Below are 57,671 nucleotides of genomic sequence, written 5' to 3'. Positions count from 1 at the left end.
GGCCCAGGGGCGGCGCCTTGAGCATTCTGAACCCCCACGAAGGAGCCAGCATGCGCAGATTCCTGACCCGCGCCTCCACCGTCGCGGTCGCGGCGGCCACCCTCGCCGCTACCGCCGTGCCGATCGGCGCGGCTGCCGCACCGGCCCTGTCCTTCCGCCCCCTGCACTACAACATCAACGGCTACAACTGGGGCGGATACGCCGCCACGGGCAGCGGCTTCACCTCGGTCTCGGCGGCCTGGACCGAGGCGAACGCGACCTGCAACTCCACCGACGACCTCTACGCCCCCTGGGTCGGCATCGACGGCTACGGCTCGTCCACCGTGGAGCAGACCGGCGTGGCGACCGACTGCTCCAGCGGCCGGCCCGTGCACCAGGCCTGGTACGAGATGTACCCGGCCAACCCGGTCTACCTGAGCCTCAGTTCGTACCCGGTGTCGGCCGGCGACCACATCACCGCCTCGGTGACCTACGCCGCCAGCAACAAGTACACCCTGAAGCTCACCGACTCCACCCGCGGCTGGACCTACACCACGACCAAGTCGCTGTCCGCCCAGCGGCTCAGCGCCGAGGTCATCATCGAGTCGCCGACCGGGGCCTACCCGAACTTCGGCACCCTCAACTTCACCTCGGCCACGGTCAACGGAAGCTCCCTCGGATCCTTCAGCCCGGTCGCGCTCGACCCCTCCAACGGCGCCTACGAGGCCCGGACCGGCGCGCTCGGCTCCAGCGGCACCAGCTTCAGCGAGACGTACCTCCGGGAGTAGCCGTCCCCGCGCTGGGGCGCTCACCCGCCCCAGCGCACGAAGCCCGGCTGTGCGGCCCGGCACCCGCGCCCCCGGGAGAGGTGCCGATGCGCGCGCTCTGCGTGACGCGCCGGCCCGCCTTGCCCGTACCGGAAATCAGGTGATCGGACGCCGCGCGTCGTCCAGGATCACCCCGTGAGCCGAGAACTGGTGACGTTCCTTCACGCACGGCTGGACGAGGACGCCGATCTGGCCCGACGCTGCGAAGGCGGCGGGGAGTGGACCGCGGACGGGCACACGGACACGGTCGACTTCGGCCGGGAGGAACGCGCGGGCCTCCCGCCCGCGATCGCTCTCCATGTGGCGCTGCACGACCCGTCGCGCGTCCTGCGGGAGGTCGAGGCCAAGCGGCGGGTTCTCGCCCGCCATGGACTCAGCCCGGCTGTCGGCGATCCCGAACTTCCCTGGGACGACCGCGACGACTGCCAGTACGACGGCGATCCGTGGCCGTGCGACGACCTCCTCGACCTCGCGTCGCCTTGCGCCGGCCGCCCCGACCACCCCCTTCGGCGGCCGCCCGTCCCCGAGGCCGAGGCGCCTGGACGCGACTGATCGAGGGCTCTGCCGGACGTGACGCCGTGACGGCCCCCGTGGCGGGCCAGCCGCACGGAAGGGCCGGCGTCAGAGGGTGGTCGCGGACCGGGACGAGGCAGCCCTCGGTGGTCGAGCAGGCGCCGTAGGTGAGGCGGAGGTGTGCCGTCGTGCCGGGGGAGGGGACGGCAGGCGGGCGGGGAGGTGGAGGACGACGGGGCCGTCGGGGTAGACGGGGAGGGCCACGTCCAGCTCGGGGAGGCCCAGGGCGTACGGACGGGCCGAGGCGGTGGCCGGTGCGGAGGGGGTGAGCGGTTCCGCGGTGCCTGGACGGCGCGCCGCCCCGGCCGGGGTCGGACCGGGGCGGGGCGGCGCGGGTGGGTCAGGCCGGCGGGGGCGTCACGCGGTGGCGATGCCGAAGACGTGCATGTCGCCGCCCTGTGTGGTGGCGGGCAGCGTCACGGACGCGAGCTGCTTGCCGGGCTGGAGGACGATCGGGGCGGTGGCGAACACGTCCGTGCCGACCGGGTCGGTCGAGCCGCCCATGACGTCACGGTAGGCGGTGTGCACGGCGACGGTGTTGCCGAAGGAGGGGGTGCCCCCGCCGCCGCCGAGCGTCCAGTCGCTGAAGCCGATCTCGGCCTGCTGGGTGGAGCCGTCGGCGTAGGTGAGCGTGACGGTTCCGGAGGTGTCGCCGAAGGCGGCACTGCCGAGCAGGCTGAGCTTCGTGGCACCGGCCGCGCTCTTCGAGACGTCGAGGACCTGGTCCCCGCCGCCCACGACGATGTTGTCGGGCGCGCCGGGCGCGACGTCGGGCCAGGTGAAGTCGAAGCCGCCGGCGGTGACGGTGCCGCCCGGGGTGACCCCGGCTCCGGCGAGGGCCGTCGCCGAGTAGCTCCAGCCGCCGCCGTCGAAGTCGGCCTTCGGGTCGTTGTCGTCGGCGGATATGCCGTTGTTGTTCACGTACCAGGTGACGGAGCCGCGCACGCCCACGGTGACGCTGAGCCACACGGTCGGTGCGGTGGCGCCGTGCTGGGCGGTGAGGGTGAACGGCACCGCGTACACACCGGGTTTGGTGCCTGCGGCGGCGTCGACGGTGAGCTTCGCGGTGGTGGCGGCCTTCGCCGACACGATCGCGGTGCCGCGCGCGGGGGAGACCGTGATGCCCGCCGGGGCCGTGGCGCTCCAGGACACCTTGGTCTTCTTGTCCTGGATCGTGGACAGCGCGAGCGAGGCGGGCGCGGAACTGCCGGGTTCGATCTTCACGGACGTGGGCGAGGCGGCCGCGAAGAAGGGCGCCTCACCGGTGCGGAAGGACGGCGGGGCGTCCTGGGCGGCGCTGCCCCAGCGGGTGTTCGGGGTGTCGCCGAGCGTGTAGTCGAGGGTGCCGCCACGGGTGGTGAAGGAGGCGGGCACCCAGGGCTTGTCGGACGTGCCGCCGTTGACGCGCAGGTGCTGGATGTAGATGTTCTTCGCCGACGCCCCGGGGGCGTTGACGGTGATGGTGCGGCCGGTGCCGGTGCGGATCACGGCCTTGGGGAAGACCGGCGTGCTGAGCACCAGGTCGGCGCGGCTGGGCACCTGCGGGTAGAGGCCGAGCGCGGAGAAGACGTACCAGGACGACATGGTGCCGGCGTCGTCGTTGCCGGGGATGCCGCCGGGGGTGTTGGTCCACAGCTGGTCGGTCTCGGCGCGGACGGTCTGCTGGGTCTTGTACGGCGCGCCGAGGTAGTCGTAGAGGTAGGGCGCGTTGATGTCGGGTTCGTTGGTCGGGTCGTAGCGGGTGGCGTCCTTCGCGGAGAAGTCGAAGCTGCCGTCGGGGGCGCGGAAGAAGGCGTCGAGCCGCTGGATCGCGGTGTCGTCGCCGCCCATCGCCCGGGAGAGGCCCGCCACGTCGGAGTAGACCATCCAGGTGTAGCGGGCGCTGCTGCCCTCGACGAACCCGTTGCCGGTGCCCGGGCTGAAGGTGGCGCCGGCCCAGGAGCCGTCGGAGCCGCGGTCGCGCATGTAGCCGCCCTGCGCGGTGGCGTTGGGGTCGAAGACGTTGGTCCAGTTGCCGCTGCGCTCGGCGAAGGCCTTCTGCGCGGACCTGTCGCCCACGGCGCCCGCGAGTTCGGACAGCCCGAAGTCGGCGGCCGCGTCCTCCAGGGTCTCGGCGGCGCCGCCCCAGCAGTGGCAGTTGTCCGACGGCACGTAGCCGAGCTTCAGGTACTGGTCCAGCGCGGGCCGCTGGCCGACGCACTCGACGTTGCAGCCGGAGCTGTCGGAGTCGTTGGCGGTCGGCACGGTCGCGGCCTCGACCAGCGAGGCGAGGGCGCCCTTGACGTCGAAGTCGTGGCCGCCGAAGGCGTAGATGCCGGCGAGGGCCGCGTCGGAGGGGTCGCCGGACATGACGCTGGTCTTGCCGTTCTCCAGCAGCCAGCGGTCCCACTCACCGCCGCGCTGGTCGGCGTAGTTGAAGAGCGACTGGGCGTAGTCGCTGCCGACCCGCGGCTGGAGGAGCGTCAGCAGCTGCACCTGGGCGCGGTACTGGTCCCAGCCGGAGAAGGTGCCGTACTGGGCCTGCTGGCCCCTGGTGAGCCGGTGGATCGCGCGGTCGCCGCCGAGGTAGCGCCCGTCCACGTCGCTGGTGAGCGTGGGCTCCAGCATCGAGTGGTACAGGGCGGTGTAGAAGGTGCTGAACTGGTCGGGGGTGCCGCCGGAGACCGCGACGCGGCGCAGCGCGGTGTTCCAGTCCCGCCGCGCGGCGTCCCGCACCGAGGCGAAGGAGCGCGACGGCGGGTTCTCCGCACGGAGGTTGGCGGCGGCGCCGTCGGCGCTCACATAGGAGACGGCGACCTTCACCTGCACGTCGCGGGTGCCGGCCGGGAAGGTGACGTAGGCGCCGGAGCCCTTGCCCGCGGTGGGGTTGCCGCTGCTGTTGTAGCCGGTGCCGCCGGAGGCGGAGGTGGACCCGGCGGCGAGCGTGCCGTCGGTCCAGGTCCCGGTCTTGGCGAAGGGCTGGTCGAACTGGGCGGTGAAGTGCAGGGTGTAGGTGTCGTGCCGGTTGTTGGCGCTCTGCGGCCCGCAGAAGTTGCCTGCGTCGACGGAGCCGGTCACCGTACGGGTGGCCGCGTCGATGCTGACCGTGGCGGCGCTGCTCCCGCTCTCGGAGTTGGAGGTGCGCAGCAGCATGCTCGCGGGCCGGTCGGCCGGGAAGCCGAACTCACCGGTGCCGGTACGGGCGGTGGTGGTCAGCTCCGCGGTCGCGCCGCTGTCGAGGGCGACCTTGTAGTAACCGGCCTGCGCCGTCTCGGCGGTGTGCGAGAAGGTGCTCGCGTAGACCGCGTCGCGGGTGTCGGAACTCGGCGAGGAGGTCACGTCACCGACGAACGGCATGATCGGGATGTCGCCGTTCGCACCCGAACACCCCACGCCGTTGAGGTGGGTGAGGCTGAAACCGCGGATCCGGGTGGCGTCGTAGCGGTAGCCGCCCGGGGCCGGGGTGGAGAACTGGTTGCCCGTCGAGGTCTGCGGGCTCCAGGCGAGCATGCCGAACGGGACGACGGCGCCGGGATAGGTGTTCCCGGCGTTCGAGCTGCCGATCAGCGGGTTGACGTACGAGGCCGGGTCCGCCGGTGCGGCACCGGGTGCGGCCGCGGCGGCGGTCTGGGCGCCGAGGCCGAGGCCCAGCAGCGCGGTGACGGCGGTGGCCGCGGTGAGGACCCGGCGCCGCAGACGGGGTTTTCCGCGGGAGGAATCGGAGGAGGAGGATCTGGCTGACACTTTCCTGCCCTTCGGACGTACGGGGGAGGAGCGGCGCCCCGGAGGGTGGTGGGGCGCCCGCCGAGACGGACAACGTTGTCATCGGACCGGCAAGTGATGCTCCTCCGGCTTTTACAACGTTGTCAAGATCCTTGCCGCTCTTCGCCGTTCGCTCTTCGCTGTTCGCGACGGGCGGGCCGGCAAGGCGGTGAGGCGCTCGTCGCGGCGACCGGCCCGACCGTCGGCCGGTACCCGGGACGGCGCCGGGCACGGCCCCGGCACGGCCCGGTGCGGGCCCCCGAACGCGGGCCCGCACCGGGGGCGGTGCTACGCGGGGTTGTCCGCGCGGGGGCCGACCGGGGTGTTCGCCGGGGACAGGGTGCTGGTGCCCTTCGCCGTGAGCCAGCTGGTGCGGTAGACCGGGACGGCGGTCGGGACGACCCGGGGGTCCGGCTGCGCGCCGGTCGGGGTCGGGGTGAGGTAGAAGTCCGCCTGGACCCGTTCCTTCGTCACGTCCAGCACGGTGAAGCCGTGGCCGACCCCGTCGAGGTAGCGCACCCACGGGTTGACCTGGCGTGAGGAGGCGATGAACTGCTCGACGGTGGCCACGACCTCCTCGGGGGTGACCGCGGGGTTGCGGGCCTGGAGCTGCGGGGCGACCTGCTCGTAGAAGCCGTCCGAGGTCACGGACGGCGTGACGAACTCGACGGCGGCCGGGGTGTAGCCGGTCGTGCCCGGCGCCGTGGCCCCGGCGGTGGCGGGGATCTCCGTTGCCCACGAGGAGTGGATGTCGCCGGTGAGGACGACGACGTCGCCCGGCGAGGCGGCGTACGCGGCCGTGACCGCGGCCTGGTCGGCCTGGTAGCCGTCCCACTGATCGGAGTTGACCAGCAGCGCGGTGTCCGGCAGCGGACCGCCGTTGCTCTTGATCGCGGCGGGGGCCAGGGCGGCGGCGGGGAAGCGGACCGGTGTCTGCACGACCTGGTTGCCGATCAGGTGCCAGCCGTCGTCGGACCTGAGGCCCGCCTTGAGCCACGCGAGCTGCTCCGGCTCGGGGAGGTGCCGGGCGGGGTCGGCCAGCGCCGCGTCGGACCGGTCGGTGAGACCGGGCAGCGCGGTCGGGATGAAGCCGCCGCCCTGGCCGGTGAAGCCCGGGAATTCGACTTGGCGGCTGCGGTTCTGGCGGGTCTCCAGGATGGAGAGGGAGCCGAGCGTGCCGAAGGTGAAGCGGCGGAAGAAGCGGGTCCCCCGGTGCGGCACCCGCCGGCTCTGGTCGGGCAGACGGAACGGCATCCACTCCAGGTACGCCTGGTACGCCGCCTCGCGGCGCTGCTGGAACTGCGCGGCGGTCGTGCCCGCGGCCTGGTTCTCGGCGCCCGTGTCCCAGGCGTTGTTGGCCACCTCGTGGTCGTCGAAGATCGTGATCCACGGGTGGGCGTTGTGGGCGGCCTGGGCGTCGGGGTCGGCCTTGTGGATGGCGTGGCGCAGCCGGTAGTCCCGCAGCGTCAGCAGGGTGTTGGCGGGCTCGGCGTCGCGGATGCCGACGAGCTCGGCGGGGCCGTAGCGGCCGTCCGGGTCGGAGGCGTCCGAGACCGGGCCGTTGGGATATTCGTAGATGTAGTCGCCCACGTGCAGGACGAAGTCCAGGTCGTCGCGGGTGGCGATCTGCCGGTAGGCGGTGAAGTAGCCGCCAGTGTAGTTCGAGCAGGTGACCAGGGCGAAGCGGAGGGCGTGGGACCTGCCGGGGACGTCCGGGGCGGTCCGGGTGCGCCCGACGGGGCTGGTCTCGCCCGCCGCCCTGAAGCGGTAGAAGTACCGGGTGTACGGCTTCAGCCCCTCGACGTCGACCTTGACGGTGTGGTCGCTGTCGGGGTGGGTGAGGTGGTCGCCGCGCCGGACGACCCGGGTGAAGTGGCGGTCGCGCGCCACCTCCCAGGTCACGTGCGTGCGGGCGCCGAGGCCGCTGCCCGGGGTCGCCACCGGGTCCTTCGGGCCCCGGCGAGGCGGGGTCACCCGGGTCCAGATGACGACCGCGGTGCCGGTCGGGTCACCGCTGGCGACGCCGTAGCCGAACACGCCCTTGTGGGCGGGCGCGGCGGCCGCCTCGGCGTCGAAGGAACGGGCGGAGAAGGCGAAGGCCAGCGCGCCTGCCGTGACGGCCGCGCCCTTGAGCGTGCTGCGGCGGGTCACGGGGCCGGGAGAGGAAGGAGTCACGAGCGGAACGTGCCAGCGGCGGGTGAATACCGGATCGGACCCGTGGTGAACAGCGGGCGCAGGCGGCGGGAACAGCGGTGGAACACCCCGGGATGCGCGCCGCGGTCAGGACGACGCGGTGCACGACGGTTCGACCTCGGCGGCGGCGTGGTGGGCGTTGTCGTAGCTGCCGCAGCCGATGCCCCGGTCGTGCAGGACGACCGTGATGACGCCCTGGGTGACGGGCACCGTGCCGCCGGCGACCCACTGGCCCAGGTGCGCGGTCCGGCCGACCTTGAACGAGCTGATCTGCGGTGAGCCCACGGACGAGCCGTTCTGGGCGGTGTGGTGGGAGGGGTGGCCGGTGCTGCCCTCGGTGTACGGGTGGTGGGGCTGGGGATGCCGGTGCTCCCGCAAACACGTTCGGCCGGAAAGTGATCATGCTGTGACCTCGTGCCGGAGGCGCCCGGAGGTGATGGCCACTACCGTTCCCCCGTGCCGACGAACGACGACATGCCCGCAGGTCACCGTCACATAAGCGACGACGAGTGGAACGACTTCGTCCTGCGCTTCGCCAGGGAGACCGCCACCGCCCCCGTGCCCGGTGCGGCCCCCGCCCGGAGGCGGAAGCGGACGCTGCCGTGGGTCGCCGGGGCCTCGGCGGTGGCGGCGGCGGTCGCGGCCGTCCTCGTGCTGAGGCCGGCCGGCCCCTCGCCCCACACGGCCGTCGCGGCGACCGCCCCCGCCGTGCGTGCATCCGCGCCGAGCCCCGCGGCCTCCACCGTGAACCCCGCTTCGGTACGGGCGACGGTCCCGCTGGCGGAAGCGTTCCCGGAACAGGTCGCGGGCGGCGCCGACACGTTCACCAGGGTGGCCATGGTCACGATGCCGTCCTGCACCGCACCCGACTCGGTCGGACCCCGGCTGATCGCCATGATCGACGCGAGCGCGGGCTGCGTCGGCGAGGAGGTCGCCCTCTACAAGGACGCGCACGACGACCAGTTCAACCTGGCGGTGTTCACGATGAACGAGCCGCAGGACATGCTGAAGATGGTGACCGAACTGACCTTGGCCGTCGACGACTACGAGGTGGCCGCCCAGGCCCCGCCACCCGGGTCGGGCCTGCCCACCCTGCCCGCCGACAGCGGCATGGTGCAGTCCTTCACCGGCCAGGTACGGGCCATGGTGATCGGGACGGCCCAGTGGTCGGACGGCCGCACGAGCGACTACCAGCAGCTCGTCGACCGCCTGCAGCCGCTGCTCACCGCGGTCTCCCGGAACGTCGCCGCCTACGAGACCGCGCGGTAGCCGTCACCGCCCGCCCCGGAGGGCGGAGGGCGGGGTGAAGCCGACGTAGGGGTTGGCGTTGTACCCGAGCCCGGACGGCAGCGCCGCGCCGGCCTTCACCGAAGTCAAACGGCCTTGTTCCGGCTGGAGCGCCGCGTGGGCGGCAGTTGCCTCATCCGCCCGTCCGGCGGACGGGACCGGACAGCCGAGGGCAGGAAACCGGCTCGGCCGCAACTTCGGACCGCGGACTCGGGGCCGACCCCGGTCAGCTGCAGTGGGCGACGGGGTCGTACACCCTGGCCTTCGCCACGCTGATGTTCATCGCGGGCGCGCTGGGCGACCGCTTCGGGCACCGGACCGTGTTCGCGGGCGGGCTGGTGGTCTTCGCCGGGGCGTCGCTGTGCCCCGCGCCGGGCGGAAGGAGCGTCAGGTCCCGCGGGCGGCCGAGGAGAAGGGGCTGCGCTCGGTGTGAGGCCCGCGCGGCGAACCCCGGCCACGGTGGTGCTCCCGGCCGTGGGACCGGGTTGTCAGAGCAGGCCGATACCTTCTGCCGCATGCCGACCTTGACGCAGACGTACGCCTACCGCGGGGCCTCGACGCTCTCCTCCGAGGGGGAGTTGCGGCTGGCCACGTCCGGCGCCGTGACTCCGGACGGGTGGTCGGGGGAGGCGCGGTTCTTCGCCGGGGCCCTGCGGTATCCGCAGGAGGCCGCCGCGGCGCTGCTGGCCGTCGCGGACGTCGCCGCCGCCGACTACCGGCGGCGCCGGTCGGGACTGCTGGACCCGGTGGTGACCGGGCACGGGGACCGGCTGCGGTTCGAGTCGTTCTCGGCGTGCGGGGGCGTCTACGCGCAGCTGGAGGTGCTGGCGGGCGGCCTCGACGGGGTGACCGGGTACGGGACGACCAATGTGGACGTCAACCTGCCGCTGCGGGACGCGCTGTCGGCGGTCCGGCCGGGGGAGGCGCTGCACCTGCGGGTCGGGCCGGAGGAGCTGGAGGTGCGCGCCGCGGCGAGCCGGGAGCCGGTCGTCGAGCGCAAGGTGGCGCTGCCGGAGCGGTGGGTCCGCGGATTCGGCGAGGTCCAGGCGGTCCTGGCCGGATTCGACGAGCGGGCGCGCGTCCCCGCCGCGGCCGCGGTGCGCTTCCTGCGGTCGCTGCCGCGCGGAGGATCCGGCCCGGCGCAGTGGGCGGTGGCCGCGGGCGGCGCGCTGCGGCTGACGTCCCGGCCGGTCCCCGGAGCGGTGTGCCTGCCCGGACCGGAGCGGCTGGGCGCGCTCACGCGGGTGCTGCGCTTCGCGCGGGCGCTGACGCTGTACGGTCCGCCGCCCGCGCCCGGCGGGGAGCCGCAGGCCGGGGCCTGGGAGGTCGAACTGCCGGGGATGCGGCTGCTGCTGGTGCTCTCGCCGGACAACGCCCGCGGCTTCTCCGGCGAGGGGGCGAACCTCCAGGGGATGCTCCCGGCGGAGGAGGAGCGGGACGCCGTCGCGGTCGGCGAGTGCCTGGCCTGGCAGGCCCGGATCGACGTACGGGAGCTGGCGCGGCGGTGCGGGCTCACCGAGGAGCGGGTGCGGGCGGCGCTGGCCGTGCTCGCCGGGGCGGGACGGATCGGGTACTGCCCGGCGGAGGCCGGGTACTTCCACCGCGAACTGCCCTTCGACGCCGAGGCGGTGGAACGCTGCAACCCGCGTCTGGGCGGCGCCCGCGCCCTCGTCGCCGAGGGCCGTGTACGCCTCACGGCATGGGACGGGGCCGAGGGATCGGCGACGGTCGACGACGGGCGGCAGCACGTCCGCCGCACCCGGGCGGGCTGGTCCTGCACCTGCGAGTGGTGGGCCCGGTACGGGGGCGGGCGGGGCCCCTGCAAGCACGTCCTGGGAGTGCAGCTCGCGCTCCGGGGGCGGGAGTCGGTCGGCGGCACGGTACGGACAGGGGCAGGGGCATGACGACGGTGGACGGTACGGGGGCTACGACGGCTATGACGGTGACGACGGGCACGACGCGGACGACAGCCACGGCGGCACCTGCCGGGGCGGCGAAGGGCCCCGCGGCGGAGGGCCCCGCGGTCGAGTGGGACGAGCTTCGCGCCCTCATCGCGGGCCAGGTGCCGCAGCGGGTCGTCGCGCGCCTCGCGCCCTTCCCGGTGTCCCGGCTGCGGCATCTGCAGCCGCACGTCAAGGCGCTGCGCGTCCGGCTGCGCCGGGACATGTCCGAGACCGGGAGATACGTCGAGGCCTACGACCAGGTGGCCGCGACATACGTCGCCGGGATCCTGTGCTCGGCCACCCCGCACCAGGCCTTCGGCTGGCTGACGCAGCGCGGGCTGTTCACCACGAGCTGGCCGCTCCCCGGCGGCGGCGCGCGGAGCGTGGACGCCCGGGACATCCTCGACCTGCTGCTGCTCGACCACCGCGATCCCGCGTGGCAGCGCGACCTCGCCCTCCGGCTGGCCGCATGGCTGCCGACCGATCAGGGCCTGGCGCCCTGGCTGGTCACCTACGGTCTGGCCGTACGGTCGGGCACGCGGCTGCCCGCGACGGACGGCTTCATCCGCGGCTGGGTCTCCGAGGGCAGCCTGATCCGCTACGGACGCCACCACCAGACGTGGGAACGGCCCGCGGTCCAGTTCCGGCCGGAGCCGGAGCCGCAGCCGGAGCCGCACCCCAGGACGCTGCTGGCCTGGCTGCGCGCCGAACCGCGGCTGCGCGAGTTCCTCCCGCGGCTCTTCGAAGTGGAGGGCGTCGGAGCCGAGTTCGCCGACCGCTACGCGGTGCACTTCGGCGCCGACAACGACTGGCCCACGGCGCTGGCGGCGCTCGCCGCGGAAGGCGTCCTCGACCGGGACGAACTGCTCGACCTCTGCCTGGCGAAACTGCTGCGCGGCGACCGTCCGGGCACACTGCGCGGCTTCACGGCGCTGCACGACCGGATCGCCCCGACCCCGCACGAGACGGCCGCCCGCGCCGGCATGTACGTCCGCCTCGCCGCCGACGGCGCCGGAACCGTCGCCAGGACGGCCCAGAAACTCCTCAAGGACCTGGACGCCGCGGGCCGTCTGGAGCCCGCGGACTTCGCGGAGCTGTGCGCGGCCGTCCTCACCCGGCCCGAGACCGCCCTCGCCACGACCCAGCTCGGCTGGATGGACAGGGCCGTACGCCGGGATCCGGCGCGGGCCCCCGAGCTCGTCGCCACCGCGGCGCTCGCGTTCGGTCACCCCGCCGCGTCCGTCCAGGAACGGGCGCTCGGCCTCGCCGCCCGCCGGCTCGCGCTCGCCGGCCCCGAGGTGCGCGAGCAACTGCGGGAAGCCGCCGGGTCGCTCGACGCGGCCCTGCGGGGGGACGCCGCGCGCCTGCTGGGGGAGCAGCGGGCCGCCGAGGCGGAGCCCCCGCGGCTCCCCGGCGTGCCCGACCGCAGACTGCCCCCGGCGGTCGCCTCACCGGCCGAACTCGCCGAGCGGTACGCGGCACTCCTCGCCGCGCGCCGCGTCGAACCGATGGAGCTGGAGCGGGTGCTGGAGGGCGCGGTGGCCCTGCACCACGCCGACGCAGCCGCGGTCGCGGCCGCCTTCGCGCCCCTCGCCGCCCGGCGCCCCGCCCGGACGGGGGTCACCGGCTGGTCGGCGACCGTCGTGAGCGTGGCCCTGGCCTGCCTCATGGACGTCCTCGCCGGGCGCCCCGCGCGAGCCGCGCACGAGGCACACCGCTACCTGATCCGTGAACGCTTCACGAGCGTGAACCAGGTACCGGTCCGGCGCATCCACGAGATCGCCGGCCGACTGCCCTCCCGCCGGGCGCCGTTCCTGCTCGCCACACCCACGGCGGCGGACGGCTCGATCGACCCGGAGGTGCTCGCCGGGCGGCTGGACCGCTACCGGGCCGACTCCGTGCGGCCCTGGCCGGACGACCTCGAACAGTCCCTGCTGAGGATTCCCGCCGCGGCGCGCGCCGACCTGACCGCACGCGTACGGGCCCTGGCCGGACGGAAGAGGGCACGCGTCGTCCTGCCGGTCCTCACCGGATTCCACACCCAGCCGCTGGGGAGCCCCGAGATACCGCAGGGCTGGGGCCAGGAGGTCAGCGTGCCCCGTGTCGCGCCCCTCATGACCGCGGCCGTCCCCCCGCGGGCGGGCACGCTCGCCTTCGTCCTGGCGCAGACCCCCGACCCGCTGCGGCCCGATTCGTACCTGTGGCCCCGGACGGACCCGGGTACGGACGACCTGGTCGGCGCGTGGCCCGGCATCGTCCCCCACCACCCGGAGCTGATCGCCGCCCACGCGCTGCCCCGGCTCCTCCGCCAGGCCGGCACCGGCGCGCCGAACGAAGCCGACCGCGTACTGCCGCTGCTCGCGGAAGCGAGTGGCGCCCCCGGCCCGGTGGTGCACCTCGCCCTCGGCTACGTCCTGACGGCGGCGGGCGGGGAGAGCCGCACCGCGGCCGTCGACGCGCTGCTCACGCTGGCCGCGCGCGGCCGCCTGGACGCGCCCGCGCTCGGCGCCGCCCTCGCCGCGCTGTGGCAGGAGGGCATCGCCCGGCCCAACCGCTTCGTGGCCGCGCTCGGCGACGCCGCCCGGGCCGGGGCCTGCGCACAGGTGTGGGACGTCGTCCGCGCCCTGACCGCCGCCGTCGCCGCGGACCCCGGCCGCAGGGGACTGCCGGACCTGCTGGCGCTGGGCGCGGAATGCGCCGCGACCGCCCGCATACGCGCCGACGTACCCGAGATCGACGCCCTGGCGGCGCTGGCCCGGCCCGCGCGGGTGGCGAAGGAGGCGAAGCGGCTCCGGGAGATCCTCCGGGGCTGACGCCCGCACACGGCAGGAGCGGCGCCGGGCCGCCCGGCGGTGACCACGCGAACCGCCGTGGCCGGGAGGGTCTCCCGGCCACGGCGGGCCCGGTCGGCCGCGGGTGTCAGCCCGCCAGGGCGGGCGCCTTGGCGGCCTCGGCCGCGGGCGCGGCGGCTTCGGCCGTGCGGGCGGCGCGGCGGGGGAGGGCCGTCATGAGAACGGCGACCACGACGAGCGCGCCGACCATCCAGAGCATCGCGTGCTCGAACGCGCGCACCGGGGTCGAGCCGGTGAAGGCGAGCGAGACCAGCGCGAGGCCGAAGGCGTTGCCCAGCTGGTTGGTGGTGTTGATCAGGCCGGAGGCCGAGCCCGCGTGCTCCTGCGGTACATCGGACAGCACCGCGTCCGTCAGCGGCGAGAAGATCATGCCCATGCCCAGGCCCATCACGACCAGCGGCAGGGCCATCTGCCACGAGTGGACGGAGTGCCCGTACCGGGCGGCCGTCCCAATGTAGAGCAGGGCGCCGACGGCGGTGACCAGCGCCCCGGCCTGGAGCACCAGGCGGCCGAAGCGCGGCACCAGCAGCTGGACCGACATACCGGCCGAGGCCGAGCACGCCACGGTGAACGGCAGTCCGGTGAGCCCGGCGTGCAGCGGGGACCAGCCGAGGGCGATCTGCATGTACAGCGTCCAGACCAGGAAGAAGATGCCGCACGCGGCGCCGAAGACGAGCTGGACGCCGATGCCCGCGGCGAAGCTGCGCGCCCGGAACAGCACCAGTTCGACCAGCGGCGAACCGTCCCTGGCGGCCTTGGCCCGCTCGTAGCGGACGAACACCGCGAGGACGGCGAGCCCGCCGGCCATCACCGCGTACCCCCACAGCGGCCAGCCGTTCTCCCGGCCCTGGACCAGCGGGTACATCAGCAGCAGCAGTCCCGCGGTGGCCAGGGCCACGCCGACCAGGTCGAGCCGGAGCGCCTGCGGGGCCTTCGACTCGTCGATGAAGCGGCGGCCGAGGAGCAGTCCGGCGATCCCGAAGGGCAGGTTGATCAGGAAGATCGGCCGCCACTCCAGCCCGAGGATGTTCCACTGCGTCAGCAGCGCGCCGAGCAGCGGGCCCGTCACGGCCGCCAGTCCGATGATCGCGCCGAACATGCCGAAGACCTTGCCGCGTTCCTCACCGGAGAAGGTCGCGTGGATGATCGACAGCACCTGGGGCACCATCAGCGCGGCCGTCACGCCCTGCAGCATGCGGGTCGCCACCAGCATCTCGGGGTTGGCGGCCAGCCCGCACAGCAGCGACGCCACCGTGAAGCCCGCGGTGCCGAGGAGGAACACCCGCTTGCGGCCGTAGATGTCGCCCAGCCGCCCGCCGGTGATCAGGCCGACCGCGAACGCCAGGGCGTAACCGGCGGTGATCCACTGCACCGCGCTGAAGCCGGCGCCGGTGTCGCGCTGGATGCTGGGGACGGCGATGTTGACGATGGTCGCGTCGACCAGATCCATGAAACTCGCCGTCATCACCACGGCGAGGGCGATCCAGCGCCTGCGCTCGGTATTCATTCCTGGGCTCCTGCCTGCCTCGTTCGCTGACAGGCCCTACGCTATGAGCCATGTAGGACAGACATTGTCCTACATGGCGCGGACTCTGGAAATCATGATGGACACCCCGGCACGACTGCTGAATCTGCTCTCCTTGCTGCAGACCCCGAGAGAATGGTCCGGTACCGAACTGGCCGAACGGCTCGCGGTGACCACCCGCACCGTCCGGCGGGACGTCGACCGGCTGCGTGAGCTGGGCTACCCCGTCGAGGCCACGATGGGCTCGGCCGGTGGCTACCGCCTGGTCGCGGGCAAGGCGCTGCCGCCGCTGCTGCTGGACGACGAGGAGGCCGTCGCCATCGCCGTCGGCCTGCGCGCGGCGGCGGGCGGCGCGGTGGACGGCATCGAGGAGGCGTCACTGCGTGCGCTGACCAAGCTGGAGCAGGTGCTGCCGTCGCGGCTGCGGCACCGGGTGGGCGCGCTGGGCTCGGCGGTCGTGACGATGACGGGCGGCGGCCCGCGCGTCGAGCCGTCCGCGCTGACCGTCCTGGCCGGGGCGATCGCCAACCACGAGACCGTCCGCTTCGCCTACCGCGCGGGCGACGGCGCCGAGTCCCGCCGGCACGTCGAACCGCAGCGGCTGGTCGCCAGCGCCCGGCGCTGGTACCTGGTGGCCTGGGACCTGGCGCGCGACGACTGGCGCATCTTCCGGGCCGACCGGCTCACCGACGTCACCGCGACCGGCGCCCGCGCGGCGCACCGGGTGCTTCCGGCCGCCGACGCGGCGGAGTTCGTCGAGTCCAAGCTGCGCAACCTGTGGCCCACGGCCCCGGCCGTGGTGGACGTGGACGCGCCCGCCGACGTCCTGCGGGCGCGGCTCGGGCAGGCGCCGGGCGAGGTCGTCGCGCTCCCCGACGGCACGTCACGCTGGCAGGTGGACGCCGACCGGGTCGACTGGATGGCGGTTCGCCTGCTGATGCTGAACCTGCCCTTCCACGTCCAGTCGCCACCGGCCCTGATCGAGCGCCTGCGCGTCTTCGGCGACCGGGCGCGCGAGGCGACGTCGTGACGCCCGGCCGCGGCGGTGGGCCCGGCGCGGTGACGGCGGTTCAGGCGGCGAGGTCGCCCTGGGCGATGACCTTCTCGATCCGCACCCGGACCAGCGTCTCGCCGGGGACGCCGTTGCGGGCGCCGAACTCCTCGGCCCGGTCCGCGCCCATGTAGCGGCCGGCGATCAGGCCCGCCCAGCGGCGCAGCTCGTCCGGCTCCTCGGAGAGGGTGGCCACGCCCTCGACGAGCACGAAGGAGAACGGCGGCTGCTCGTCGTCCACGCACACCATCACCCGCGGGTCGCGGGCGAGCGTGCGGCCCTTGACCGTGTCGCGGCCGGTGGTGAGGACCAGTTCGTCGCCGTCCAGCAGGAACCAGACCGGCGCCACGTGCGGACGGCCGTCGGCGCGGGTGGTGGCGAGCTTGGCGGTGCGGGTGCCGTGGGCGAGGAAGGCGCGCCACTGCGGCTCGGTCATCTGCGGCATGGCCCCATCATGGCTGGTCCGGCCCGTTCGGGTGCGGTTCGCGGGGCGGCGTGTCGGCGACGGCGGGCGGGCCGTTGGAAAGGCCGGGGGAAGATCGTGACGGTGGCTGGAGGTGCCGATGGGCGAGGTCCGGATGCTCACATGGAGCGTCGAGGAGACCGGTGGGGTCGAGACGTCGTGGGTCGAGTGGGAGGAAGGGGCGCTGCGGGGCAGGGGCCGGGCGGTCGGGGTGCGGCCGGAGCCGTACTGGGTGGAGTACGCCCTGGAGACCGACGAGCGGTACGCCACCCGGCGGCTGACCGTCACCGCCGAGGACTCCTCCGGCGCCCGGCGGCTGGAGCTGCGGCAGCAGGGCGGCAGCTGGACGGCGGACGGCCGCCCGCTGCCGGAGCTGGCGGGCGCCCTCGACTGCGACCTGGGCATGTCCCCGCTGACGAACACCATGCCGGTGCTGCGGCACGGCCTGCACCGCGGCGGGGCGCACGACTTCCTGGTGGCCTTCGTGTCCGTGCCCGGCCTCGCGGTGCGGGCGGCCCGGCAGAGCTACACCCACCTGGGCCGCACGGACGGCGGCGGGCGGGTGCGGTACGCCTCCGGGGACTACCGCAGCGACCTGGAGTTCGACCGGGACGGGCTGGTCGTGGTCTATCCGGGGATGGCCCGCCGGGTGCCGTGACACGCCCGCGGCCGGTACGTCCCCGTCCGTCCGGCGGGCCGATCGCCGCCGGATAGCTGCTCGATAGTCGGCCTCGGTTCACTCGTGATCGTGAACGCGAGGCGGCCCGCCCGCCTCGGGGGAAGCGGGAGCGAGGTGGACGATGACAGCAGCGGTGGGCACGGACCGCGACTTCAGCGGTGCCCTTCTGGTGCCGGGCAGCCCGCAGTACGAGGCGGCCCGGCAGGTGTGGAACGGCATGATCGACCGCCGTCCCGCGGCCGTCGCCCGGTGCCGGGACGCCGCGGACGTGAGCGCGGCCCTGCGGTACGCCGACCGGGCCGGGCTCGCGGTGACCGTGCGCGGCGGCGGCCACAACGTGGCGGGGACCGCCGTCGCCGACGGCGCCCTGATGATCGACCTGTCGCCGATGAACGACGTGGTGGTCGACCCGGCGGCGGCCCTCGTCCGGGCCGGCGGCGGCTGCCTGCTGCGGGACGTGGACCGGGCGACGACCCGGTACGGGCTGGCGTGCCCGGCCGGGGTGGTCTCCCACACCGGCCTGGGCGGGCTGGCGCTCGGCGGCGGCTACGGCTGGCTGGCCCGCACCTGGGGGCTGACGTGCGACCACCTGGTGGCCGCCGAGGTCGTGCTCGCGGACGGCACCGTGGTCGAGGCCGACGACGACAGCCACCCGGAGCTGCTGTGGGCGCTGCGCGGCGGCGGCGGCAACTTCGGTGTCGTCACCCGCTTCACCCTGGCGCTGCGGCCGGTCGGGCCGGTGTACTTCCGGCGCGCGGTCTACGAGCTGTCCGAGGCCGTCCCGGTGCTCGCCGCCTACCAGGCGTTCGCCGAGCAGCAGTCCGACGACGTCCACGCGGTGGGCTCGATCCACCATGTGACCGCGAACGACTGGGTGCCCGCGGCGCTGGCCGGCCGGCCCGCGCTCTTCCTGTCCGTCGCCTGCTTCGGCGACCCGGCCGAGGGGCCGGAGTCCACCGACGGGCTGTTCGAGGCGGTGGAGCCGGTCGCCGGGACGGTGGGCCTGCTCGACTACCGCACCCTCCAGTCGCTCGGCGACACCTCCGAGCCGCACGGCAACCGCTACTACACCAAGTCCGGCTACCTGACCGAGGTGTCCGGCGCCGCGGCCGAACTGGCCCTGGCCGGGGCGGACATGTGCTCGCAGGCCTCCTCGGTCGACTTCGAGTTCCTGCGCGGCGCCATCGCCCGCCCCTCCGGCGCCGAGCGCTCCGCCTTCCCCAACCGGGAGGCCCCCTACATCTGCACCGCCTCCGCGCAGTGGACCGACCCGGCCCAGGACGCGCCGAACGCCGCCTGGGCCCGCCGCACCCTGGACCGGCTGGTCCCCTGGAACCACGGCGGGGTGTACGTCAACTACCTCCAGGACGCCGAGTCCTCCGACGCCGGGGTCTCCCGGGTGGTCGGTGCCTACGGCGCGCCCCGTTACCGGCGGCTGGCCGAGGCCAAGAGCCGCTACGACCCGGGGAACCGCTTCCGCTCCAACCAGAACGTCCGGCCTTCGCGGTGACGCGACGGGAGAAGGAGAGAGCAGCATGCTGACGAACCTGCACGGACAACCCCCCACCGGCCCGGCGGCGCCGGGCACCGCCAAGGCCCCGGGCACCTGGCGCGGCGCCCCCGACGACTTCCTCGCCTCGCTGCGTTCCCCCTGGTACCGCCTGATCACCGATCTGGAGGACCTGGTGCTGCGGGCGACGGTGGAGTACGCGCACGGCCGCGGGCTGCGCGCGATGTACCTGCCCATGACCACCAGGACCATCACCTGCCCGACCGGCCTGGGCAGCGACTCCGAGCCGGTGCCCGTGACCGTCGGCGGGGTGGACACCTACCTGCCCGACTCCCTCCAGTTCCTGCTGGAGTACGGCTGCCGGCTCGCACCGGAGGGCTGCTACGCCGTCATGCCGTCCTTCCGCGGCGAGCAGCCCGACGCCACGCACCTGAACCAGTTCGTGCACAGCGAGGCGGAGATCCCCGGCGGCCTGGACGACCTGATCGAGTACGTCGAGGGGTACGTCCGCCATCTGGCCGGCGCGTTCCTCGGCACCTACGGCGACCGGCTCCAGGAGTGGACCGGCGACGTCTCCCACCTGGAGCGGATGGCCGCGCACCGCACCCCCTTCGCGCGGCTCACCTTCGACGAGGCCGCCCGCCTGCTGCGGCACGACGAGGGGACGGTCCGGGACGAGGGGGAGTGGCGGGTGCTCACCAAGAAGGGCGAGCGGCTGCTGATGGACCGGGTCGACGAGTTCGTCTGGGTCACGCACTTCGACCACCTCTCGAACCCCTTCTACCAGGCCTTCGCCGACGGCACCGAGCGCTCCGCGAACAACGCCGACCTGCTGTTCGGCATGGGCGAGGTGGTCGGCTCCGGCGAACGCCACACCGGGAGCGCCGACATCCGCAAGGCGCTCGCCGTGCACGGCGTGCCGGAGGGCGACTACGCCTGGTACGTGCGCATGAAGGAGGAGTTCCCGCTGCGGACCTCCGGGTTCGGCATGGGCGTGGAGCGGTTCTTGATGTGGGCGCTCGGCCACGACGACATCCGGGACATCCCGCTGATCTCCCGGGTGGCCGAGGAGAAGAAGTGGCCCAGCAGCGTCTACCGCCCGTGACCCGAGGAGCCGAGACATGCCGAAGTTGCTGTTCGCCAACCCCAACAGCCGCGCGATGGTGGCGCGGCCGGAGGACATACCGCCGGACGTGCGGCCGTTCTACGACGTCATCGGCGACCGCCTGCTGTGGACGCTGGGCCGCGGGGACGTGGCCGTCGTCCCCGGCCCGGTCAACAAGGACTTCCTGGCCTACCTGGCCGGCACCCTGGGCCTGCTGCCCGAGGAGTTCACCGTCCTGAGCCTGCGCGACTACGGCGGGACCGGCTGGTACCCGGGCGACCGCCCCGAACTGGCCGCGGAACTGCGGTCGGTCGTCGAACGCAGCGGGCTCGGCCCGGACCGCTGGACGGTCGGCTGCTACCTGCACGACCGCGACATCGCCGGATGGCAGCGGGCGCTGGGGCTGGACCCCGGCCCGGCCGAGGTGTTCGCGCAGAACATGGTCGAACTGGTCAACACCAAGTCCGTCTTCCGCGCCATGGCCGTGGCCGCCGGGGTGCCGGTGCCCGAGGGCCTGGTCGTCGATCCCGGCCCCGAACTCGTGGACGCGGTCGCGGACCTGCTGCCCCGTACCGGTTCCGTCATCGTCAAGCAGGACCAGAACTCCGGCGGCGACGGCAACGTCCTGGTCACCACCGACCCCGACGTGGTGGGGCTCGGCGCCTACCGGGTGCTGCGCCTGGACGGTCCCGGACGGGAGGCCGTGCGGGCGGCGCTCGACGGCATCGGGCTGGCCGGCGCCCCGGCCCTGCCCCGCTACACCTGCGCCGCCCGGATCGTCGTCGAGGTCTACCACCCGCACGCCAGGACGCTGTCCTCGGAGGTGTACGTGCCCGCGTACACCGCCCCGGTGCTGCTCAACTACGGCCATATGCGCATGGAACCGGTGTGGAAGGGCTACGTCTTCCCGCCGCAGGACCTGCCGGGCCCGCTGCACGCGGCGCTGTGCGCGGACAGCCAGCAGATCGCCCTGCTGGCCCAGCGGCTCGGCTACCAGGGGCTGATGAACATCGACGCGGTCGTGGACCCGGCCGGGCGCATGCTCTTCACCGAGTTCAACGGGCGGGCCGGGGGCGCCACCAACATCGACGTGATGGCCCGCCGGCTGGTCGGCGAGGACTACCTGCGCTCGCACGTCGTCATGTCGCACAACGCGCTGCCCGCCCGCAGCCTGGCCGTCCTGCTCGACCACCTGGCGGAGCAGGACCTGCTCTTCGCACCCGAGCGGCGCAGCGGCGTGGTCGTGGCCACCGACAGCTCGGCGACGACCGGGACCGTGGAGATCGTCTCCTTCGGCACCGACCGGCGCCAGGCCGAGGAACTGGAGACGCGCGTCGAGGACTACCTGCGCGGCGCCGCCGCCGCGTGAGGGGCCCGAGAGAAGGGCGGCGGCCGTCACCGTGCGGCCGCCGCCCCTGCACCGCAGCAAGCCACAACGGCACAGCACGGCACCACCGCACCGGCACCACCCGGCATCACGCACCAGGAGAGTGGACATGCAGATAGGAATCCTCGGTTGGGACCGGGAGGAGACGGAGTCGGTCGGACTGCTGGAGGCCGGCACCCGGCGGGGCCATGACGTCACACTGTTCACGCTCGACGACATCGTGCTGGCCCACACCGCGACGGGGCCGCAGGCGTACGTGCAGGGCGGTCCCGCCGCGCGCTTCGACGTGGTGATGTCACGGGCCGAGCTGCGCTCCGCGAGCTTCCGCGCCGACCACGAGCGGTACGCGCTGCTCTGCGAGACCCCGGGAATCACCGTGATCGACCCGGCGGCCACCTACGTTGCCACCGAGCACAAGCTGCAGAGCATGGCGCGGCTGGGCGCGGCCGGGCTGCCGATCGCGCCGACCCGTTCCTGCGCGAGCCGCGCGGACGTCGCCGAGGCGCTCGCGCAGTGGGGCCCGGTCGTCCTCAAACCGACCTTCGGGTACGGCGGGACCGACGTGGAGCGGGTGTACGGCCTGGAGTCCGACGGCGGCACCGTCGACCGGCTGCTGGCCGACCACGGTGTGCTGATGTGCCAGCCCTACCTCCCGCACCCCGAGGGCGACGTCCGGATCACCCTGGTCGGCGACGAGGCGGTCCTCAACTGCCGCCGTGTCCCGCCCGGCGGGGACCGCTGGCGGGCCAACGTCATGCAGGGCGCGCGCTCGGTGGACTTCGATGCGCCCGAGGAGATGCTGGAGGTCGCCCGGCGCGCCGCGCGGGTGATGGGGCTGACCGTCGCGGCGCTGGACTTCCTCCCCGCCCCCGGCGGCGACGGCTTCCTGATCATCGAGATCAACAACACCCCCGGCTGGTACTTCGTGCCGCAAGAGCGGCAGGAGCGGATCGCGGAGTCCGTCTACCGGCTGGTGGAGGCCCGGATGCGCGGGACTTCGACGCACGAGGACCCGATGCGCGACGTCCTGACGCCCGCCGAGCACGTGCGCGCGGACCGGGCGCGGCTGGAGGCGGGCTCGCTCCATGGCTGAGACGACGAGCGGCACGGCCCGCGGCGCGCGGGAGACGGCGCAGGCGGGTCAGGCGGCGGACGCCCTGGACGCCGTGGACGCTCCTGACGCCGTGGACGGTCCCGGGCCCCGTCCGGGCCGGTGGGCGCGGCGCCGGCAGGATCTGAAGGAACTGCCCCGCGCGGTCAAACTGGCCCTCGGCTCGGTGTTCGTGATGAACGCCGCGACCTACGTGGCCTTCCCCCTGCTGGCGGTCAAGCTCAGCACGGTCGACCACGCCACGACCGCGCAGACCGGCGTCGCCCTGACCGTCTTCCTGCTGGCCGCCCGGCTGATCCCGGTGCTGGCGGGGCCGCTGGCGGACCGTTACGACCCCCGGCTGGTCATGGGGTCCGGAGCGGTGGCCCGCGGGGTCGGCTTCATCGGGCTCGGGCTGTGCGACGGGCAGGGCCTGCTGCTGGTGGCGGCGTTCCTCGCCGGGGCCGGGGCGATCTACGAGGCCCCGGCCAGCGCGCTGCTGGCCGCCCAGCCCGAACCGATCAGGTCGCGGGCCTTCGTTCTGGAGAACGCGCTGCTCAACGCCGGTGTCATCGGCGGTCCCGCGCTGGCCGCCGCGCTGCTGGTGATGGGGACGCGGGCGCCCTTCGTGGCCAGCGGGGTGCTGTTCGTCCTCATGGTCGGGGTGGTCCGGCAGATGGGCGCCCCGGACGGCGCGGCCGTCGGCGGCGGGGCGGGCGCGGACGGCGGCCCCGGCGAACCGGAGCACAGCGTGCTCGGGCACGTCAAGGCGGTGCTCCGCAACCGCGCCTTCGTGGCCTTCTGGGTGCTGATGCTGCCGTGGTGGTTCCTCTTCACCCAGCTCGGCGTGGCCGTCCCGCTGCGCTCGGAGGCGCTCGCGGGCACCGGCTGGATCAGCGTGCTCTACCTCGGCAACGGTGTCACCGGCATGGTCGGCATCGGCTTCGTGAAGGCGCTGAGCGACCGGCTGGGCGCCCGTGCGATGCCCGCGTTCGGCTATCTGATGGTCGCGCTCGGCTTCGGCTCGGCGATGTTCAGCCGGTCCCCGTGGTGGCTGCTCGGCTGTGTCGTCGTCTACACCGTCGGGGAGACGGCGATCCTCTTCTCGACCCAGCTGATCCTCGCCTCCTTCGCCCACGGCTCCACCCGCGCCAGCTACTTCGGCATCTACGCCGGCTCCTGGGCGCTGGGCGGCACCTTCGGGAACTTCTTCGGCAGCCGGGTGGCCTCGGACCCGCTCAGCAGCACGCCGTGGCTGGTCTTCGGCGGCGTCGGGCTGGCGGCCGCGGCCGTCTCCGCGCTCACCTTCACCCGCCAACCCGCGCGGGCCGGCACCTGACCGTTCGCCAACCCGCCCCCGAGGACAGGAGGGACCCGTCATGGACGGCGGGAACCGCACGTTCGACTCGCTGATGTCCGCGCTGGACTCGTCCGCCGCGGACTACCGGGTGATCGACCACGCGGCGGAGGGCCGCACCGACCGGGCCAGCGCGCTGCGCGGCCACCAACTGGCCCAGGCCGCCAAGTGCATGGTGGTGCAGGTCCGCGGCAGGGGGCGGCCGGGGCCGATGGTGCTGGCCGTCGTGCCGGGGGACCGGCGGGTGGACTTCCGCAAGGTACGGCGGCTGTTCGGCGGCGCGGACGCGTCGCTGGCCGAACGGTCGGAGGCCGAGCGCGTCACCGGCTGCGTCAGCGGGTGCGTCATCCCGTTCTCCTTCGACGGCAGCCTCGACGTGGTGGTCGATCCCGAACTGCTGGTGCACGAGGAGATCTTCTTCAACGCGGCCCGGCTGGACCGGTCGATCGCGCTGGGCACCGCGCACTACCTGGCGCTGAGCCGGCCGCGGGTCGAGCCGATCGCGAAGTAGCCGCCGTCCGGCCGTCCCCGCAGCGGGGGCGGCCGGTCAGCGTTCCGGGGCGGCGGGCGCCTCCGCGCCCCCTGCCCGGTGGCGGGAGCGGAAGGCCCTGGCCTTCGTCCGGTTGCCGCACTCGGCCATCTGGCACCACGTGCCCGACCGGTTCTTGGAGTGGTCGTAGAAGGCCCAGCGGCAGTCGTCGGCCGGGCACACCTTCAGCCGCTGCCAGCTGCCGTCGGCCGCGCAGCGGCCCACGACGGCCAGCAGCCCGCCCAGCGCCGCGCCGACCGGCGTGCCGCCCCGTGAGGCGATGTCCTGGGAGCCGTCCGGCAGGAAGCTCAGCCGGACCGCCGCGTCGGCCGCGAGATCGTCCAGGACGCGCGCCGCCGCGGGCTCCATCGGCTGCCCGGAGTGGGTGGCCGCGAGCGCCCGCAGCGACTCGCGGACCTCGACGGCCCGGCGGCGCGCCTCGTCCCCGACGGGTTCGCCCGCGGCGATCAGGCCGCGCTCGCGCAGCCAGTCGCGCAGCCCGTCGGCGGTCTCCAGCGCGTCGGTGGCCAGCTCCAGGTCCCAGGTGTTGATGAACTCCCGCACCGTCTCCAGCGCGCCCGGTGCGTCCTGGCGCTTCACAGTGGGTCCGCCTTCCGTTGACTAACCGTCAAAACATTTAGTAGGTTACGCGGTGTCGGAGTGAGGAACAACCGGATCGAGGGATCGGCCGGCGACCCGGCCCGGGAAGAGGCATCGTGCACCGCCAGCCACGCGGCCCCGCGCAGCGCACCGGGAGGACGTCCTCGGTGGCGTCCCGCCGCCGCGGCGTGGTCGCGGCGGTCGTCGCCACCGCACTGTGGGGCGTCGGCGGCACCGTCGCCGGGGGACTGTTCGACCACGGCGCCGCCCCGCTGGAGGTCGTCGCCGTCCGCACCTGGGTCGCGCTCGCCGGACTGCTGCTGATCGCCGCGGTCCGCCGCCCCCGGCTGCGCCCCGGAGCCCGCGGACTGTGGCCGGTGACCGGGTTCGGCCTGGCCGTGGCGGGCTCCAACGCCGCGCTGTTCCTGGCGATCGACAAGCTGCCGGTCGCCGTCGCGCTGGTGCTCCAGAACCTCGCGCCCGCCTTCGTCCTCGGCCACCTGATGCTCTCCACCCGCACCGCACCGCGCCCGGCCACCCTCCTCGGACTGCTGGCCGCGCTGGCCGGAGTGGCCCTGGTGGTCGAGCTGCCGACGGCGGGACTGTCCGGCAGCAGCGCCCCGGGCATCGCGCTGGGGCTGCTCGCCGCCGCGGGCGTGGCGGCGTTCTCCGTGCTCGGCGGCCGGGCGGCGCGTCTGCACGGCGCGCTCGCCGCGAACACCGGCGCCTTCGTGGTGAGCGGTGCGATCTGGGCGCTGTGGCAGATCCCGCACGGTGCGCCGGCGCTGTTCCAGCAGCCCCGGCTGCTGGCCGGGAGCATCGGCATCGGCGTGCTCGGCACCTTCGCGCCCTTCCTGCTCTACAGCTGGGCCTCGGCGCGGCTCGGCCCGCAGGCCACCGCCGTCATCATTTCGCTGGAGCCGCTCTTCGGGGCACTGGCGGCCTGGGTCTGGCTGGGGCAGACGATCGGCCCGGTCCAGATCACCGGCGGTGTCGTCCTGCTGGCGGCCGTCGTCCACCTGCAGTCGTCCGGCCCGGTGCGCGGCGGCGCGCGGGCGCGAGCCCGCGGTGCCCCCGCACCGAACTCCCCGGCCGCCCTCCGGCCGCAGCACGGCGACCCCTCCGGCGCCCTCTCCCACGACCCCTCCGGCGACCCCTCGGGCGGCGCCGACCCCCTGGCCACTCTTCGCAGCGACGCGACGGGACCCTCGTGATGAATCTTCGATTACTCGGCCCGCTGGAAGTCCGGGCCGACGGTGTGGCGGTCCGGCTCGGCGGACCCCGGCAGCAGATCGTGCTGTCCGTCCTCGCCCTGGCCGCGAACCACGTCGTCCCCTGGGACCGGCTCATCGACGCCGTGTGGGACGACTCGCCGCCCTCCACCGCGAGGTCGCAGATCCACATCTGCATCTCCGCGCTGCGCCGCAGCCTGCCCGCGGGCGAGGCCGCGATCACCACCCGCCCGCCCGGCTACATGCTGACCCTGCCCGACGAGGCGCTGGACGCGCACACCTTCCAGCACCTGGTCGCCGACGCCCGCGCCGCGGTCCGCCGGGACGAACCCCGGCTGGCCGCCGACCGGTTGCGGGAGGCCCTCGCGCTGTGGCGCGGCCCCGCGCTCGCGGGCATCACCAGCCAGGTGGTCCGGGCCGGGGCCGCCGAGCTGGAGGAGGCCCGGCTGGCGGCGACCGAGGAGCGGCTCCGGCTCGACCTCCAGCTGGGCCGGCACCACGAGGTCACCAGCGAACTGGCCGCGCTGGCGGTCGAGCAGCCGTTCCGGGAGCGGATCCAGGAGCAGCTGATGCTGGCGCTCTACCGGTCGGGGCGCCAGGCCGAGGCGCTGGACTGCTACCGCAGGGTGCGGGCCCGGTTCGTCCGGGAGCTGGGCATCGAGCCCAGTCCGGAACTGCGCCGCCTGCACCACGACATGCTCGCCCGCGCCGCCCGGCTGGACCCGCCGCGGACCGCGCCGGAGCGCGCGGTGCCGCCCGGCCTCGCAGCTGTCGCCCCGGTGCCGCGCCAACTCCAGGCCGACCTGCCGGACTTCACCGGGCGCCGGGCGGAACTGGCCCGGATCCGCGACTTCCTGCTGGCCGGCCGCCGGGCGGACGCCGGCGACGACGGGGCGCCCGGCGCGGACGGCGGGTCCGCGGCGCGGACGGTGGCCGTCAGCGGGCAGCCCGGGGTCGGCAAGACCAGCCTCGCGGTGCACGCCGCCTACCAGGTCGCCGCCGCCTACCCCGACGGGCAGCTCTTCGCCGACATGGGCCGCTTCGCCGATCCGGCGCAGGGCGCCCACGAGGTGCGGGGCGGTTTCCTGCGGGCGCTGGGCGTGAGCGGGCAGCACATCCCCGACGACCCCGACGAGCGGGCCAAGCTCTACCGCACCCGGCTGGCGTCGGCCCGCGCGCTCATCGTGCTGGACAACGCCAACGAACGGCAGGTCGCCTGCCTGTCGCCGAGCGGCAGCGGCTGCGCGGTCATCACCACCAGCCGCCGGCGGGCCACCGGGCTGCCCGGCGCCTGCCAGGTGGACCTGGACGTGCTGGACCCCGCCCGGTCCGCGGAACTGCTCACCCTCATCATCGGCGCCCAGCGGGCCGCCGACGAACCCGAGCCGGTCCGGGACCTCGTCCGGCGCTGCGGCGGGCTGCCGCTGGCGCTGCGCATCGCCGGGGCCCGGCTGGCCGCCAAGCGGCACTGGCAGGTCGGCCACCTCGTCGAACGGCTCGACGACGAGCCGCAGATGCTGAGCGAGCTGGTGCACGGCAACCTCCAGGTCCGCGGCTGCCTGCGGGTCGCCTACGACGACCTCGCCCCGGACGCCCGGCAGCTCTTCCGCCGCCTCGCGATGCTGCACACCCCGGACTTCCCCGGCTGGGTGGCCGCCGCGCTGTGCCCGGGTGGCCTGCCGGACGCCGAGAACGTGCTGGAGGACCTGGTCGACGCGCGCCTGCTGGAGGCGTCCGGCGCCGCCCCCGCCCGGACCGCCCGCTACCGCTTCCACGGCCTGGTGCGGGCCTTCGCGCGGGAGCGGCTGCACGAGGAGGAGCCCGTCGAGGAGCAGCGCCCCGCGCTGGCCAGGGCCCTGGGCGGCTGGCTGTCGCTGGCCGGTGAGGCGCACCTGCGCGAGTACGGCGGCGACTACCTGACCCTGCACGGCCCGGCGCCCCGCGACCGGCTGCCGACCGCGGTGTACGAACGCCAGCTGGCCCGGCCCATGAGCTGGTTCGAGAGCGAGCGGCAGTCGCTGACCGCCGCCGTCCGGCAGGCCGCCGAGCACGACCTGCCCGAGCTGTGCTGGGACCTGGCGCTGAGCGCCACCACCTTGTTCAGGGCCCGCGGCTACACCGCCGACTGGCGCGAGACCGCGGGTACCGCCGCGGCCGCCGCCGCCCGGGCGGGCCTGCGGCGCGGCACCGCCGCCAGTCACTACTCGCTCGGCTGCCTCGACCTGAGCCAGGAGCACGCCGACAGCGCCAAGGCCCATCTGGACACCGCCCTCGGGCTGTTCACGGAGATCGGCGACGAGCACGGCACCGGGCTGACGCTGCGCGCGCTGGGCCAGTGGCACCAGCTGGCCGGTCACCCGGACGCCGCCCACCGCGACTGGTCGGCCGCGCTGGGCTCGCTGCGCCGGGCCGGCGACCGGATCGGCAAGGCGTACGTGCTGCACGACATCGCGGCGGCCCGGATGGCGGCCGGTCAGTACCAGCTCGCCCGCAAGCCGCTGGTGCGGGCGCTGAGCCTGTGCCGCCGCGCGGGCTCCTACCGGGCCGAGGCGCTGGTGCGCTGCCGGTTCGGCGAACTGCACCTGCACACCGGCCGGATCGAGGCCGCCGAGCGCAGCTTCCACTGGGCGCTGCGCATCGCCCGTGACGACCAGGACAGCGCCACCGAGGCCCGCGCGCTGTACGGGCTCGGCCTCGTCCGCCGCGGCCAGCACCGGTACGTGCGGGCCGCGACCGCGCTGGAGCAGGCGCTGCGGATCTCCCGGGTGGCCGGCGACCGGCTCCTGGAGGGCCGGGTGCTGCTCGCACTCGGCGCCGCACCCTCGGCGGAACCCGCGGCCGATGCCCGCCGGGCGGGTACGGGGGAGCCGCACGGCAGGCTGCGGCGGCCCCCCGCGCCGCCCTCGACCGCAGGGGAGCGACCATGCGTCCAGCCGGCCCTGTACGCCTGACCGCCGAGGAGACCGAGGACGCCTTCCACCTCCTCGACCCGGCCGCGGTGACGTACGAGGCGCTGACGGCCGCGGAGCGCGGCGGGGACGGCACGCCGCTGCTGCGGGTGCGCCCGGCGGCGGACGAACTGCTGCTGTCCGGCCGCCTGCTCAGCCCGGGTGTCGCCCTGCCCGCCTCCGGCGTCCTGCGGCTGTGGCGCGCCTGTCTGTGCGCGGCCGCCGCGCGCGCCCTGACGGTGCCGGGCGTGGTGACCGCGGGCCTGGTGGGTCCGGCCGCCGCGGACCGGGCGTATCCCGCGCTGCTCGGCAGGGCGCTGCCCGACCTCACGCATGTCGCCCTCTACGACGGCGGCGCCGTCCGCGCGCCCAGGGGCTCCGCGGCACGCGGCGCCGGGGCGGCGCAGACCCGGGCGGCGGACGTCCGCGAGGCGCTGTTCGGCGCCGACCTGGTGATCCTGACCTCGCACGGCGACACGGTGGCGTACGACTGGCTCTCGCGCGGCGCGGTGCTGGTCAACGCCACCGGGCGGCGGCTCGCCCGGACCCTCTACGAGCGGGCCGACCGGCTCGTGGTGGACGACGCGCGGCAGCGTCCGGCCCGGATGCCCGCCCCGGCCCTGGCGTGTCTCGGCGACGTGCTGTCCGGCCCCCTTCCCGTGCGCCGCCCGGCCGGTGAGACGGTCCTGGTGGACCTCTACGGCCTCGGCACCTACAACCGGTGGTTCACCGTCGAGCTGTGCAGGGCCGCGCTGGCCTGCGGACTGGGCCGCCCGCGCCGCGACTGAACCGCTGGTCCGCCCGGGGGAGCGGGCACCGTGACAGCCGTCCGATCGTCGGCGGATAGCGCACGGATAGCCCCTTTGCGTCGAATGGGGAGCGTCGCCGCGGCCGGGCAGCAGCCGTGCCGCCGGGCGTACACGCACGAGCCGTTCGGACCATCCGCACTCCTCACGGAGGTAATGACATGCTCATGACCGACGAGAAGAGCACGTCCGTGTTCCAGCCGGCCGGGACCGTCGAGGGACTGGAACACCTGCGCACCCTGGTCAACACCGCCATCGACATCCTGCGCGACGCGCACCCGGTGCGCTCGGGACCCGTGCTCCCCGGCGGCCCCGCGGCCGCCGCCGAGGCCGCCCGGCGCGCGCTCGCCGGGCCGCTGCTGCCGGACACGCCGCAGCCGGCACAGGACGTCTTCGGCGACCTCGTCACGGCCTACGCCCACTGGTCGGTGGACATCACCCACCCGGCCACGATGGCCCGCATGCAGTGCCCGCCGACCACCGTCGCCGTGGCCGCCGAACTCGTGACGGCGACCCTGAACCAGTCGCTGCACGCCTGGGAGAGCGGGCCCTTCGCGCTGGAGCTGGAGCGCTACGTGGTGCGGGAGCTGGCCGCGCTCGCCGGGTACGGCCCCGGGGCGGGCGGAACCCTCACCGCCGGGGGCAGCATCTCGAACCTGATGGCGGTGCTGGCCGCGCGCGACAACATCCTCGGCGACGCCGACGGGCGCACCCCGTTCGCCGGGGGCCTGACGGGCGGCGGACGGCGCCCCGTGGTGCTCTGCTCCGCGGCGACCCACTTCTCGATCGGCCGCGCGATGGGCATCACCGGCCTCGGCGAGGACGCCCTGCTGCCCGCCCCCGCCGACGCCGCCGGGCGGCTGATCCCCGCCGAACTGGACCGGACGCTGGCCGAACTGCCCGCCGACGTCGTACCGGTGGCGGTGATCGCGTGCGCGGGCTCCACCGACGAGGGCTGGACCGACCAGCTGCGGGTGCTCGCCGACATCGTCCACCGGCACGGGGTCTGGCTGCACGCGGACGCCGCGTACGGCGGCGGGGCGCTGCTGTCCCCCCGGCTGCGCGGCATGCTCGACGGCATCGCCGAGGCCGACTCGATCACCATGGACCTGCACAAGTTCGGCTGGACACCGGCCTCGACGGGCGTCTTCCTGGTCAAGGACGCCGCCTCGCTCACCCCGCTCGCCCAGCAGACGACCACCCTCAACGCCCTGGACGACAAGGAGGCCGGGTACTTCGGCCTCTACGGCAACTCCGTGCAGGCCACCCGCCGGGCCGACGCGCTCAAGGTCGCCGTCACCCTGCGCGCCCACGGCCGCGACGGCATGGCCCGCATGGTCGACCGCTGCCACGAGCTGGCGCTGCACGCGGCCGACCGGATCGCCGCCGAGCCGCGGCTGCAGCTCGCCGTCACCCCGCTGCTGAGCACGGTGCTCTTCCGCTACCTGCCGCAGGACGCGGAAGAGGGTGCTGCCGAGCGGGCCGACGTGCTCAACGGCGCCCTGCGCCGCCGCCTGATGGCCGACGGCACCGCGCTGCTGGCCCGTACCCGGGTGGCCGGGCCCGACGGCAGCCGGCCGGTCTTCCTCAAGCTCATGATGCTCAACCCGGCCACCACGCCCGGCGACGTGGACCGCGTGCTCGACGCCGTCGTGAACACCGCGCTCGCCCTCGACGGCGACGCCGGAGCGGCGGACCCTACGGCCGCCCCCGCGGCCACGGCGGAGGCGTGAGCGATGGCCCTCCCCCTCCGGCGCACCCGCCCGGACGGCCCCGGCAGCCCTGACCGCCCCGGCGGCACCGGCGCGACGGACGGCGCCACCATGACCGTGCCCGCCGCCCCCACGGCGGCGCCCGTACCCGTGGCGCGCATCACCGCCGTGCCGGACCAGGGCGTCCGCGACTCGATGCCGGCCCTGCGCGGGCTCTGCGCCCTGCCGCTGACCTTCCTCACCGGCAAGCCGCACACCGGTCAGAAGCCCCTCCACCTCACCCCCACCGCGCACCTGGTCAACGCCACGGTGTCGATGGCCGCGGGCCTGACCACGGGCGCCGCCGCCCTCACCCTGGGCAGCGGCTGGCTCGCGCTGCTGGTCCCGGGCTGGGCGATGACCCTGCACGGCATGCGCAACCTGCGGATGATGGTCTTCCACCAGTGCGCGCACCGGAACATGTGGGCGCGGCCCGGCCCCGACCGCCTCGTCGGCCGGGTGATCTGCGCCCTGCTGGTGATCCAGCACTTCACCGACTACAGCTCCGAGCACGTCGCCGACCACCACGCCCTGCACCACATGACACTGCGCGACCCCACGGTGCAGGCCTTCCTGGTGAGCCTGGAGCTGCGCCCCGGCATGACGCGGCGCCAGATGTGGCGCCGGGTGCTGGGGAAGCTGGTGTCGCCCCTCTTCCACCTGCGCTTCCTGCGCTCGCGGGGGCAGTCCTGGTACGGCTCGGCGGGCCCGGCGGAACGGGCGGTGGCCGCCCTGGCGCTGGCCGCCGTGGCGGCCGCGGCCTGGTGGCTGCACGGCTGGACCTTCCTGCTGGTCTGCTGGGTGCTGCCGCTCACCGTCTTCTACCAGGTGAGCAACACCCTGCGGCTGTGCGTGAAGCACACCTTCCCCGACCCCGCCGCGCCCGCCCGCCGGGGCAAGGACTACTTCGCGGGGCTGACCAACGCGATCTTCCTGGGCGAGCGGGCGCCCGCGCCCGGCCTGCGCGGAGCCGCCTTCCTCGCGGCCTGGACCCGCTGGTGGACCCGCATGCTGCTGGTGCACCTCCCCGCGCGCTACCTCGTGCTGACCGGGGACACCGTGTGCCACGACTTCCACCACCGGCACCCCATGAGCCGGGCCTGGGCCGACTACGTCTTCGAGCGCGCCGCCGACGACGCGGCCGGGCACCGCGGCTGGCCCGCGTACCGCGAGGTCTGGGGGCTCGGCCCGGCGATCAGCAGCGTCTTCGACTCGCTGGCGGCGGCCGACCCCGCCGAGTACGACGTCCGGCGGCTGTCCGAGCTGGACCGGCGCAAGCTCTACGCCGCCTTCGACGACTGACCGGCGCGCCCCTTCCCGTACCCGTCCCGCCCCGACCGCGTCCGCACGGCGCGTCCCCGACGAGGAGAACCCCGTGAACGCCCCGAACCCCGGAACCGCCCGCACCGTGATCCTCGGTGTCGCCGAGAGCGACGCGCACACCGTGGCCAACCGGCTCATCGAGATGCAGCTGCGCGAGCACGGGCTCGACGTCGTGAACCTCGGCGTCTGCACGCCGCTGGCCGACTTCGCCCGCGCCTACGCCGAGCACCCCGGCGCCGAGGCCGTCGTCATCGGCAGCGTCAACGGCCACGCCTTCGACGACCTGCGGGACCTGCCCCGGCTGCGGGCCGGGGGAGCGCTGCGCTGCCCGATCGTGGTGGGCGGCAACCTGTCCGTCGGCAGCCACAAGGACGAGGACGACGACGAGCGGCGGCTGCGCTCGCTGGGCGTGGACCACGTGCTGACCGACGCCACGCAGCTCCCGCTGCTGCTGGACGTCCTCGCCGCCGCCCGCCGCGGACCCCTGTCCCACTCCCGGTGAGGGGTGTCCCAGGTGTCCTGGCTCGATGCCCTGGAGGTCGCGCCCGACACCGCCGGCGGGCTGCCCGACGCCGACGAGGTGACCGGGTACCTGCGGGGCGCCCGCAAGCCCCGGGTGGCGGACGTCCTCGCGGCGGCCGAACGCGACGACCGCACGGTGATCCAGCCGCGCTGCGGGGTCGGCGGCCACCGCGAGATGCTGGCGCTGCTGCGCGAGCTGGAGGACGGGGCGCACCCGGGGGTGCTGTCGCTGACGATCGACTCCTACACCCGGCTGGCCCGCTTCACCGCCGCCCGGCGGCTGCTGGACGCCGACCCGGGCCGGCTCAACGGCTACCCGCTGGTCGCGCACGGCTGGCGGCGGGGCCGGGAACTCGACCGCGCGGTCGCGGTGCCGCTGGAGATCCGGCACGGCTCGCCCGACGCCCAGGACCTGTTCGCGGTCGCGGTGGCGTCCGGCATCACCTCCTTCGAGGGCGGCGGGATCGGCTACAACCTCCCCTACTCCAAGGACGTGCCGCTGCTCCGGTCACTGAGCTGCTGGCAGAACGTGGACGCGGCCTGCGGGGAACTGGCGCGCGAGGGCGTGATCGTCGACCGCGAGCTGTTCGGAACGCTCACCGCGGTGCTCGTCCCCCCGTCGATCAGCCTCGCCGTCACCCTGCTGGAGGCCGTGTCCGCGGCCCGGCAGGGGGTGCGGTGCCTGTCGGTGTCCTATCCGCAGGGCGGCGAGGCGCACCAGGACATCGCCGCGCTGCGCTCGATCCGGGAGCTGGCCCGCCGTCACCTGCCCGCGTCCGTGCGGGTCCACCCGGTGCTGCACCAGTTCATGGGCGTCTTCCCCAAGGACCCGGCGGCGGCCGGGGAGCTGATCCGCTACGGGGGGCTCGTCGCCGGACTGGGCCGCGCCACCAAGGTCGTCAACAAGACCGACCAGGAGGCCCGCGGCATCCCCGACGCCGCGGCCAACGTCCGCGGCATCCGCACGGTCGCCCGCGGGCTCGCCGACGCGGCGGGGCCGGTGCCGGTGGACGAGTCGCGGGTGGCCGAGGAGATGTACTGGATGCAGCGCGAGGTGGAGGAGATGGTCGGCCCGGTCCTGTCCGGCGGCAGCCTGCCCGAGGACATCGCGGCGGCCTTCGCCGACGGCACGCTGGACATCCCGTTCAGCGCGAGCCGGCACGCCCGCTCCGCGGTCCTGCCGCAGCGCGACGCCCGCGGCGCCATCCGCTACCTGGACACCGGCGGCCTGCCGTTCTCCGCGCCGGTCCGCCGCTTCCACGCCGGGCGGCTGGCCGGACGGTCCCGCGGGCGCGGCCTGATCGAGAGCCTGAGCGCGGACATCGACTACTTCCTCACCACGGACGTCCGCACCGCGGCGGGCGGCGTACGGTCCGCCCGCCGCGCCGCCGAGAGCATCTGACCCCCAGCCGGGGCGGCGCACCCGAGCCGCGCCCGCCCGAGGCCCAGCACCGTGCGCCGGGCCACCCTGCACCGGCCCACCCCGAGGACGGGAACACCCATGGAATCCACCACAGCCGCGACGCCGGCCCCCACCGCGACCACCCCGCCCGCCGCTCCCGGCCGCCGCCCCGGGCGTCCCGGGCCGACGCCCGACCCCGAGCGGGCCGCGTCGATCCGGCAGCGCGACCGGGCCCACGTCTTTCACTCCTGGGCCGCCCAGCGGCATATCGACCCGCTGCCGGTCGCGGGCGGCTCCGGCTCGTACTTCTGGGACCACGAGGGCAACTCCTACCTGGACTTCTCCTCCCAGTTCGTCAACCTCAACATCGGCCACGCCCACCCGCGGGTGATCGCCGCCATCCGTGAGCAGGCCGAGCAACTGTGCACGATCGCACCGCACTTCACGACCGAGCCGCGAGCCGAGGCGGCCCGGCTGATCGCCGAACTGGCGCCGGGCGACCTCAACCGGGTGTTCTTCACCAACGGCGGTACGGAGGCCAACGAGCACGCGGTACGGATGGCCCGCACGGTCACCGGCCGCCCCAAGATCCTCAGCGCCTACCGCTCCTACCACGGCGCCACCGCGACGTCCCTCAACCTCACCGGCGACCCCCGGCGCTGGGCCGCCGACAGCGGCAGCGCCGGGGTCACGCACTTCTTCGGCCCCTACACCTACCGTTCGCCCTTCCACTCCACCACCCCGGAGCAGGAGTGCGAACGCGCCCTGGCGCACCTGGACCTGACCGTCCGGATGGAGGGGCCGGGCACGGTCGCCGCCGTGCTGCTGGAGCCCGTGATCGGCACCGGCGGCGTCCTGGTGCCGCCCGACGGCTACCTGGCCGGGGTCCGCCGGATCTGCGACGAGCACGGCATCCTGATGATCACCGACGAGGTGATGACCGGCTTCGGCCGGACCGGCAAGTGGTTCGCGGTCGGCAACTGGGACGTCGTGCCCGATCTGCTGACCTTCGCCAAGGGCGTGAACAGCGGATACGTGCCGCTCGGCGGCGTGCTGATCTCCGACCGGGTGGCCGCGGAGTTCGACGACCGGCCCTACCCCGGCGGGCTGACCTACTCCGGGCACCCGCTCGCCTGCGCGGCGGCCGTGGCGACGATCGGCGCCATGCGCGACGAGGGGATGGTGGAGCACGCCGCCTGGCTCGGCACTCATGTGCTCGGACCGGGCCTGCGCGACATCGCCGCCCGCCACCCCTCGGTGGGCGAGGTGCGCGGCCTCGGCGTCTTCTGGGCGCTGGAACTCGTCCGGGACCGCGGCACCCGCGAGATGCTCGTCCCCTACGCCGCCACGCCCGCCGAGTCGGGGCCCGTCACCGAGGTCATGGCCGCGTGCCGGCGCGGCGGCCTGTGGCCGTTCGCCAACTACAACCGCATCCACGTGACACCGCCGTGCAACCTCAGCGCGGCCGAGGCCGCCGAGGGGCTCGCCGTCCTGGACCGCGCCCTGGCCGCGGCCGACGCCCACACCACCGCACGCAGCTCCTGACGCGCCGCGGGCCGGGCCCGGTCACGGCAGCGTGAGCACCGCGATGCCCTCCTCCCCGACGACGGCCAGCCGGCTGCCGTCGGGATGGAGGGCGGCGACCGGGGAGAGGTGCTTGCGGGCCGCGTAGCACAGGGACTTCGTCCCGACCCGGACCTGCGGCCACTGCGCCACGACCCGGCCGGTCGCCGCGTCGAGCAGCCGGGGGTGGCCGTGCAGGGTGACGACCTGCTCGCCGCGCGGCAGCAGCAGCACGCCCGGTTCGGCGTCGGGCAGGGGACTGCGGTGCAGCCAGCGGCGCTCGGAGACCGACCAGACGCCGAGGTGCAGTGCCGCGAGCGCGCCGGGCTCCTCCTGCGGGCTGTACCACTCCTCCGGGCCGGTGGCGAGCACCAGCCGGTCGGCGTCGAGCCAGCAGCCGCCGCCGACCTCCCCGCCCATGACGGCCAGGGTGGGCAGCACGCCCTCGCCGTCGAGGGTGGCGGGGTCGGCGAGCGCCCGCGCGGTGTCGAAGACCTGGGCCGTCCCGAAGGGCTGCCAGAACCACCCGACCGACAGGAGGTGGCGGCCGTCCGGGCTCAGCTCCAGCCGCGAGTGGAAGACGTCCTCCGGCTCGCGCCCGCCCGCGGTCAGCCGCTCGCCGCTGCCCGCGTCCTCGATCTGGAGCACGTTGTACTCGTCGGGGCAGTGGACGACGACGTCGCGGCCGTCGCCGAGCCGCCCCAGCGCCAGCGGGTAGTCGAAGGCCGTCGAGTGGTAGTAGCTGCGGTTCAGCTCCCGCACCACGCGCGAGCCCTCCAGCAGCGCGGCCTTGGTGCCGCGCTCCTGGTACACCGCGCCGTACGGGCCCGGCGGAGCGGCCGTGGCGGCGTCGAAGGGGAAGCCCCAGAAGAACTCCGGCTTGCGCTCCGTCCCGTCAGGTCCCCAGCGCCGGCCGCCGTCGGTCCAGGAGACCAGGTCGTCCCCGTCCCACCGCAGCGATCTCGGCGCGCGCTCCACCGGCACGGACCGCATGTCCACCACCCCCGGGGGCAGAGGCTACCCGTCCTCGGTGGCGTGGTGGACGACGCCGTCCTCGTCGAGACGGGGGCGGATCTGCTCGGGCGGGTGGCTGTCGGTGTCGGACCGGCGCGGCGGCTCGGGCCCGTCGGGGCCCCAGCGCACCAGGCGGCGCATCCGGCAGATCCGGCGGGCGACGCCGTCCACCTCGACCTCGTCCGCGTGCTCCCGGAGCCGGTCGGCCGCGTGGACGAGCTCGGCCAGGTAGTCGGCGTCGGGGTGGTCGCCGGCGGCGAGCAGGCTGCGGGCGTCCACGCCGCGGTCGGCGTCGAACTCGACGATGCCCTGCCGCCGGGGCTCGTACCAGTTCAGCCCGAACTCCAGGGACCGCCGGGCCCCGTGGGCGGTGCTGTGCAGCGTGCCGCTGACCGTCCACTCGCCGTCGTGCCGCTCCAGGACCCGGAAGGTGGTCGGCAGCAGCACGACGTCGGGATGGTCGGTCACGGCCCGCGCGGAGTCGCGGCGCACGTCCCGCGGATACCGGTCGCCGCTGTAGGAGTGGCCGCGCATGGCGAACCGCTCGGCGGCCTGGGTGGGCGTGACCGGCGCCGTGGTGTCCAGGACCAGCCCGTCGTCCACCGCCGGCTCCCGCACGGTGAGGTCCCAGTCGGGCACGAGGGGCCCGGCGTCGGTCGGCCGCGCCGTCTCCATCCCGCCCGGCCCCGCCCCGAGGTACTCCTCGGCCCGCACCACCCGGTAGCGGCTGCCCAGCACCGTCAGCTCGTCGACGCGCTCGGTCTCCAGCCGGGCGACCGCCGCCAGCAGCGCGCGCCGCTCGGCGCGGTCACGCGCCTCGTCCTTCGCCCGGAACCACAGCAGCGAGTTGAGGCTGTCCCGGGCGTCCTGCCCGCTGGTCGCCGTGATCGCGCTGACGACCCGCCACCGCGCCCCGTCCGCCTCCTCCTGGACGGCCACCCCGAACAGCGGGCCGCGCACCAGCAGCCGCGTCCGCTGCCGGGCCGCGTCGACCGCGTCGGCCTCCACGACCTCTTCCACCGGGCCGTCCGGAAACCGCACCACGACCGGCCACACCCTGGCCGGTCCCATCTCTCCGTCCGCCATACCCCCATCCTGCCGACCCGGCCCCGCCCCCGTCCCGGCTTCCGCCCCGGAACACCGGATCGCGTGCCCCGGACACGGCGGCCTCCCTCCGCCCCGAGCCGTCGTACGCTCAGGAAGGCGGCGCGCGGGGGCGGTTGCGGCCGTCCGCAGCCGGGGGCCGTACGGGGCGAACCCGGCGTCCGGGCCCGCGGGACGGAACACGCCCGGCCTGGCCGGAGAATGGCCGGGGCCGACCCCGCGGGTTCCGTACCGCCGACGCCGACGCCGACGCCGACGCCGACGCCGACGGCACGACGGCGGAGGACGTCCGCACGGCGGCCGCGGCCGCCGCCCGCGGCCGGTCGACTCCCGGTCCCGGCAGCCCCGCGGCAGCCCCGCGCCCGTTGCCGACAGCCCCGTTCGCGCAAGCCGGGCCGTCGCCGGAAACGCCCCGCGCGGCCGGCCCCCGCGAGAGTCCGCCAAGATTGATTCCCCCTGCATCATTGACGCTGCGTTCCTCGGAGGACAAGATTCCTCACAGCTCATTCATGTGTTCCTGCACCTCAAGACCCTTGCGTGACAGGCGAACCTGATGGTCTGACAACGTTGTCAGAGATGGAGAGAGGACGTATGCCTCCAAGAACGCAGCGCCTGCGCACAGCCGCGGCGGCCGCGGTCACCGCGCTCCTGGCGGCCGGAGCGGCGGTCGTGCCGGTCCCGGCCGCGTACGCCGCCGGTGCCTCCGCCACCGGCGATCTCACCCACCTGGTCAACCCGTTCATCGGCACCCAGAACGACGGCAACACCTACCCGGGCGCGGCCGTGCCCTTCGGCATGGTGCAGCTCTCGCCCGACACCGGGCACAACACCGGCTACGACTACGACGAGGACCACATCCGCGGCTTCAGCGCCGTGCACCTGTCGGGTGTGGGCTGCGGCCTCGGCGGCGACCTGCCCGTGCTGCCGACGACCGGGGCGATCACCGCCACCGACGACGCCGCCTACGCCGCGCCGTACAGCCACGCCGACGAGAGCGCGTCACCCGGCTACTACAAGGTCGGGCTCGGCACGGGCATCACCGCCGAGCTGAGCGCCACCGACCGCACCGGCTGGCAGCGCTACACCTTCCCGTCCACCGACCAGGCCAACCTGCTGCTCAACTCCGGGCAGGCGCTGCACAAGGTCACCAGCAGCACCGTGACCGTGCTCGACGACCGCACCGTGGTCACGTCGATCACCGGCAGCGGCTTCTGCCAGGACACCCGGCCGTACACCCTGTACACCGAGACCCGGTTCGACCGGCCCTTCGCCTCCTACGGGACGTGGAAGGGCGCCGACGTCACCGCCGGGGCGCGCACCTCCACCTCGACCGGGCTCGGCGGCGCCTACGTGCGCTTCGACACCACGAAGGACCGCAGCGTCACCGCCGTGACCTCGCTGTCCTGGGTGGACGCCAAGGGCGCGGCGAAGAACCTCGCGGCCGAGGGCCGCGGCAGCTTCGACGACACCGCGGCCGCGGCGAAGCGGGCGTGGCAGGACCGCCTGGGCGCCGTCCGGGTGCAGGGCGGCACCGCCGAGCAGCAGCGGACGTTCTACTCCTCGCTCTACCGCTCCTTCCTCGCCCCCAACATCGGCAGCGACACCGACGGCCGCTACACCGGCTGGGACGACAAGGTGCACGCGGGCGACGGCTCGGTGTACTACCAGAACTGGTCGCTGTGGGACACCTACCGCACCCAGCAGCAACTGCTGTCGCTGCTCGCCCCGCGCGAGTCCCGGGACATGGCGCTGTCGCTGCTGAAGGTGGCCGAGCAGAGCGGCCAGCTGCCGCGCTGGGGGTACGCCACCGCCGAGACGAACATCATGACCGGCGACCCCGTCACACCGTTCCTGGTGGACGCCTACCGGCAGGGTCTGCTGAGGGGCCACGAGGAGGAGGCGTACCGCGCGCTGAAGAAGCACGCCGACACCGTCCCCCCGGCGTCCTCGCAGGCGGCCGGGCGGCAGGCCGACGTGGAGTACCTGGCGGGCGGCTACGTCCCCTACGCCCCCGAGCACCCCGGCAAGCCCGGTGACAACGACTTCCAGCACGGCCCGTCGGCCACGCTCGAATACGCCCTGGCGGACGCCGCGCTGGGCGGCATGGCGCAGTCGCTCGGCCACACCGCCGACGCGCGACGGTATCTGGCCCGCGGTCAGAACTACCGCAACATCCTCGACCCGGACACCGGCTTCTTCCGCGCCCGCGACACCGACGGCGGCTTCACCGGCCCCGCCGACCCGGCGCAGAGCGTCGGCTTCCACGAGGGCACCTCGTGGCAGTACATGTGGCTCGTCCCGCAGGACGTGCCCGGCCTCGTCGGCCTGATCGGCGGCACGGAGCAGGCCAACGCCCGGCTGGACTCCTTCTTCGCCTACGACAAGCTGCTCACGGACCCGGCCGGCACCGCGCGGAACGTGTGGGTCAACGGCCCCTACGCGTACTACAACCAGGACAAGTACAACCCGCAGAACGAGCCCGACCTCGGCGCCCCGTACACCTACCTGTCCACCGGGCAGCCGTGGAAGACCACCGACGTGGTGCACGCCGCGCTCACCCTCTTCACCGACGCCCCGAACGGCGTGACCGGCAACGACGACCTCGGCACGATGTCGGCGTGGCAGGTGCTCTCGGCGATCGGCGTCTACCCGATGGCGCCCGGCACCGATCTGTGGGGGCTGTCCACGCCGCTGTTCAGCCGGGTCGACGTGACGCTCGACAGGCGCTACTACCCGCACGGTCGGTTCACCGTCACCGCCCCCGGCAGCTCGGACACCGACCGCTACATCCGGTCGGCCCGGCTCGGCGGCCGGAACCTGCCGCGTACCTACATCACCACCGGCGACATCAAGGCGGGCAAGGACGTCGCGCTGACCCTCGGCGACGCGCCCTCGGCATGGGGCACCGCGCCCTCGGACGCGCCGCCCGCGCTCGACACGGCCGCCGCCACCCAGGTCCGCACCGCGGCATCGGTGTCGCCCGCCTCGGTCGGCGTCCTCGGCGGGGGCACCGCCGCCGACGTCACCGTCTCCGCGGTCCTGACGGCGCCGCACCGCGCCTCCGGCACGGTCACGGTCACCGCGCCCGCCCCGCTCACCGCGGACCCCGGGCAGACGACCTTCCAGGTCACCTCGGACACCCTGCCCGCCACCCACCAGGTGCCCGTGCACATCACCGCCCCCGCGGGCACCCCCGACGGCACCTATCCGGTGACCGTCACGGTGACCCAGAAGGGCGGGCCGACCGCCACCAGGACCGTCCCGGTCTCGGTGACCACGGCCAGCTGCACCGGCACGACCGGCTCCTGCGTGCAGGACCTGTCCGGGCAGTACGACGTGGACGGCGTCGGCACGGCCGGATCCACCGGGGCCGACTTCGACGGCACGGGCACCAGCTTCCCGGCCGAGAGCCTGCCCGCCCCCGGCCTCGGTGTCCTCGGCGGGCACGCGTACCGCTTCCCCGACACCACCGGCAGCGCCCCGAACTTCGCGACCGCCCACGGCCAGACCGTGCCGCTGGTGGCGCGCGGCTACTCGGCGCTCGACGTGCTGCTCACCGCCCACCACGGGGACGTGGACAGCACCGCCACCGTCACCTACGCCGACGGGACCACCGCCGACGTCCGGCTCGTCGCGACCGACTGGGCGTCGGGATCCCCGCGGCTCGGCGAGGACCCGGCGATCCACGCCGCCAGCCGCTACGACGCGCACGGGACGCCCGACGGCGTCGGCGTCGGCATCTGGCACCTGACCCTCCCGCTGGACAGCACCAGGACCGCGGTCTCGCTCACCCTGCCCGACGACACCCGGCTGGCGCTGTACGCGCTGAGCGGGCGTGACACATGAGGCCCGCCGAGCAGCACCCCGGAACCGCAAGGAGAAAGGCAGCACCCATGAGACGTGGCCCCCTGCGCCGCACCCTCACCAGAGCCGCGCTGGCCGGCGCGGTCTCGATGGCACTGACCGTGCCCGCGACCGCGCTCGCGCACGCGGACGTCACAGGGGCGGGCGGCGCCGCCCCCGCCTTCACGACGTCCTTCGAACCCGGTGACCCCCAGCCGACCTGGACCGACACCGCGGAGACCGACGCCAAGGGCGACCCGGAGGTCGCCGGGGTGACCGCGGGCACGCTGCCCGTGCTGCCCGGCAGCGTCAAGGACGACATCACCGCGGTGACGGCCAGTTCGGACAACCCGCCGAACGAGGTCGCGGGGAACGTCGCCGACGAGGACCCGAACACCAAGTGGCTCACCTTCGCCGCCACCGGCTGGGTGCAGTACCGGCTGTCGGCGGACGTGACGGTGAAGAAGTACGCGCTCACCTCCGCGAACGACTCCCCGGAGCGCGACCCGAAGGACTTCACCCTCCAGGGCTCCGCGAACGGCACCGACTGGACCACCGTCGACACCCGCAGCGGTGCGAAGTTCGCCGGGCGGTTCAAGAGCAACGTCTACGACGTCGCCGACCCGGGCGCGTACCGCTACTACCGGCTGAACGTCACCGCCAACACCAGCGGCTCCATCGTGCAGCTCGGCGACCTCATCCTGTCCGACGGCTCCGCGGCGCCGCCGCCGGTGTCCGGCATGACCACCGAGATCGGCGCCGGACCCGCCTCGGGCCCGAACGTCAAGCCGAGCGTGGGCTTCAGCGGCCTCAAGGCCCTGGAGTACGCGGGCAGCCACACCCGGTCCGGGGCCGTGCACGCGTACAACAAGCTCTACGACGTGCACATCCCGGTCAGGCGCGACACCCGGCTGTCGTACGACATCTTCCCCGAGCTGACCGGCGCGGACCTCGCCTACCCCAGCACGTACGCCGCCGTCGACCTGCACTTCACCGACGGCAGCTACCTCAGCAGGCTGCGCACCCCGGCGCAGGACCAGAACGGCGTGCCGCTCAGCCCGCAGGGCCAGGGCACGTCCAAGATCCTCTACGCCTCGCAGTGGAACGCCGTCGCCTCGGACCTCGGCAAGGTGGCCGCGGGCAAGACGATCGACCGCATCCTGCTGGGCTACGACAACCCGGCGGGCAGCGCGGAGGCGGGCGCGAACACCCAGTTCAAGGGGTGGATCGACGACCTGACCATCGGCTCGGCCCCGGCCCGTGACCCGCACGCGAGCTACGCCGACCACGTGGACACCCGGCGCGGCACCAACGCCTCGGGCTCCTTCTCCCGCGGCAACAACCTGCCGCTGACGGCCGTCCCGAACGGCTTCAACTTCTTCACGCCGGTCACCGACGCCGGATCGACCAGCTGGGAGTACAGCTACGCGGCGCAGAACGACGCCGCCAACCTGCCCGAACTCCAGGCGCTCGGCATAAGCCACGAGCCCAGCCCGTGGATGGGGGACCGCGACACCTTCCAGGTCATGCCGTCCGCGGTGTCCGGCACCCCGGACCTGAACCGCACCAAGCGGGCGCTCGCCTTCGACCACAAGGACGAGGTGGCCCAGCCGCACTACTACGGCGTCACCTTCACCAACGGCATCAAGGCGGAGATCGCGCCCACCGACCACGCCGCGGAATTCCGCTTCACCTTCCCCGGTGACCACGGCAACCTGCTGTTCGACAACGTCAACAACAACGGCGGCCTCACCTTCGACGCCGCCGCGGGCACCCTGGACGGCTGGTCCGACGTCAACACCGGCGGCGGCGAGGCCGCGACGCGGATGTACGTGCACGCGGAGTTCGACCGCGCCCCCGGCACGGCCGCCAAGGTCACCGGGCAGGGCCGCGACAACGTCACCGGCTACGCCGCCTTCGACACCTCGGGCCGGCGGACGGTGACGATGCGGATCGCCACCTCGTTCATCGGCGCCGACCAGGCGCGCAAGAACCTGGACCTGGAGATCCCGAAGGGCACTTCCTTCGACACCGTCGAGAAGAACGCCGAACGGCAGTGGAACGCCAAGCTCGGCAAGGTCGAGGTCCAGGGCGCGAGCGACGAGCAGCTCACCACGCTGTACTCGAACCTCTACCGGATGAACCTGTACCCCAACTCCGGTGCGGAGAACACCGGTACGGCCGCCCGGCCGGTGTACCGGTACGCCAGCCCCTTCTCCCCGGCCACCGGCGCCGGCACCCCCACGCAGACCGGCGCGAAGGTCGTCGACGGCAAGGTCTACGTCAACAACGGTTTCTGGGACACCTACCGCAGCGAGTGGCCCGCCTACTCCCTGCTGGAGTCGAAGACCGCCGGTGAACTCGCCGACGGCTTCGTGCAGCAGTACAAGGACGGCGGCTGGACCGCCCGCTGGTCCTCGCCCGGCTACGCCGACCTGATGACCGGCACCAGCTCCGACGTCGCCTTCGCCGACGCCCTCGCCAAGGGCGTGGACAACTTCGACGCCAAGGCCGCCTACGAGGCAGCCGTGAAGAACGCCACTGTCGTCCCGACCGCGGGCGGCGTCGGCCGCAAGGGTCTGGACACCTCGGTCTTCAACGGCTACACCAACACCTCGGTGGACGGCAGCGTGTCGTGGTCGCTCGACGGCTACGTCAACGACTACGGCATCGGCCAGATGGCCGCCCGGCTCGCCGAGGACCCGCACACCTCCAAGGCCGACCGCGAGCGCTACCGGGAGGAGTCGGCGTACTTCCTGGGCCGCGCCCAGAACTACACCACCCTGTTCAACCAGGGCGTCGGCTTCTTCGAGGGCCGCAAGGCCGACGGCTCGTGGCGCGTCCCCGACGCCTCGTACGACCCGCAGCAGTGGGGCAACGAGTACACCGAGACCAACGCCTGGAACTACGCCTTCACCGTGCCGCAGGACCCGAACGGCCTCGCCGCGCTCTACGGCGGCCAGAAGGGCCTGGAGAAGAAGCTCGACGCGTTCTTCGGCACCCAGGAGACCGCCGACGGCGACGCGGGCGGCTACGGCGGCACCATCCACGAGATGATCGAGGCCCGCGACGTCCGGATGGGCGAGCTGGGCATGAGCAACCAGCCGTCCTTCGGCATCCCGTACATGTACGACTACGCCGGTGCCCCGGCCAAGACGCAGGCCGCCGTCCGGGAGATCCAGCAGCGGCTGTTCACCGGCAGCTCCATCGGCCAGGGCTACCCCGGCGACGAGGACAACGGCGCCACCTCGACCTGGCAGGTCTTCAGCGCACTCGGCTTCTACCCGCTCCAGGTGGGCAACGACAACTACGTGATCGGCTCCCCGCTGTTCACCAAGGCCACCGTCCACCTGGACAACGGCCGCAGCATCGTCGTCAACGCGCCGGGCAACAGCGGGAAGAACATCTACGTGCAGTCGCTGAAGGTCAACGGCAAGCCGTGGAACAAGGTCTACCTGACGCAGAGCCAGCTCGCCTCGGGTGCGCGGCTGGACTTCACGATGGGCTCCCGCCCGTCGTCGTGGGGCACCGGCAAGGACGCGCTGCCGCCGTCCCTGACCGCGCCCGGCGCCACCCCGCAGCCGCTGGCCGACCTGACCGGCGACGGCAAGGGCACCGCGGCCGCGGGCGACGGCACCGACGTGGCCAAGCTCTTCGACAACACCTCGAAGACCGCGGTCACCTTCCCGTCCGCCGCTCCCACCGTGCAGTACACCTTCGGGGGCGCCGCCGCGACGTCCGGGAAGCCCGCGAAGCCGGGGCAGAAGGCCTCCTTCTACACCCTGACCTCCGGCAGCACCGCCGCCGCCCAGGACCCGCGCAGCTGGCAGCTCCAGGGCTCCGCCGACGGCACGCACTGGAAGACGCTCGACACCCGGACCGGCGAGACCTTCACCGACCGCCTGCAGACGCGGCCGTTCGAGATCGCCCACCCCGGCGCGTACACCACCTACCGCCTGGTGGTGACCGCGAACAACGGTGACACGGGCGCCACGTCCCTGGCGGAGGTGGAGCTGCTGGCCCGCGGCTGACACCCCGCCACCACCGGTCCCGCCGGCCCGGACGCCCCGAGCGTCCGGGCCGGCGGCGCGTGTCAGACCCCGCGCTGCGGGGCGCCCGGCACGCGAGGACGGCGAGGACACGGCGGTGGCCGCTGTCCTGGACCTCCCTTTCCGGCCTTTCGGCACAGGGGGAGCGGGCCACACCTTCGACGGGCGGGGCCGTGCGAACAGGTGTTCTCGTGTGCGGTAACCTCTGCCGACTTCCGGTGAGATCAAGGGTGTTCGATGACAACTGCGTCCCCGCCTCCGCGCGAGGAAGACGACGAGCCGTCCGCCGTACCCGACGAGGTGTGGGAGGCATTCGCGGACGACACCCCGGGCAGGATCCGGGCCACCGCGCCGAAGGAGCCCTCGGCCCGTGCCCGGATGGTGACCGAGCGGCTGCGGCGCGAGGACGAGGCGGCGGCCGAGCGTGAGCGGGCCGCGGCGAAGCGCCGGTGGGGCCGCAGGGAACGCCGCCCCCAGGAACCGGCGGGGTGGCGGACCGGGCCCGCCTGGCGGGAGATGTGGCGCGGCGAGAGCAGGCCGTGGCGGGACCTGGCCCGCGCGGGGCTGGTCGTGGTGGTGGTCGCGGCGCTCGCGATGATCGCCGTCAACCCGTCCGGCGCGCGAGCGCTGGTCCACGGCCACTGGCACTCCTCCGGCGGCTCCGACACCGCGTCCGACACGTCCGCGGACACCGTGCCGCTGCCGCCCGAGACCGCGCCGCCGACCGCCCCGCCCCCGGCCGTCGATCCCGACATGCCCACGGTGAGCCACCCCTTCGCCGGTTCGCCCGCCCTCGCGTGGGCCGACGGCGCGGCCGGCATCGAGGTGCCGCACGCCACCGCGGTCGGCGATGTGAGCGCCCAGCAGGTCGCCACGGTCCTGCGGACGACCAGGGACTACCTGGTCGCGGCCGACCTCGACCCGGCGGTGCTGCGCGGCGGCTACCCGGCCGCGGCCCTGCGGCTGGTCGACCCGGTCAACGGCGAACCGGCCGTGATGAAGGACGCGCTGCGCGCGCCGAGCAAGAAGAAGAACCCGACCAGCTGGTTCACCCGCTACGACCCGAAGGAGGTCCAGCCGGTCGGCACGGTGGTCAAGGTCCGCGGCCGGATGACCTTCGGGTCCGCCGGCCACGGGGGCGTGCGCGTGCACAGCGACTACACCTTCGTCTACGCCTTCACGAAGGCCGGGGACGCGCACGGGCAGGTGTCCCGGCTGGTCGTACGGCGCGAGGTGGACACCGACTGGTTCCCGCGCGCTCCGCGCGGCAAGGTGCAGATCGTGTCGGGCAACGCGTCCTTCGGCGGCTCCGCCTGCGACATCGAGGACGGGTATCTGCACCCGCTGCCCGAGGTCGCCCCGAAGGTCACTCCGAGCGGCCCCGCCACGGACCCGTACGACCGCAGCAAGCCGCTCGGCACCGAGCGGGACTGCGGGGTGGTCAGCCGGGTGTGACCCGACGGCCCGTGGGAGGCCCCGGCGGTGGCCGCCCACGGGGACGCCGTCCGCCGGTCGTCGCGGCCGCCGCGTAAGGTGGCGGCCGCGAAGATCGACACCACGAGGAGCCCCCATGACGTCCGCCCCCGCCCCGCGCTTCCCGCGCGGTTTCCGGTTCGGCGCCGCCACCGCGGCCTACCAGATCGAGGGCGCCACCGGCGAGGACGGCCGCGGCGTCTCCATCTGGGACACCTACTCCCGTACGCCTGGGGCCACCGCCGAGGGCGCCACCGGGGACGTCGCGTGCGACCACTACCACCGCTACCCGGAGGACGTCGCGCTGCTGCGCGACCTGGGCGCCGACACCTACCGCTTCTCGGTCGCCTGGCCGCGGATCGTGCCGGAGGGCACCGGGAAGGTGAACCCGGCCGGGCTCGACTTCTACGACCGCCTGGTGGACGAGCTGCTCGCCGCGGGCGTCGAACCCGCGCCCACGCTCTACCACTGGGACCTGCCGCAGCCGCTGGAGGACACCGGCGGCTGGCGGGTCCGCGCCACCGCCGAGGCGTTCGCGGACTACGCGGCCGTCGTCGCCGAACGGCTCGCGGACCGGGCGGGCCGCTGGATGACCCTCAACGAGCCCTTCTGCACCGCCTTCGTGGGCCATGCGATCGGCCGCCACGCCCCCGGTACCCGGGAGGGCGACGGCGCCCTCGCCGTCGTGCACCACCTGCTCGTCGGGCACGGCCTGGCCGTCGACGCGCTGCGCGCCGCCGGGGCCCGTGAGGTCGGCATCGCGCTCAACCCCGACCGGCTGCTGCCCGCCACCGGCTCGCAGGCCGACGCCGAGGCCGTCGAGCGGGCCGAGATCCTGCACAACCGCTGCTGGTTCGACCCGATCTTCCTCGGCCGCTACCCCGAGGGCGAGCGGGACATCTGGGGGGACATCAGCGACTTCGCCTTCCGCCGCGACGGCGACCTCGCACTCGCCTCCCGCCCGCTGGACTTCTGCGGCGTCAACTACTACCGGCCCATCACCGTGGCCGACGCCCCCTGGAAGGAGGCCGACCCGGCGCTGCGCACCGCCGTCGACATCCGCGCCGAGGAGACCTGGGGCGACCCCGCCGCCCGCCGGACCACCATGGGCTGGCCCGTGGTCCCCTCCTCCTTCCGCGACCTGCTCGTCGACCTCGACCGCCGCTACCCCGGCCTGCCGCCGATCGTCGTCACCGAGAACGGCTCCGCCGAGGCCGACGTCCCCGGCGCGGACGGCACGGTGCACGACGCCGACCGTGTCGCCTACCTCCGCGACCACCTCGACGCGCTGGCCCAGGCCGTCGCCGAGGGCGTGGACGTGCGCGCCTACTACGTGTGGTCGCTGCTGGACAACTTCGAGTGGGCCTTCGGCTACGACCGCCGCTTCGGCATCGTCCGCGTCGACTACGACACGCTGCGGCGCACGCCCAAGGACAGCTACCGCTGGTACCGCGACTTCATCGCCGCGGAGCGGGCAGCGCACGGGAGCTGACGGCCCGCCCGCTCCCCGCGCTACCCGTGCGCGGGGGCGGCGAGGGCCTCCAGCAGCGCCGGGAGCCGTCCGAGGGCCGTCGCCCCGGCGATCGGGTCGGCGTAGTCGCGGGTGTGCACGATCGCGCCGTCCCGGACGGTCATCACCATCAGGAACGACAGCGTGAACGGCTCGCCGCCGCCGACGAGCCGCCCGTGCAGGTCGTACTCGACGATCACGACCTCGGGGTCGGCCGTCTCGTGGATCCGCACCCCGCTGACGCGCTCGTACCGGCGCACGGCGGCACCGGCCCGGAAGCGGGCGCGCAGGGACTCGCGGTCGGTCTCGGTGCGGGCGGGGTGGAGGGCGGGCGGGGCGAACGGCATCTCGATGACGGTGTGCGGGGCGTAGAAGTCGGCCAGAGCCCCGGGGTCGGCTCCGGTGGTGGCGGCGAGGAAGCCCTCGGCGGTCTGGCGGGCGGTGCTCGGCATGCTGGTGTCCTTCCGGTACGGGCTTCCGGTTCCGGGCGTGCTGGGGCCGCGCTAAGGTGGGCCGGCGGAAGCGGAGAGTGCGCCCCGGTTGGACGGTACCGGAGAGTGCGCCCCGTTTACAGGGTTTCCCGGACAGGTTTCCCGGACGGGGCTTGTCGGACGGGGTTTCCCGGACAGTGAGGTGGACGGATCGTGCGGGCCGACGCGAAACGCAACCGCGACCTGCTGCTGCGAGCGGCGCAGGACGCCTTCGCCGAGGAGGGGATCGGGGTGTCGCTGGACAGCGTCGCCCGCCGCGCCGGGGTCGGTCCGGGCACCCTCTACCGGCACTTCCCGACGAAGGAGGCGCTCTTCGAGGCCGTCGTCCACGAGCGGCTGCGCCAACTCGTCGCCCGCGCGCGGGAGGCGGCGGGCGACACCGACCCGGGCGCCGCCTTCTTCGGCTTCGTCGCCCACATGGTGCGCGAGGCCGCCCCCAAGCAGGATCTCGTGGACGCCCTGGGCGGCGCCGGGGCGCAGGTGCGGACCGCCGTCACCGCCACCGCCGGTGAGCTGCGCGACGAGGTCGGCCGCCTCCTGGTACGGGCCCAGCGCGCCGGCGCCGTACGCCCCGACCTCGGCACGGCCGACCTGATGGCCCTGCTGTCCGGGGTGCTGCACGCGCTGCGCGGCCGCCCCCGCGACCCGGCCGCCCCGGTGGACCAGGACCTCCTGGTGGCCGTCGTGTGCGACGGCCTCGCGGCCCGGCCGGACACCCCCTGACGCCCGGCGGTCAGGACGGCTGGACCGCGTCGAAGACGGCGAGGGCCGCGGCCGGGTCCGGGCTCACCAGGCGCTCCAGGCCGTCCGCAGTGACCGCCGCCCACCGGGCGGCCCGCGTCCACATCCGCTCCTCGAAGGCGCGCACGGCGGCGTCCGGGTCCGCCGGGTCCGCGGCGAGGGCCTCGGCGAGTTCGGCGCCGTCCAGCAGCGCGAGGTTCGCGCCCGCGCCGAGCGGGGGCATCAGATGGGCGGCGTCGCCCAGCAGGGTCACCCCGGGGACGTGCGGCCAGGTGTGGCCCACGGGCAGGACGTGGAGGGGGCGGCGGACGAAGCCGGTGCCGTACCGCAGGAGGTCGAGCACGGCCGGGGCCCAGCCGTCGAACAGGGCCAGCAGCTCCGACCGCGCGGCCTCCGGCTCCGCCGGGCCGTCCGCCAGCGGCCCGCGGAAGCGCGCGTGCACCGTGACGTGGCCGCCGCTGCCGCGCTGGGCGACGACGGAGCGGTTCGCGCCGTACACGCCCAGGGCGCCGTCGCCGACCAGCCGGGCGAGGTCCGGGTGGCGGGAGTCGATGTCGTCCAGCGAGGTCTCGACGGCGGTGATCCCGGTGTAGTGCGGCGTCACCGGGGAGACCGCGGGACGGACCCGGGAGCGGCCGCCGTCCGCGCCGATCACCAGGTCGAACGTCTCGCGCCACCCGTTCGCGCACGTCACCGGCACCCCGTCCGCCGTTGCCGGCCCCACCCGGGTCACGCCGTGCCCCCAGCGGACGCCGAGGGGGCCGAGCAGCAGGTCGCGCAGCTGTCCGCGGTCGATCTCGGGGTTGGCCAGGTCGTCCGGGCGGGGCCGCCAGTCGCGCAGCACGGTGCCGTCCGTGGCGAGGATGCGCATCGCCTGCCCCTCGGGGCGGGACAGCGCCAGGAAGTCCGCGAGCAGCCCGGCCTTGTCGAGGGCGAGCTGGCCGAGCCCGGTGTGCAGGTCCAGGGTGCCGCCCGGCGGGCGGGCGGCGGGGGAGTAGTCGCGTTCCAGCACGGTGACCCGGTGGCCGTGGCGGTGCATGACGCGGGCGAAGGCGAGGCCGGCGGGGCCGCCGCCGACCACTGCGATGCGGTGTCTCATGTCGATACACTGTATTGATCCGATACGACGTCTGGCAACAGTACGGTGGTGACCATGACTGTGTGGGACCGCCCGGAGCCGCCGACCCGCCCCGTACCCCTCGACCGCGCGCGGATCGTCGCCGCCGCCGTCGCGCTCGCCGACGAGGGCGGGCTGGAGGCGGTGTCGCTGCGCAAGGTCGCCGCCCGGCTGAACGCCGGCCCGATGCGGCTGTACGGCTACCTCGCCACCAAGGAGGAGCTGTTCGACCTCATGCTGGACGAGGTCCGGGCCGAGATCCTCCCCGCCGCGGACCCCGGCGACTGGCGGGCGGCGCTGCGCGCCCTCGCCCACGGCACCCGGCAGACCGCGCTGCGCCACGAGTGGCTGGCCGATCTGCTCGGCGGGCGCCCCACCCTGGGCCCGAACGGCCTCGCCGTGGGCGAGGCGACGCTGGCAGCCCTCCTCGGGCACACCGACGTCGACACCGCGATGCGCGCGGTGGAGACCGTCACCGCCTACGTCACCGGCGCGATCCGGCGCGAGATCGCCCGGCTGCGGGCCGAGCGCGCCACGGGCCTGTCCGAGCGCGAGTGGCAGCGCGCCTCCGGCCCGCACCTGACGAGGATGCTGGCCACGGGACGTTTCCCGGCGCTGTCCAGAGCCGTGCACGAGGGCACGGACGCCGACGCGGGGACGTCCTTCGACACCGGCCTGGAGTGGGTCCTCGACGCCGTGGCCGCACGGCTCGGCCCGCCGCCGCAGTGACGCCCGCGGCGGCGGTGGTGCATCATCGGGCGGGGAGGGACACGTCTGTATGTTCGCATCGGTGCACAGCTCCGAACATCGGGCTCCCGATGAGCGGTTGGAGTGGTGGCGCGACCTCGTCTCGCACCAGTTCATCCCGTCCTCGGTCGAATGCGACGACCCGGACGGCTTCCGGGCGGTCCTGCGGCGCCACGACCTCGGCGACGTCCAGCTGTGCGACCTGGAGTACTCCGCCCTGCGCAGCCGCCGCACGAGCCGGATGGCGCGCGGGGACGGCTACGACGCCTACCTGCTCATCTGGGTCGGACGGGGTCTGCAGCGGCTGCTGTGCGGCAGCCACGACACCGTGCCCGAACCCGGCGAACTGCTGCTGCTGAACGGCGGGCGGCCCTTCGACGCGCGGGTGCCCGCCACCGGGGCGCAGATCACCGCGCTGTCCGTCCCCAGGGAGGTGATGCCGCTGCCACCGAGGCGGCTGGACCGCCTCATCGGCTTCCGGCTGCCGGGGACGGCGGTCTCCGGACTCCTCACGGACTTCCTGCGGGGCCTGTCCGACCGTTCCCCCGCATTCGGCCCGAACGACGCCGCCCGGCTCGCCACCGCCACGGTGGACCTGACCGCGGCGGCGCTCGCGCACTACGCGGACGCGCAGGGCGATGTGCCCGCCGAGGCCCGCCGCCGGGTGCTGCTGGCCGAGGTGCAGGCCTTCGTCGAGCGCAACCTGCGCGGCGGCCCGCTGACCCCGGGCGACATCGCCGCCGCACACCATGTGTCGGTCCGCCACCTGCACCGGCTCTTCCAGGAGCAGGGGGTGACGGTGCGCGAGTGGGTCCGCCGGCGGCGGCTGGAGCACTGCCGCAGCGACCTCGCCGACCCCGCCTACGCCCACCTGCCGGTGGCGGCGGTCGGCGCGCGCTGGGGGTACGGCAGCGCGGCGGACTTCAGCCGCGCCTTCCGGGCGGCGTACGGGACGCCGCCCGGCGCGTACCGCCGGGCGGTCACCGCGGGGGACATCCGCCCGGTCTTCCCCGACCCGCGGGAGACCCCGCCGGTCCTCCCCGGCCCGCCGGACACCCCCCGGGCGCCCTGACCGCGCCGCGACCCGCCCGGCGGCAGAGGGCGCTCCCCGCCAATCGCACGGCGTCCGGTGCCAATGCCGCGGGGGATGCCGGCGGCCTACAGTCGCCCCGCCGTCCGGCGCGGCGCGCGGCCGACACGCGCGGGCGCCCACGCGGCTGAACGGTCATCACCCTCCCACCCATGGAGACAGGCATGTTCAAGGCAGCCAGAACTCCCGCGGCGGCGGCCCTCCCCGCGACGCCCGCGTACCGCTCCGCCAGGTCACTCGTGGCCTTCGCGGTCGCGGCGCTCCTGGTCGCGCTCGGCGTCATGGCGGTGCCCGCCGGGACCGCCCGCGCCGCGACCGGCCAGGCGCAGGCGCCGTCCGACCGGTTGCAGGTCTGGAACCTCAACACGCACGGCATGGAGACCGACCCGAGCAGCTGTCCCACCAGCCCCTGCACCGACTACCGTGAGTTCGTCGACTACATCACCGACCCCGCCAGGGTCGCGTACGTGCCGGACATCGTCACCCTCCAGGAGGCCGGCACCACGGTGCTGGGCAACCCGAGCTGCCACGAGTTCGAGTACGCCCTGGAGGCCAGGACGGGGCTGGACTACTACTGCTACGAGACGACCGAGCGCGGCGGAGCGGCCATCGTCTACCGGACCGGCCGGCTGTCGTACGTCGGCGGCACGAAGCAGAACGTCCAGCTCAAGGAGCGGGCGAACGCGAGCGCGGGCTGCACCGCCAGCTCCTGGTACGCGCTGGTGCAGCGCTTCAAGGACGACCTGGACACCAGCAAGTTCATCAACGTCGCGTCCGTCCACCTGCCCGTCGCCGCGGACGACTCCGCCAACCCGGACGCCGACTGCGCCTGGGAGAACATGAAGACCGTCAGCTCCGTGGTCGGCGGCCTCGGCTCGTCCTCCATGCAGATCATGGCCGGGGACTGGAACCACTTCGACGGCGCCCTCACCTCCCCGAGCCAGGTCGACTGGCAGTGCTGGTACACCGGCACCAACGCCGACCTGGTCGACAGCTGCGGCAGCACGGTGTCGAACCTGGGCTGGAAGGACGCGATGTACCGCGCCTGCGGCCTGTCCGGCGCGGCCGCGTACAACTGCCTGGACGCCAACCACTGGACGCACGCCGGGGTGCGGATCGACTTCCTGTTCACCAAGACCTACGCCATCTACAACCAGGTCACCGTGGACTACGCGCTCGCCCACCAGTCGGCCGGAAACGTGAGCACCATGCCCGCGCAGTACAGCGACCACCGCGGCCAGGGCGCGCTGCTGCGCTACTACGCCTAGGCGTACCGACCCGCACCCCGCCCCGGCCCGCGGACACCGCCGCACGGTGCCCGCGGGCCGGGGCGGGTGCCCGACCGCGTGGCCGCCCGGCGCCGGAGGGGGCACGGTGGAAGGGGGCGGTACGAGACGGTGTGCGGCCGGGAAGCGGGTGTGCGGTCATGACGAAGCCACTGACGGTCGGCGTGGACGGGTCCGACGCGAGCCTGCGGGCCCTGGACTGGGCCGTCGACGAGGCCGCGCGCCTGGGGCTGCCGCTGCGCATCCTGCACGCCTCGCTGTGGGACCGGTACGTGCGCCCCGCCCCGAAGCTCGCGGCCGTACGGCCGGGGCAGCAGGCGGCGGACGACGCCGTCGTGGACACCGCCCGTGAGCGGGCGGCCCGGCTGGGCCCCGGCGTCCCGCTCACCGCCCAGGACGTCGCCGACGACCCCTTCGGGGCCCTGCTGCGCGCGGCGCCCGAGGCGTACGCGCTGGTCGTGGGCAACCGGGGCCGCGGCGAGCTCACCGACATGCTGCTGGGCTCGGTCGGCCTCACGGTGGCGGGCCAGGCGCCCTGCCCGGTCGTCGTGGTGCGGGGCGGGGACGCGAACGTCGCCGGGCGCTTCGGCCGGGTCACCCTCGGTGTGGGCGGGCCGGACGACGCGCCGGACGCGGCGCGGTTCGCCTTCCGTACGGCCCGGGCGCGCGGGGCGGGCGTGGACGCCGTGCACGCCTGGCGCAGCCCGGACGGCGCGGACGAGGCGGGCGGGGGCCGGGAGTCCGCCGAGCGCGTGCTCGACGGGGCGCTGCGCGCCGCGCGCCGCGACCACCCGGAGGTCACCGTGCGCGCGAGCACCGCGGAGGCGAAGGCCCGCACACCGCTGCTGGCGGCCTCGGCGTCGAGCGACCTGCTCGTGGTGGGCGCGCGGCGCCGCGACGGCGCGGTCGGACTGCACCTGGGCCCGGTCAACCACGCGCTGCTGCACCACGCGGACTGCCCGGTCGCCGTGGTGCCGCAGGGCGGCTGACCGGGGCCCCGGGCCCGCTACGGCGGGGAGAATTCTCGCGGCGGACGCCGGGCCGTGAGTGGGAGCGCTCCCATTTGGTGGAAAGTGCATGCCGCACAGGGATTTCGCAGTTCGGCCGCGCTGGCTAGGCTCGGGCGCGGTGCGCGGGAGCGCTCCCATGGAAGGCCCCCGCCGCACCCGGCCCTCACCCGAGGGCCCGCCCTCTCCCCCCACGAGAGCACGGAGGACGACTGTGACACCCCCCATCCGCACGCCGCGCCCCGACGGGCCGGACGCGGCCGCCGCACGCGGGCCGCGGCTGCGCAAGGCCCTGGCGCTCGGCCTGGCCACCGGCCTCGCCGCCGCCGGTATCGCCCTGGGCACCCAGATCTCCGCGGGCGCCGCGGCGCAGGGCAGCATCCCCGCGGGCACCCAGCTCTACAAGGACCCGAACTCCCAGGTCAACAAGTGGGTCGCCGCCAACCCCGGCGATTCCCGCGAGCCGGTCATCGCCCGCCGGATCGCCTCCCAGCCGCAGGCGGTCTGGTTCTCCAACTACAGCCCCGCCACCGTCACCGCCGACGTCCAGAAGGTCACCTCGGCCGCGGCCGCCGCCGGGCAGGTGCCGGTGCTGGCCGTGTACGAGATCCCCAACCGCGACTGCGGCGGCGCCTCCGCCGGCGGCGCGCCGGACCTGGCGTCGTACGCGAGCTGGGTGAGCAAGTTCGCCGCCGGGCTGGGCAGCGGGCAGTCGATCGTCATCCTGGAGCCCGACTCCATCGCCCTGACCACGTGCCTGTCCGGGCAGCAGCAGGCCGACCGGTTCGCCGCGCTCTCCCAGGCGGGCGCCACCATCCACGCCGCGGACCCGAGCGCCAAGGTCTACCTGGACGGCGGCCACTCGGCCTGGAACAGCGCCTCGGAGCAGGCCTCCCGGCTGCGCAGCGCCGGCATCCTGACCAACGCCGACGGGCTGTTCACCAACGTCTCCAACTTCAACACCACGGCGAACGAGGTCAACTTCGCCAAGAACGTGCTGTCCGCGCTGGGCAACCCGGGCAACCTGCACGCCGTCGTCGACACCAGCCGCAACGGCAACGGTCCGGCCGGGGGAGGGGCCTGGTGCGACCCGTCCGGCCGGGCGATCGGCACCTACCCCACGACCAACACCGGGGACCCGGCGATCGACGCCTTCCTCTGGGTGAAGCCGCCGGGTGAGGCGGACGGCTGCGCGGGCACCGCGGGCACCTTCCTGCCGGACGTGGCCTACCAGCTCGCCTCCGCGGGTGCCTCGGACCCGAGCACGCCGCCCACGACCCCTCCGACCACGCCGCCCACGACCCCTCCGACCACGCCGCCCACCACGCCGCCGACGACGCCTCCCACCACCCCGCCGACCACTCCGCCTGCCGGGGCGGGCTGCTCCGTCACCTACAAGGTCTCCAGTGCCTGGAACGGCGGCTTCACCGCGGATGTCACCGTGCGCAACACCGGCAGCACGGCTCTGAACGGCTGGTCGCTCGCCTGGACCTTCCCCGCCGACCAGAAGATCACCAGCGCCTGGAACGCGGCCGCCACCCAGTCCGGCGCGGCCGTGACCGCCAAGGACCTGGGCTACAACGGGACCGTTCCGGCCGGTGGCTCCACGAGCTTCGGCTTCCAGGGCACGGGCTCCGGGACCAGCTCGCCGACCGCCTTCACCCTGAACGGTGCCGCCTGCACCGTGGCCTGAGCATGCCCTGAACCGCCCCGCTCCACTGCCGCGGCGGCCGGTCCGGACCCCCGGGCCGGCCGCCGCGGTGCGTCCGGGGGCCGCTCGGGGACGTCCGGACCGGCCGCCGCGCAATGCCGGTTTCCGGGTGACCGCGGTCACATATTTCCCTCACGCAGCGCGCGCCTTTTCTTGCTCGCGGTGAATACTGTGCGGGCCCTTTGTGATGCCCTCTACGAGGCGTGGGTCACATACTAGGCCGCTTAGTGGACCTCGGCCGCCCTGTCGC

At 74.5% G+C, this 57,671-nt stretch carries 40 protein-coding genes and 2 pseudogenes; 32 read left to right on the top strand and 10 right to left on the bottom strand.

All coding sequences use genetic code 11. The features are described 5' to 3' along the window. Positions 1 to 50: 50 nt before the first annotated feature. Positions 51 to 767, top strand: coding sequence for a G1 family glutamic endopeptidase (locus tag ACH4PY_RS32710; RefSeq protein WP_398191426.1), 717 nt, complete (start codon positions 51 to 53; stop codon positions 765 to 767). Between the two features lie 174 nt (positions 768 to 941). Continuing rightward, a complete protein-coding gene (locus tag ACH4PY_RS32705) occupies positions 942 to 1,358 on the top strand; it encodes a DUF6221 family protein (protein ID WP_398191423.1) in 417 nt (138 codons plus the stop codon). A 378-nt stretch (positions 1,359 to 1,736) separates the two neighbouring features. Here the strand turns inward: ACH4PY_RS32705 and ACH4PY_RS32700 are convergent, their stop codons facing one another. From ACH4PY_RS32700 to ACH4PY_RS32690, 3 genes are all read right to left on the bottom strand, one after another. Then, the gene (locus ACH4PY_RS32700; protein ID WP_398191637.1) at positions 1,737 to 5,054 is read right to left on the bottom strand and encodes a GH92 family glycosyl hydrolase; all 3,318 of its coding nucleotides are present in this window, start codon (positions 5,052 to 5,054) and stop codon (positions 1,737 to 1,739) included. A gap of 354 nt (positions 5,055 to 5,408) precedes the next feature. After that, entirely contained in the window at positions 5,409 to 7,295 is a 1,887-nt protein-coding gene (locus ACH4PY_RS32695) for an alkaline phosphatase D family protein (protein WP_398191420.1), read from the bottom strand. Positions 7,296 to 7,400: 105 nt separating this feature from the next. After that, positions 7,401 to 7,691, bottom strand: coding sequence for a hypothetical protein (locus tag ACH4PY_RS32690; RefSeq protein ID WP_398191417.1), 291 nt, complete (start codon positions 7,689 to 7,691; stop codon positions 7,401 to 7,403). A 78-nt stretch (positions 7,692 to 7,769) separates the two neighbouring features. Between ACH4PY_RS32690 and ACH4PY_RS32685 the strand changes: the two genes are divergently transcribed. The 4 genes and pseudogenes from ACH4PY_RS32685 (at position 7,770) to ACH4PY_RS32670 (ending at position 13,356) form a co-directional block, all read left to right on the top strand. Continuing rightward, positions 7,770 to 8,582, top strand: a complete 813-nt coding sequence (locus ACH4PY_RS32685) for a hypothetical protein (protein ID WP_398191414.1) — start codon at positions 7,770 to 7,772, stop codon at positions 8,580 to 8,582. Between the two features lie 146 nt (positions 8,583 to 8,728). After that, a pseudogene (locus tag ACH4PY_RS32680) lies at positions 8,729 to 8,956 on the top strand (MFS transporter); the annotation flags it as partial. 159 nt (positions 8,957 to 9,115) lie between these two features. Continuing rightward, the gene (locus ACH4PY_RS32675; RefSeq protein ID WP_398191634.1) at positions 9,116 to 10,504 is read left to right on the top strand and encodes an SWIM zinc finger family protein; all 1,389 of its coding nucleotides are present in this window, start codon (positions 9,116 to 9,118) and stop codon (positions 10,502 to 10,504) included. Beyond that, the gene (locus tag ACH4PY_RS32670; RefSeq protein WP_398191411.1) at positions 10,501 to 13,356 is read left to right on the top strand and encodes a DUF6493 family protein; all 2,856 of its coding nucleotides are present in this window, start codon (positions 10,501 to 10,503) and stop codon (positions 13,354 to 13,356) included. Before ACH4PY_RS32675 ends, ACH4PY_RS32670 begins: the two co-directional genes overlap by 4 nt. A 106-nt stretch (positions 13,357 to 13,462) precedes the next feature. On the opposite strand, the gene ACH4PY_RS32665 is transcribed toward ACH4PY_RS32670, so the two are convergent. Beyond that, positions 13,463 to 14,902 carry an MFS transporter gene (locus ACH4PY_RS32665; RefSeq protein WP_398191408.1) on the bottom strand — a complete coding sequence of 480 codons (1,440 nt, stop codon included), beginning with the start codon at positions 14,900 to 14,902 and terminating at the stop codon, positions 13,463 to 13,465. 94 nt (positions 14,903 to 14,996) lie between these two features. Here ACH4PY_RS32665 and ACH4PY_RS32660 point away from each other — a divergent pair, with 94 nt between their 5' ends. After that, on the top strand, positions 14,997 to 15,950 hold the full coding sequence (locus tag ACH4PY_RS32660; protein ID WP_398191405.1) for a helix-turn-helix transcriptional regulator: 954 nt from the start codon (positions 14,997 to 14,999) through the stop codon (positions 15,948 to 15,950). 40 nt (positions 15,951 to 15,990) lie between these two features. Here ACH4PY_RS32660 and ACH4PY_RS32655 read toward each other — a convergent pair whose 3' ends face one another. Next, complete coding sequence (locus ACH4PY_RS32655) at positions 15,991 to 16,416, bottom strand: PPOX class F420-dependent oxidoreductase (protein ID WP_398191403.1); 426 nt, start codon at positions 16,414 to 16,416, stop codon at positions 15,991 to 15,993. A gap of 118 nt (positions 16,417 to 16,534) precedes the next feature. Here ACH4PY_RS32655 and ACH4PY_RS32650 point away from each other — a divergent pair, with 118 nt between their 5' ends. The 7 genes from ACH4PY_RS32650 to ACH4PY_RS32620 all read left to right on the top strand — a co-directional run bounded on the left by ACH4PY_RS32650 (position 16,535) and on the right by ACH4PY_RS32620 (position 24,073). Continuing rightward, positions 16,535 to 17,092 (top strand): putative glycolipid-binding domain-containing protein, encoded by a 558-nt coding sequence (locus ACH4PY_RS32650; protein WP_398191400.1) that lies wholly within the window; start codon positions 16,535 to 16,537, stop codon positions 17,090 to 17,092. A 142-nt stretch (positions 17,093 to 17,234) separates the two neighbouring features. Next, positions 17,235 to 18,623, top strand: a complete 1,389-nt coding sequence (locus ACH4PY_RS32645) for an FAD-binding oxidoreductase (protein ID WP_398191397.1) — start codon at positions 17,235 to 17,237, stop codon at positions 18,621 to 18,623. 25 nt (positions 18,624 to 18,648) lie between these two features. Further along, positions 18,649 to 19,728 (top strand): amino acid--tRNA ligase-related protein, encoded by a 1,080-nt coding sequence (locus ACH4PY_RS32640; protein WP_398191394.1) that lies wholly within the window; start codon positions 18,649 to 18,651, stop codon positions 19,726 to 19,728. Positions 19,729 to 19,744: 16 nt separating this feature from the next. Then, positions 19,745 to 21,097, top strand: coding sequence for a peptide ligase PGM1-related protein (locus ACH4PY_RS32635; RefSeq protein ID WP_398191392.1), 1,353 nt, complete (start codon positions 19,745 to 19,747; stop codon positions 21,095 to 21,097). Between the two features lie 127 nt (positions 21,098 to 21,224). Further along, positions 21,225 to 22,208 (top strand): RimK family alpha-L-glutamate ligase, encoded by a 984-nt coding sequence (locus tag ACH4PY_RS32630; protein ID WP_398191389.1) that lies wholly within the window; start codon positions 21,225 to 21,227, stop codon positions 22,206 to 22,208. Further along, on the top strand, positions 22,201 to 23,544 hold the full coding sequence (locus ACH4PY_RS32625; protein WP_398191386.1) for an MFS transporter: 1,344 nt from the start codon (positions 22,201 to 22,203) through the stop codon (positions 23,542 to 23,544). Before ACH4PY_RS32630 ends, ACH4PY_RS32625 begins: the two co-directional genes overlap by 8 nt. 40 nt (positions 23,545 to 23,584) lie before the next feature. Further along, positions 23,585 to 24,073, top strand: a complete 489-nt coding sequence (locus tag ACH4PY_RS32620; protein ID WP_398191383.1) for a YbaK/EbsC family protein — start codon at positions 23,585 to 23,587, stop codon at positions 24,071 to 24,073. A 36-nt stretch (positions 24,074 to 24,109) separates the two neighbouring features. Here the strand turns inward: ACH4PY_RS32620 and ACH4PY_RS32615 are convergent, their stop codons facing one another. Beyond that, on the bottom strand, positions 24,110 to 24,691 hold the full coding sequence (locus tag ACH4PY_RS32615) for a CGNR zinc finger domain-containing protein (RefSeq protein WP_398191380.1): 582 nt from the start codon (positions 24,689 to 24,691) through the stop codon (positions 24,110 to 24,112). 116 nt (positions 24,692 to 24,807) lie between these two features. On the opposite strand from ACH4PY_RS32615, the gene ACH4PY_RS32610 reads away from it, so the two are divergent. The 8 genes from ACH4PY_RS32610 to ACH4PY_RS32575 all read left to right on the top strand — a co-directional run bounded on the left by ACH4PY_RS32610 (position 24,808) and on the right by ACH4PY_RS32575 (position 36,220). Beyond that, positions 24,808 to 25,905, top strand: a complete 1,098-nt coding sequence (locus tag ACH4PY_RS32610) for an EamA family transporter (protein WP_398191377.1) — start codon at positions 24,808 to 24,810, stop codon at positions 25,903 to 25,905. Beyond that, a complete protein-coding gene (locus ACH4PY_RS32605; RefSeq protein WP_398191374.1) occupies positions 25,905 to 28,874 on the top strand; it encodes an AfsR/SARP family transcriptional regulator in 2,970 nt (989 codons plus the stop codon). Before ACH4PY_RS32610 ends, ACH4PY_RS32605 begins: the two co-directional genes overlap by 1 nt. Further along, entirely contained in the window at positions 28,847 to 29,659 is an 813-nt protein-coding gene (locus ACH4PY_RS32600; RefSeq protein ID WP_398191371.1) for a hypothetical protein, read from the top strand. The genes ACH4PY_RS32605 and ACH4PY_RS32600 overlap by 28 nt, the downstream gene beginning before the upstream one ends. A 185-nt stretch (positions 29,660 to 29,844) precedes the next feature. Next, positions 29,845 to 31,410 carry a pyridoxal phosphate-dependent decarboxylase family protein gene (locus ACH4PY_RS32595; RefSeq protein WP_398191368.1) on the top strand — a complete coding sequence of 522 codons (1,566 nt, stop codon included), beginning with the start codon at positions 29,845 to 29,847 and terminating at the stop codon, positions 31,408 to 31,410. Between the two features lie 3 nt (positions 31,411 to 31,413). Continuing rightward, positions 31,414 to 32,730 carry a fatty acid desaturase gene (locus tag ACH4PY_RS32590; RefSeq protein WP_398191365.1) on the top strand — a complete coding sequence of 439 codons (1,317 nt, stop codon included), beginning with the start codon at positions 31,414 to 31,416 and terminating at the stop codon, positions 32,728 to 32,730. 73 nt (positions 32,731 to 32,803) lie between these two features. After that, positions 32,804 to 33,253 carry a cobalamin-dependent protein gene (locus ACH4PY_RS32585; protein ID WP_398191361.1) on the top strand — a complete coding sequence of 150 codons (450 nt, stop codon included), beginning with the start codon at positions 32,804 to 32,806 and terminating at the stop codon, positions 33,251 to 33,253. Positions 33,254 to 33,265: 12 nt separating this feature from the next. Continuing rightward, a complete protein-coding gene (locus ACH4PY_RS32580) occupies positions 33,266 to 34,675 on the top strand; it encodes a methylaspartate mutase (protein WP_398191359.1) in 1,410 nt (469 codons plus the stop codon). A gap of 99 nt (positions 34,676 to 34,774) precedes the next feature. Next, positions 34,775 to 36,220 (top strand): aspartate aminotransferase family protein, encoded by a 1,446-nt coding sequence (locus tag ACH4PY_RS32575; protein WP_398191356.1) that lies wholly within the window; start codon positions 34,775 to 34,777, stop codon positions 36,218 to 36,220. A 21-nt stretch (positions 36,221 to 36,241) separates the two neighbouring features. Here the strand turns inward: ACH4PY_RS32575 and ACH4PY_RS32570 are convergent, their stop codons facing one another. Together ACH4PY_RS32570 and ACH4PY_RS32565 are read right to left on the bottom strand one after the other, a co-directional pair. Beyond that, on the bottom strand, positions 36,242 to 37,231 hold the full coding sequence (locus tag ACH4PY_RS32570; RefSeq protein WP_398191353.1) for a hypothetical protein: 990 nt from the start codon (positions 37,229 to 37,231) through the stop codon (positions 36,242 to 36,244). 24 nt (positions 37,232 to 37,255) lie between these two features. Then, complete coding sequence (locus ACH4PY_RS32565) at positions 37,256 to 38,338, bottom strand: DUF5954 family protein (protein WP_398191350.1); 1,083 nt, start codon at positions 38,336 to 38,338, stop codon at positions 37,256 to 37,258. 609 nt (positions 38,339 to 38,947) lie between these two features. On the opposite strand from ACH4PY_RS32565, the pseudogene ACH4PY_RS32560 reads away from it, so the two are divergent. The 4 genes and pseudogenes from ACH4PY_RS32560 to ACH4PY_RS32545 all read left to right on the top strand — a co-directional run. Then, a pseudogene (locus ACH4PY_RS32560) lies at positions 38,948 to 41,290 on the top strand (GH92 family glycosyl hydrolase); the annotation flags it as partial. A 959-nt stretch (positions 41,291 to 42,249) separates the two neighbouring features. Then, positions 42,250 to 46,230: a GH92 family glycosyl hydrolase gene (locus ACH4PY_RS32555; protein ID WP_398191347.1), complete on the top strand. Its 3,981-nt coding sequence runs from the start codon at positions 42,250 to 42,252 to the stop codon at positions 46,228 to 46,230. A gap of 255 nt (positions 46,231 to 46,485) precedes the next feature. Continuing rightward, positions 46,486 to 47,703, top strand: a complete 1,218-nt coding sequence (locus tag ACH4PY_RS32550; protein ID WP_398191344.1) for a hypothetical protein — start codon at positions 46,486 to 46,488, stop codon at positions 47,701 to 47,703. Positions 47,704 to 47,818: 115 nt separating this feature from the next. Beyond that, a complete protein-coding gene (locus ACH4PY_RS32545) occupies positions 47,819 to 49,213 on the top strand; it encodes a GH1 family beta-glucosidase (RefSeq protein WP_398191341.1) in 1,395 nt (464 codons plus the stop codon). A 20-nt stretch (positions 49,214 to 49,233) separates the two neighbouring features. Here ACH4PY_RS32545 and ACH4PY_RS32540 read toward each other — a convergent pair whose 3' ends face one another. Further along, positions 49,234 to 49,683, bottom strand: a complete 450-nt coding sequence (locus ACH4PY_RS32540) for a nuclear transport factor 2 family protein (RefSeq protein ID WP_398191338.1) — start codon at positions 49,681 to 49,683, stop codon at positions 49,234 to 49,236. A gap of 192 nt (positions 49,684 to 49,875) precedes the next feature. On the opposite strand from ACH4PY_RS32540, the gene ACH4PY_RS32535 reads away from it, so the two are divergent. Continuing rightward, the gene (locus ACH4PY_RS32535) at positions 49,876 to 50,445 is read left to right on the top strand and encodes a TetR/AcrR family transcriptional regulator (protein ID WP_398191336.1); all 570 of its coding nucleotides are present in this window, start codon (positions 49,876 to 49,878) and stop codon (positions 50,443 to 50,445) included. Between the two features lie 10 nt (positions 50,446 to 50,455). Here ACH4PY_RS32535 and ACH4PY_RS32530 read toward each other — a convergent pair whose 3' ends face one another. Beyond that, positions 50,456 to 51,562: an FAD-dependent oxidoreductase gene (locus ACH4PY_RS32530; protein WP_398191333.1), complete on the bottom strand. Its 1,107-nt coding sequence runs from the start codon at positions 51,560 to 51,562 to the stop codon at positions 50,456 to 50,458. A gap of 54 nt (positions 51,563 to 51,616) precedes the next feature. Between ACH4PY_RS32530 and ACH4PY_RS32525 the strand changes: the two genes are divergently transcribed. From ACH4PY_RS32525 to ACH4PY_RS32505, 5 genes are all read left to right on the top strand, one after another. Continuing rightward, positions 51,617 to 52,309 carry a TetR/AcrR family transcriptional regulator gene (locus ACH4PY_RS32525; RefSeq protein WP_398191330.1) on the top strand — a complete coding sequence of 231 codons (693 nt, stop codon included), beginning with the start codon at positions 51,617 to 51,619 and terminating at the stop codon, positions 52,307 to 52,309. A gap of 61 nt (positions 52,310 to 52,370) precedes the next feature. Beyond that, complete coding sequence (locus tag ACH4PY_RS32520) at positions 52,371 to 53,399, top strand: helix-turn-helix domain-containing protein (protein WP_398191327.1); 1,029 nt, start codon at positions 52,371 to 52,373, stop codon at positions 53,397 to 53,399. Positions 53,400 to 53,569: 170 nt separating this feature from the next. Next, positions 53,570 to 54,685, top strand: a complete 1,116-nt coding sequence (locus ACH4PY_RS32515; protein ID WP_398191325.1) for a hypothetical protein — start codon at positions 53,570 to 53,572, stop codon at positions 54,683 to 54,685. Between the two features lie 158 nt (positions 54,686 to 54,843). Further along, positions 54,844 to 55,692, top strand: a complete 849-nt coding sequence (locus ACH4PY_RS32510; protein ID WP_398191322.1) for a universal stress protein — start codon at positions 54,844 to 54,846, stop codon at positions 55,690 to 55,692. 232 nt (positions 55,693 to 55,924) lie between these two features. After that, on the top strand, positions 55,925 to 57,403 hold the full coding sequence (locus tag ACH4PY_RS32505) for a glycoside hydrolase family 6 protein (RefSeq protein WP_398191319.1): 1,479 nt from the start codon (positions 55,925 to 55,927) through the stop codon (positions 57,401 to 57,403). Positions 57,404 to 57,671 lie beyond the last annotated feature (268 nt).

The sequence above is a fragment of the Streptomyces sp. NPDC021224 genome (genome assembly GCF_044332905.1).
Taxonomy (GTDB): Bacteria; Actinomycetota; Actinomycetes; order Streptomycetales; family Streptomycetaceae; genus Actinacidiphila.
The sequence above is the reverse complement of the archived record's forward strand: the minus strand, read 5'-3'. Positions and strand labels throughout refer to the sequence as shown.

What these genes read in the sequence shown, in the direction of transcription:
- ACH4PY_RS32630 (WP_398191389.1), top strand. Translation starts at nt 21,225, where the DNA reads ATGCAGATAGGAATCCTCGGTTGGGACCGGGAGGAGACGGAGTCGGTC.
- ACH4PY_RS32530 (WP_398191333.1), bottom strand. Translation starts at nt 51,562, where the DNA reads ATGAGACACCGCATCGCAGTGGTCGGCGGCGGCCCCGCCGGCCTCGCC.
- ACH4PY_RS32595 (WP_398191368.1), top strand. Translation starts at nt 29,845, where the DNA reads ATGACCGACGAGAAGAGCACGTCCGTGTTCCAGCCGGCCGGGACCGTC.
- ACH4PY_RS32665 (WP_398191408.1), bottom strand. Translation starts at nt 14,902, where the DNA reads ATGAATACCGAGCGCAGGCGCTGGATCGCCCTCGCCGTGGTGATGACG.
- ACH4PY_RS32670 (WP_398191411.1), top strand. Translation starts at nt 10,501, where the DNA reads ATGACGACGGTGGACGGTACGGGGGCTACGACGGCTATGACGGTGACG.
- ACH4PY_RS32540 (WP_398191338.1), bottom strand. Translation starts at nt 49,683, where the DNA reads ATGCCGAGCACCGCCCGCCAGACCGCCGAGGGCTTCCTCGCCGCCACC.
- ACH4PY_RS32605 (WP_398191374.1), top strand. Translation starts at nt 25,905, where the DNA reads ATGAATCTTCGATTACTCGGCCCGCTGGAAGTCCGGGCCGACGGTGTG.
- ACH4PY_RS32620 (WP_398191383.1), top strand. Translation starts at nt 23,585, where the DNA reads ATGGACGGCGGGAACCGCACGTTCGACTCGCTGATGTCCGCGCTGGAC.
- ACH4PY_RS32590 (WP_398191365.1), top strand. Translation starts at nt 31,414, where the DNA reads ATGGCCCTCCCCCTCCGGCGCACCCGCCCGGACGGCCCCGGCAGCCCT.
- ACH4PY_RS32625 (WP_398191386.1), top strand. Translation starts at nt 22,201, where the DNA reads ATGGCTGAGACGACGAGCGGCACGGCCCGCGGCGCGCGGGAGACGGCG.
- ACH4PY_RS32570 (WP_398191353.1), bottom strand. Translation starts at nt 37,231, where the DNA reads ATGCGGTCCGTGCCGGTGGAGCGCGCGCCGAGATCGCTGCGGTGGGAC.
- ACH4PY_RS32640 (WP_398191394.1), top strand. Translation starts at nt 18,649, where the DNA reads ATGCTGACGAACCTGCACGGACAACCCCCCACCGGCCCGGCGGCGCCG.
- ACH4PY_RS32525 (WP_398191330.1), top strand. Translation starts at nt 51,617, where the DNA reads ATGACTGTGTGGGACCGCCCGGAGCCGCCGACCCGCCCCGTACCCCTC.
- ACH4PY_RS32675 (WP_398191634.1), top strand. Translation starts at nt 9,116, where the DNA reads ATGCCGACCTTGACGCAGACGTACGCCTACCGCGGGGCCTCGACGCTC.
- ACH4PY_RS32510 (WP_398191322.1), top strand. Translation starts at nt 54,844, where the DNA reads ATGACGAAGCCACTGACGGTCGGCGTGGACGGGTCCGACGCGAGCCTG.
- ACH4PY_RS32550 (WP_398191344.1), top strand. Translation starts at nt 46,486, where the DNA reads ATGACAACTGCGTCCCCGCCTCCGCGCGAGGAAGACGACGAGCCGTCC.
- ACH4PY_RS32575 (WP_398191356.1), top strand. Translation starts at nt 34,775, where the DNA reads ATGGAATCCACCACAGCCGCGACGCCGGCCCCCACCGCGACCACCCCG.
- ACH4PY_RS32660 (WP_398191405.1), top strand. Translation starts at nt 14,997, where the DNA reads ATGATGGACACCCCGGCACGACTGCTGAATCTGCTCTCCTTGCTGCAG.
- ACH4PY_RS32650 (WP_398191400.1), top strand. Translation starts at nt 16,535, where the DNA reads ATGGGCGAGGTCCGGATGCTCACATGGAGCGTCGAGGAGACCGGTGGG.
- ACH4PY_RS32555 (WP_398191347.1), top strand. Translation starts at nt 42,250, where the DNA reads ATGAGACGTGGCCCCCTGCGCCGCACCCTCACCAGAGCCGCGCTGGCC.
- ACH4PY_RS32545 (WP_398191341.1), top strand. Translation starts at nt 47,819, where the DNA reads ATGACGTCCGCCCCCGCCCCGCGCTTCCCGCGCGGTTTCCGGTTCGGC.
- ACH4PY_RS32710 (WP_398191426.1), top strand. Translation starts at nt 51, where the DNA reads ATGCGCAGATTCCTGACCCGCGCCTCCACCGTCGCGGTCGCGGCGGCC.
- ACH4PY_RS32645 (WP_398191397.1), top strand. Translation starts at nt 17,235, where the DNA reads ATGACAGCAGCGGTGGGCACGGACCGCGACTTCAGCGGTGCCCTTCTG.
- ACH4PY_RS32600 (WP_398191371.1), top strand. Translation starts at nt 28,847, where the DNA reads ATGCGTCCAGCCGGCCCTGTACGCCTGACCGCCGAGGAGACCGAGGAC.
- ACH4PY_RS32635 (WP_398191392.1), top strand. Translation starts at nt 19,745, where the DNA reads ATGCCGAAGTTGCTGTTCGCCAACCCCAACAGCCGCGCGATGGTGGCG.
- ACH4PY_RS32565 (WP_398191350.1), bottom strand. Translation starts at nt 38,338, where the DNA reads ATGGCGGACGGAGAGATGGGACCGGCCAGGGTGTGGCCGGTCGTGGTG.
- ACH4PY_RS32655 (WP_398191403.1), bottom strand. Translation starts at nt 16,416, where the DNA reads ATGCCGCAGATGACCGAGCCGCAGTGGCGCGCCTTCCTCGCCCACGGC.
- ACH4PY_RS32515 (WP_398191325.1), top strand. Translation starts at nt 53,570, where the DNA reads ATGGAGACAGGCATGTTCAAGGCAGCCAGAACTCCCGCGGCGGCGGCC.